Origin of the sequence: Chitinophaga vietnamensis (assembly GCF_902167635.1) — a bacterium.
Classification (GTDB): domain Bacteria; phylum Bacteroidota; class Bacteroidia; order Chitinophagales; family Chitinophagaceae; genus Chitinophaga; species Chitinophaga vietnamensis.
Genome location: NZ_CABHMS010000001.1, coordinates 576,715 through 634,385 on the forward strand (window position 1 = coordinate 576,715; position 57,671 = coordinate 634,385).

Annotated in this window: 48 protein-coding genes (2 of these 48 only partly in view); 25 read left to right on the forward strand and 23 right to left on the reverse strand. The window is 50.4% G+C overall.

Annotated features, from left to right (window positions below):
• Positions 1-1,692, forward strand: the 3' portion of a protein-coding gene (locus FPG75_RS02465) for a TonB-dependent receptor (protein WP_236652705.1). It extends 555 nt beyond the left edge of the window; 1,692 of the gene's 2,247 nt are visible here — the last part of the coding sequence; the start codon falls outside the window, past its left edge; the stop codon is at positions 1,690-1,692.
• A 3-nt stretch (positions 1,693-1,695) separates the two neighbouring features.
• Entirely contained in the window at positions 1,696-2,892 is a 1,197-nt protein-coding gene (locus FPG75_RS02470) for a sialidase family protein (RefSeq protein ID WP_143304973.1), read from the forward strand.
• Positions 2,893-2,991: 99 nt separating this feature from the next.
• Here the strand turns inward: FPG75_RS02470 and FPG75_RS25925 are convergent, their stop codons facing one another.
• From FPG75_RS25925 to dprA, 8 genes are all read right to left on the reverse strand, one after another.
• Entirely contained in the window at positions 2,992-3,153 is a 162-nt protein-coding gene (locus FPG75_RS25925) for a hypothetical protein (RefSeq protein ID WP_161596636.1), read from the reverse strand.
• A gap of 136 nt (positions 3,154-3,289) precedes the next feature.
• On the reverse strand, positions 3,290-4,045 hold the full coding sequence (locus tag FPG75_RS02475; RefSeq protein ID WP_143304974.1) for an SDR family NAD(P)-dependent oxidoreductase: 756 nt from the start codon (positions 4,043-4,045) through the stop codon (positions 3,290-3,292).
• 33 nt (positions 4,046-4,078) lie between these two features.
• Complete coding sequence (locus FPG75_RS02480; protein ID WP_143304975.1) at positions 4,079-6,004, reverse strand: PKD domain-containing protein; 1,926 nt, start codon at positions 6,002-6,004, stop codon at positions 4,079-4,081.
• Positions 6,005-6,068: 64 nt separating this feature from the next.
• Entirely contained in the window at positions 6,069-8,693 is a 2,625-nt protein-coding gene (locus tag FPG75_RS02485; RefSeq protein WP_143304976.1) for a PKD domain-containing protein, read from the reverse strand.
• 21 nt (positions 8,694-8,714) lie between these two features.
• A complete protein-coding gene (locus FPG75_RS02490; protein ID WP_143304977.1) occupies positions 8,715-9,506 on the reverse strand; it encodes an alpha/beta fold hydrolase in 792 nt (263 codons plus the stop codon).
• Positions 9,487-11,097, reverse strand: a complete 1,611-nt coding sequence (lnt, locus tag FPG75_RS02495) for an apolipoprotein N-acyltransferase (protein ID WP_143304978.1) — start codon at positions 11,095-11,097, stop codon at positions 9,487-9,489. The genes FPG75_RS02490 and lnt overlap by 20 nt, the downstream gene beginning before the upstream one ends.
• A gap of 108 nt (positions 11,098-11,205) precedes the next feature.
• Positions 11,206-12,648, reverse strand: a complete 1,443-nt coding sequence (guaB, locus tag FPG75_RS02500; RefSeq protein WP_449384942.1) for an IMP dehydrogenase — start codon at positions 12,646-12,648, stop codon at positions 11,206-11,208.
• Positions 12,649-12,771: 123 nt separating this feature from the next.
• Positions 12,772-13,878, reverse strand: coding sequence for a DNA-processing protein DprA (gene dprA, locus FPG75_RS02505; RefSeq protein ID WP_143304980.1), 1,107 nt, complete (start codon positions 13,876-13,878; stop codon positions 12,772-12,774).
• A gap of 92 nt (positions 13,879-13,970) precedes the next feature.
• Here dprA and FPG75_RS02510 point away from each other — a divergent pair, with 92 nt between their 5' ends.
• A complete protein-coding gene (locus tag FPG75_RS02510) occupies positions 13,971-14,774 on the forward strand; it encodes a 5'-nucleotidase, lipoprotein e(P4) family (protein WP_143304981.1) in 804 nt (267 codons plus the stop codon).
• Between the two features lie 89 nt (positions 14,775-14,863).
• Here the strand turns inward: FPG75_RS02510 and FPG75_RS02515 are convergent, their stop codons facing one another.
• From FPG75_RS02515 to pckA, 4 genes are all read right to left on the reverse strand, one after another.
• Entirely contained in the window at positions 14,864-16,753 is a 1,890-nt protein-coding gene (locus FPG75_RS02515) for an OmpA family protein (protein ID WP_143304982.1), read from the reverse strand.
• Positions 16,754-16,956: 203 nt separating this feature from the next.
• On the reverse strand, positions 16,957-17,583 hold the full coding sequence (locus FPG75_RS02520) for a 7-carboxy-7-deazaguanine synthase QueE (protein ID WP_236652706.1): 627 nt from the start codon (positions 17,581-17,583) through the stop codon (positions 16,957-16,959).
• A 39-nt stretch (positions 17,584-17,622) separates the two neighbouring features.
• The gene (folD, locus tag FPG75_RS02525) at positions 17,623-18,510 is read right to left on the reverse strand and encodes a bifunctional methylenetetrahydrofolate dehydrogenase/methenyltetrahydrofolate cyclohydrolase FolD (protein WP_143304983.1); all 888 of its coding nucleotides are present in this window, start codon (positions 18,508-18,510) and stop codon (positions 17,623-17,625) included.
• A 251-nt stretch (positions 18,511-18,761) separates the two neighbouring features.
• Positions 18,762-20,363, reverse strand: coding sequence for a phosphoenolpyruvate carboxykinase (ATP) (gene pckA, locus FPG75_RS02530; protein ID WP_143304984.1), 1,602 nt, complete (start codon positions 20,361-20,363; stop codon positions 18,762-18,764).
• 328 nt (positions 20,364-20,691) lie between these two features.
• Here pckA and FPG75_RS02535 point away from each other — a divergent pair, with 328 nt between their 5' ends.
• The 6 genes from FPG75_RS02535 (at position 20,692) to FPG75_RS02560 (ending at position 26,991) form a co-directional block, all read left to right on the forward strand.
• A complete protein-coding gene (locus tag FPG75_RS02535) occupies positions 20,692-21,981 on the forward strand; it encodes an aminopeptidase P N-terminal domain-containing protein (protein WP_143304985.1) in 1,290 nt (429 codons plus the stop codon).
• A gap of 123 nt (positions 21,982-22,104) precedes the next feature.
• Positions 22,105-22,875 (forward strand): CDP-alcohol phosphatidyltransferase family protein, encoded by a 771-nt coding sequence (locus tag FPG75_RS02540; RefSeq protein ID WP_143304986.1) that lies wholly within the window; start codon positions 22,105-22,107, stop codon positions 22,873-22,875.
• Between the two features lie 57 nt (positions 22,876-22,932).
• Positions 22,933-23,178 (forward strand): phosphoribosylformylglycinamidine synthase subunit PurS, encoded by a 246-nt coding sequence (gene purS, locus FPG75_RS02545; RefSeq protein ID WP_143304987.1) that lies wholly within the window; start codon positions 22,933-22,935, stop codon positions 23,176-23,178.
• Between the two features lie 54 nt (positions 23,179-23,232).
• Positions 23,233-23,901, forward strand: a complete 669-nt coding sequence (gene rsmI / locus FPG75_RS02550) for a 16S rRNA (cytidine(1402)-2'-O)-methyltransferase (RefSeq protein WP_143304988.1) — start codon at positions 23,233-23,235, stop codon at positions 23,899-23,901.
• Between the two features lie 80 nt (positions 23,902-23,981).
• Entirely contained in the window at positions 23,982-25,043 is a 1,062-nt protein-coding gene (locus FPG75_RS02555; RefSeq protein ID WP_143304989.1) for a winged helix DNA-binding domain-containing protein, read from the forward strand.
• A 58-nt stretch (positions 25,044-25,101) separates the two neighbouring features.
• Complete coding sequence (locus FPG75_RS02560; protein ID WP_143304990.1) at positions 25,102-26,991, forward strand: M1 family metallopeptidase; 1,890 nt, start codon at positions 25,102-25,104, stop codon at positions 26,989-26,991.
• Positions 26,992-27,125: 134 nt separating this feature from the next.
• Here the strand turns inward: FPG75_RS02560 and FPG75_RS02565 are convergent, their stop codons facing one another.
• The 4 genes from FPG75_RS02565 to FPG75_RS02580 all read right to left on the reverse strand — a co-directional run bounded on the left by FPG75_RS02565 (position 27,126) and on the right by FPG75_RS02580 (position 29,025).
• The gene (locus tag FPG75_RS02565; RefSeq protein WP_143304991.1) at positions 27,126-27,692 is read right to left on the reverse strand and encodes a DinB family protein; all 567 of its coding nucleotides are present in this window, start codon (positions 27,690-27,692) and stop codon (positions 27,126-27,128) included.
• A gap of 78 nt (positions 27,693-27,770) precedes the next feature.
• Entirely contained in the window at positions 27,771-27,980 is a 210-nt protein-coding gene (locus FPG75_RS02570; protein WP_143304992.1) for a hypothetical protein, read from the reverse strand.
• Between the two features lie 11 nt (positions 27,981-27,991).
• Positions 27,992-28,420 carry a hypothetical protein gene (locus FPG75_RS02575; RefSeq protein ID WP_201747871.1) on the reverse strand — a complete coding sequence of 143 codons (429 nt, stop codon included), beginning with the start codon at positions 28,418-28,420 and terminating at the stop codon, positions 27,992-27,994.
• A gap of 5 nt (positions 28,421-28,425) precedes the next feature.
• Positions 28,426-29,025 (reverse strand): RNA polymerase sigma factor, encoded by a 600-nt coding sequence (locus FPG75_RS02580; protein ID WP_236652707.1) that lies wholly within the window; start codon positions 29,023-29,025, stop codon positions 28,426-28,428.
• A 90-nt stretch (positions 29,026-29,115) separates the two neighbouring features.
• On the opposite strand from FPG75_RS02580, the gene FPG75_RS02585 reads away from it, so the two are divergent.
• Complete coding sequence (locus tag FPG75_RS02585; RefSeq protein ID WP_143304993.1) at positions 29,116-29,994, forward strand: cation diffusion facilitator family transporter; 879 nt, start codon at positions 29,116-29,118, stop codon at positions 29,992-29,994.
• Here the strand turns inward: FPG75_RS02585 and rsmG are convergent.
• Together rsmG and FPG75_RS02595 are read right to left on the reverse strand one after the other, a co-directional pair.
• The gene (rsmG, locus tag FPG75_RS02590; protein ID WP_143304994.1) at positions 29,991-30,620 is read right to left on the reverse strand and encodes a 16S rRNA (guanine(527)-N(7))-methyltransferase RsmG; all 630 of its coding nucleotides are present in this window, start codon (positions 30,618-30,620) and stop codon (positions 29,991-29,993) included. The genes FPG75_RS02585 and rsmG overlap by 4 nt on opposite strands.
• A gap of 33 nt (positions 30,621-30,653) precedes the next feature.
• The gene (locus tag FPG75_RS02595; RefSeq protein ID WP_143304995.1) at positions 30,654-31,790 is read right to left on the reverse strand and encodes a glycosyltransferase; all 1,137 of its coding nucleotides are present in this window, start codon (positions 31,788-31,790) and stop codon (positions 30,654-30,656) included.
• 165 nt (positions 31,791-31,955) lie between these two features.
• On the opposite strand from FPG75_RS02595, the gene tgt reads away from it, so the two are divergent.
• Together tgt and FPG75_RS02605 are read left to right on the forward strand one after the other, a co-directional pair.
• Positions 31,956-33,086: a tRNA guanosine(34) transglycosylase Tgt gene (gene tgt / locus FPG75_RS02600; RefSeq protein ID WP_143304996.1), complete on the forward strand. Its 1,131-nt coding sequence runs from the start codon at positions 31,956-31,958 to the stop codon at positions 33,084-33,086.
• Positions 33,087-33,125: 39 nt separating this feature from the next.
• On the forward strand, positions 33,126-34,205 hold the full coding sequence (locus FPG75_RS02605; protein ID WP_143304997.1) for an LptF/LptG family permease: 1,080 nt from the start codon (positions 33,126-33,128) through the stop codon (positions 34,203-34,205).
• A gap of 128 nt (positions 34,206-34,333) precedes the next feature.
• Here the strand turns inward: FPG75_RS02605 and FPG75_RS02610 are convergent, their stop codons facing one another.
• Both FPG75_RS02610 and FPG75_RS02615 read right to left on the reverse strand, forming a co-directional pair.
• Positions 34,334-35,698, reverse strand: coding sequence for a Gfo/Idh/MocA family protein (locus FPG75_RS02610; protein ID WP_143304998.1), 1,365 nt, complete (start codon positions 35,696-35,698; stop codon positions 34,334-34,336).
• Between the two features lie 30 nt (positions 35,699-35,728).
• Positions 35,729-36,589, reverse strand: a complete 861-nt coding sequence (locus FPG75_RS02615; protein WP_143304999.1) for a sugar phosphate isomerase/epimerase family protein — start codon at positions 36,587-36,589, stop codon at positions 35,729-35,731.
• A gap of 358 nt (positions 36,590-36,947) precedes the next feature.
• Between FPG75_RS02615 and FPG75_RS02620 the strand changes: the two genes are divergently transcribed.
• From FPG75_RS02620 to FPG75_RS02680, 13 genes are all read left to right on the forward strand, one after another.
• Positions 36,948-38,273 carry a citrate (Si)-synthase, eukaryotic gene (locus FPG75_RS02620; protein ID WP_143305000.1) on the forward strand — a complete coding sequence of 442 codons (1,326 nt, stop codon included), beginning with the start codon at positions 36,948-36,950 and terminating at the stop codon, positions 38,271-38,273.
• A gap of 92 nt (positions 38,274-38,365) precedes the next feature.
• Positions 38,366-40,477 carry an ATP-dependent DNA helicase RecG gene (gene recG, locus FPG75_RS02625; protein ID WP_143305001.1) on the forward strand — a complete coding sequence of 704 codons (2,112 nt, stop codon included), beginning with the start codon at positions 38,366-38,368 and terminating at the stop codon, positions 40,475-40,477.
• A 142-nt stretch (positions 40,478-40,619) separates the two neighbouring features.
• Positions 40,620-44,288 (forward strand): DUF7948 domain-containing protein, encoded by a 3,669-nt coding sequence (locus FPG75_RS02630; protein WP_143305002.1) that lies wholly within the window; start codon positions 40,620-40,622, stop codon positions 44,286-44,288.
• 6 nt (positions 44,289-44,294) lie between these two features.
• Positions 44,295-45,317, forward strand: coding sequence for a PorP/SprF family type IX secretion system membrane protein (locus tag FPG75_RS02635; protein WP_143305003.1), 1,023 nt, complete (start codon positions 44,295-44,297; stop codon positions 45,315-45,317).
• A gap of 49 nt (positions 45,318-45,366) precedes the next feature.
• Positions 45,367-46,776 carry an FAD-binding oxidoreductase gene (locus FPG75_RS02640; RefSeq protein WP_143305004.1) on the forward strand — a complete coding sequence of 470 codons (1,410 nt, stop codon included), beginning with the start codon at positions 45,367-45,369 and terminating at the stop codon, positions 46,774-46,776.
• Between the two features lie 13 nt (positions 46,777-46,789).
• Complete coding sequence (locus tag FPG75_RS02645; protein WP_143305005.1) at positions 46,790-47,368, forward strand: hypothetical protein; 579 nt, start codon at positions 46,790-46,792, stop codon at positions 47,366-47,368.
• 176 nt (positions 47,369-47,544) lie between these two features.
• Complete coding sequence (locus FPG75_RS02650; RefSeq protein ID WP_143305006.1) at positions 47,545-48,222, forward strand: phosphonatase-like hydrolase; 678 nt, start codon at positions 47,545-47,547, stop codon at positions 48,220-48,222.
• A gap of 20 nt (positions 48,223-48,242) precedes the next feature.
• Entirely contained in the window at positions 48,243-49,373 is a 1,131-nt protein-coding gene (locus FPG75_RS02655) for a TIGR03364 family FAD-dependent oxidoreductase (protein ID WP_143305007.1), read from the forward strand.
• Positions 49,374-49,776: 403 nt separating this feature from the next.
• Positions 49,777-50,475, forward strand: coding sequence for an LOG family protein (locus FPG75_RS02660; protein WP_143305008.1), 699 nt, complete (start codon positions 49,777-49,779; stop codon positions 50,473-50,475).
• A 99-nt stretch (positions 50,476-50,574) separates the two neighbouring features.
• Complete coding sequence (locus tag FPG75_RS02665; RefSeq protein WP_143305009.1) at positions 50,575-51,216, forward strand: O-methyltransferase; 642 nt, start codon at positions 50,575-50,577, stop codon at positions 51,214-51,216.
• Between the two features lie 38 nt (positions 51,217-51,254).
• Positions 51,255-52,691, forward strand: a complete 1,437-nt coding sequence (locus FPG75_RS02670) for a glucosaminidase domain-containing protein (RefSeq protein WP_143305010.1) — start codon at positions 51,255-51,257, stop codon at positions 52,689-52,691.
• Positions 52,692-52,747: 56 nt separating this feature from the next.
• On the forward strand, positions 52,748-53,284 hold the full coding sequence (hpt, locus tag FPG75_RS02675) for a hypoxanthine phosphoribosyltransferase (RefSeq protein WP_143305011.1): 537 nt from the start codon (positions 52,748-52,750) through the stop codon (positions 53,282-53,284).
• A gap of 88 nt (positions 53,285-53,372) precedes the next feature.
• Complete coding sequence (locus FPG75_RS02680) at positions 53,373-55,118, forward strand: vWA domain-containing protein (RefSeq protein ID WP_143305012.1); 1,746 nt, start codon at positions 53,373-53,375, stop codon at positions 55,116-55,118.
• Position 55,119: 1 nt separating this feature from the next.
• Here the strand turns inward: FPG75_RS02680 and FPG75_RS02685 are convergent, their stop codons facing one another.
• The 3 genes from FPG75_RS02685 to FPG75_RS02695 all read right to left on the reverse strand — a co-directional run.
• Entirely contained in the window at positions 55,120-56,061 is a 942-nt protein-coding gene (locus FPG75_RS02685) for a class I SAM-dependent methyltransferase (RefSeq protein WP_236652708.1), read from the reverse strand.
• 129 nt (positions 56,062-56,190) lie between these two features.
• Positions 56,191-57,354 carry a molecular chaperone DnaJ gene (dnaJ, locus tag FPG75_RS02690; RefSeq protein ID WP_143305013.1) on the reverse strand — a complete coding sequence of 388 codons (1,164 nt, stop codon included), beginning with the start codon at positions 57,352-57,354 and terminating at the stop codon, positions 56,191-56,193.
• A gap of 112 nt (positions 57,355-57,466) precedes the next feature.
• On the reverse strand, positions 57,467-57,671 hold the final stretch of the coding sequence (locus FPG75_RS02695; RefSeq protein ID WP_236652709.1) for a nucleotide exchange factor GrpE. Its footprint extends 383 nt past the window's final position; 205 of the gene's 588 nt are visible here — the last part of the coding sequence; the start codon falls outside the window, past its right edge; the stop codon is at positions 57,467-57,469.

The window sequence follows — 57,671 nt, forward strand, 5'->3', positions numbered from 1 at the left end:
CTGAAGAATATTGAAGTGATACGCGGGCCGGCTTCTTCGCTGTATGGCAGCGAGGCCGTAGGCGGTGCTATCAATTTCATCACGGCATCGCCCACCCTGGTGCCTACTGCCAAAGTACAGGTAGAAGCCAGCAACTGGGGCTACAAACGTACCGACTTCAGCGCTGCCGGTACCAAAGGTAAAGTGGGCTTCGCTTTTGGCGGCTACTATGCCGATCAGTCCAACGGCTATATGGATCATAGCGATTTTCACAAACTGGCGCTCTCCCTTAAAATGGAATACCAGGTAAATGAGAAGAACAAATGGACCAATGCCGCTACCCTGGTGAACTATAAAACAGACCAGACCGGCGGCCTGGACAGCGCCCATTTCTTTGCGAAAGATTACCGCAGTTTTCAAACCTTCACCTATCGCGAAGTGAAGGCGCTGCGCATCCGCAGCACTTTTGAACACGAGTGGAATACCAATAGCCATACGAATTTCACGGCTTTCTTCCGCAACAGTACCATCGGGCAAAATCCTTTCTATGCGATCAAATCCACTGCCGATCCATTAAAGGCAAATGGACAGATCAACAGCGATGCATTCAATAGTTATGGTATGATCGTGCAACATAAACAGCAATTCCGTTGGTGGCAGGCCGCTCTCATCACCGGTGTGAGCGTGGATTACAGCCCGGCTACCTACGTTGCCAATTATATCACCATTGATAAAAATACCGCTGGATATTATACCGGCTATCAACACACCGATTCCTTGCTCACAGATTATAAAGTAGGCTTGCTTAACACGGCCGCCTATACGCAGCTGGAACTGTCGCCATTGCCGCAAATGAAAGTGGTGGCGGCTTTGCGCTACGACCGTATGGATTATGATTTCGTGAATCATCTTACGCCATCTGCTTACACTGGCGCGCCCAGTGAGCGGAATAACTTCAATGCGCTTACGCCCAAACTTGGCCTCACTTATAACCTGGCCAACAACCGTGGGCTGTATGCCAATTACAGCATGGGTTTTGCGCCGCCTAACATCTCTGACCTGTATCAGGGCGTGAAGGTGCCGGTATTGCGCTCGGCTACCTATCATAACTATGAGATCGGCGGCTGGTTTGAGTTTGCGAAAGGAAAAGGATATGCAGATGTGAGCATCTACGAAATGAAAGGCAGCAACGAAATACTGAGCGTGCAAGTAGCTGATGGCTCCTACGAGAACCGCAATGCTGGCGCCACTACGCACAGAGGCATTGAATGGAATGTGAAGTATACGCCACTGAAAAGCATTTTTATACGCACCAGCGGTACGTATGCCGCTCATCACTTCGACGCCTATACGGAGAAAGGAAAAGTGTACAACAACAATGAAATGAACGGTGCGCCACGCTGGATCACTAACAGCGAGATCACCTGGAAACCTGCATTGCTGCATGGTTTCAGGATAGGCGCTGAATGGCAGCACATCGGGAGTTATTATATGGATGCTGCCAATACTGCGCAATACGGCGGTTATGATCTCTTCAATGCCCGTGTAGGCTATGCTTTTCACGGCTTCGATTGTTGGGTGAACTGCATGAACCTGGGCGATAAACTTTATGCCACCTTAGCGGAGAAATCTGCCTATGGTAAAACATACCGCGTAGGCCCGCGGCAGACCTTCAACTTCGGTGTGGCTTACACATTCACAGGTAAAAGATAATTTATGAAGAAGATCATGACAGGAGTGATGGCCGTGATGTTGGTAGCCTGCGGAAAACGGCCATCAGAGAAGGTTTTATCACATACGGGCAAGGAGGCTTCCTGCCCGTATGTGACCCATGATATCAGAGGCAATACCGTGGTGAGCTGGGTGGAGCAGGATAGCGGCAGCGCCGGTATGATGTATTACGCAGTTACTAACGATAACGGATATACGTTTTCTTATCCGCAAAGCATTCCTGCTACTGCGGGCGTATTTCCGCATGCGGAAAACCTGCCCAAGTTATTGTTCAAACCCGATGGTAGTATAATTGCTTTGTTTGGCGTGGAGCAGCATGATCCGCGTAACAAATATGCCGGCAAGGTGATGTACGCGCAATCGTTCGACAATGGTAAAACCTGGCAGGATGCCGTACCATTGGTAACAGATACTTCCGGCTATGATCAGCGTTATTTTGACATAGCCCTGCTGCCTAATGGCGAAGCGGCGGCCATCTGGCTGGATAACCGCAAGCATACTAAGGCCGAAGGCTCTACGTTGTTCTTTGCCACCACCAAAGGCCGGCAAGGTTTCCGGGAAGCGAAGCCGGTGGCAGAAACGGTTTGCCAGTGTTGCCGTACCAAACTGTACGTGGCGCCGGATGGCGCTATCCATGTGGCTTACCGGGATATCATCAACGACTCTATCCGTGATATGGTGCACCAGGTATCGGTTGATAATGGCGCTACGTTTTCCGCTCCCGTGCGCATCAGTGCCGATAACTGGGTGGTCAATGGTTGCCCGCATACCGGTCCTACATTGGCTGCCAGCGGCAAAGGGCTGCACTTTGCCTGGTTCACCATGGGCGGCGGACAAGGCGTTTTCTACTGCCGCTCCGAAGATAACGGTAATACCTATACGCAGAAAGAATCACTGAGCAAAATACCGATGGCCAAGCATCCGCAGCTAACGCCCTGTCACGACAGCGATATCCTCATCGCCTGGGATGAGCCGGTAAAGTATCACAACGATTTTAAAAGCAGGATCAGCTATGTGTGCAAATCAGCAAATGGTGAAACATTGAAGAGTGGTCAGCTTACGGAAGACAGTACCTACGCGGTTTTCCCGGTAGTGGGAATGTTAAGGAATCAGGCGGCGATCATAGTATATAAGAGAGAGAGAAAGGGGAGAGGTGAAGTAGCCTACCAGCTTTTACCCTGATACCTGAATTTCTGATTTTTGAATTTTCGTATTTGAACATCATCTTTACAAACCAGCCAAATACGAAAATTCAAAAATCAAGAAATTCACAAATTCTTCTCAGCTGTAACCGAAAGCATAGCCTTTCTGGCCTGCCCAGTCGGTCCGAGATACCCAGCGACCGTAATTGCCTCTGCGCGAGCTGCCAAAATAAAGGCGCCACTGTTCCTTCCACCTGGGATAGTACAGGCGCAGCAAATACATTGTTAGTAATGTAAGCATAGGGATATGGTTTTTCATGTTAAGGATAGTCGTGCATTGGCATGTATCATATCTTTCAAGGCATAGGGACCCACAAAAAATATAATATATCTCAAATATATATTTTTACACTAAATCGTTATATCACATCAACGTGTTAATTTTTATCAATATAGTAGGCATTGGCTTGCTGTAGGGGCGTAAGCACGAGATCATTGATGCATACATGCGCGGGGAGGGTGGTTACATAATACACCACATCTGCCACATCCTGGGCGCTCAAAGGAATGAAACCTTTATACACATCTTTCGCCTTCTGTTCATCTCCCTTAAATCTTACCAGCGAAAATTCTGTTTCCGCAGCGCCGGGATGTATGGCCGTTACCTTGATGCGGTAAGGCAACAGGTCGATGCGCATCCCCTGGGAAATGGCGTCTACAGCGGCTTTGCTGGCGCAGTACACCGCACCTTTTGCATATACATGTTTGGCAGCGGTAGAACCGATGTTGATAATATGGCCGGTGGTACGGGCGCGCATCCAGGGTATCACGATACGGGACACATAAAGGAGGCCTTTCACATTGGTATCGATCATCGCATTCCAGTCGTCCAGGCTGCCTTCATCAATAGTGCTGAGACCCGCCGCCAGTCCGGCATTGTTCACCAGCACATCTATCTGCCGCCATTCTGCGGGGATATTGCCCAACGCAGTTGCTACAGCCTGCTCGTCTCTTACATCAAAATCCAGTGCCAGCACATTGGTGCCATATTCCTGTGTGAGCTGTGTTTGTAATGCTTCCAGTCTTTCCTTGCGGCGGCCGGTAATGATCACATCATAACCTTTTGCGGCAAATGTAGTGGCGCAGGCCTGGCCAAACCCGGCTGTAGCGCCAGTGATAAGAACGATTCCCATGAGCGGTAAAATTTCCTGCAATTTACTAAACGATCAGCGGATCAAGGTAACGGTGCCTTTTTTCATGATCTCCCTGCCATTGAAATCCGTGCCCTGCAATATCCAGATATAAGTATCCGCCGGAGCAGGCACTCCTTTGTAAGTGCCGTCCCATCCGGTTTTGAAGTCGACCGAAGAAAACATCTCCTGTCCCCATCGGTTGAATACCCGGAAAAATTTATACTGCTTGATACCCACGGGAATAAAACGGAAACGATCGTTGAGGCCGTCGCCATTAGGACTAAAAGCATTGGGCACATAGATATCAGGGCCAGTGTAATACTTGATCTTCACCGTGGCATAACCGAAACAGCCTTCTGCATTGGACACACGCAGCGTGTATTCCCTGTCCTGGCTGGATTCCAGCACGGGTTGCGCAATGCTCGCATCGCTGAGCCCATAGGCGGGCGACCAGGAGTAATAATCGCCGCCGCTGCCCTGCATGGTGAAAGGCTCGCCCCGCGTAAGGATCGTGTCGTTGCCTGCAAAGGGCTTTACCTCATATACCTTGAGGTTTTGCGTCACTGTTTGCTGGCATTGTTTATCTGTATAAACTGTCAATGAAATCGTATAGGCGTCACCTTTAGGATAGGTGTAGTCAAACTGCCGGCTTGCCGGCGCTGTAACGCTGCTATCAAGGCCCAGGTCCCAGCGCCGGCCGGTGATATGTCCGTACTGGTAGGAAGAGGTATCGCTGAAATGGATAGGCGTATTCTTGCAAAAGCCCGAAGTAGTAAAGCCCACTTTCAACCCGGGGTAGTTGGAAACCAGGCCTGTAGCGCTATCGCGGCAGGCCAGTGTAGGATTGATCACCAGCTTCACCCGGTAAACGCCGGTATCAGGATATTGATGGAAGATGACCGCCTGGTTGGTAGTAACGGTATCGGTGCCATCGCCGAAAGACCAGTGGTAGGTAGAAGTATAGCCTGCCACGCTGAAATTGGGGATCGCTACGCTCAGCTCCGGCGATGCTGTACAATTGTTGAGCACAGACGGAAATTTCGCAGTGATCGCGGTGGAACAATTAAATACGGTGAGCAATATATCCTTGCTATGCACGCCCAGCAAGGTTCCTGTGGTGCGGTCGTATTCATTCACGCATACGGTGACCACATATTTGCCGGGCCTGTCGGGCGTACAGGTGATCATGCCCTTGTTGGAGATCGTGATGCGCGGTTGCCCGCCCATCGGGTTGCTGCCGGAATAAGGCGATACATAATTCACGGTGGAAGTATAAGGCGGCGGCGTATTGGAATTGCCTTCGCTGGATACGGTGCCGTCGGTGAGGGCATTGCAGAGATGATAAGTGAGGCTGTCGCCATCCTGGTCATAAGCGGCATAGTCTATCTGGAAAGGCAGCTGGTTGCAGATCACAATCGCGGTGTCTTTGTTGAAATATGCGCTGTTATTGCCAGGCCGGGATTCCGTGCCGGGAATAGTTGTATAGTAAGTAGAGCCTTCGTGTTCTGAATTATAAATGTTGGTAAGTTTTTCGCCGCGGCAGCAACGTTGGGAAGCCACATAATAGCCGCCACTGATGGGAGGCAGTTCTATCGTGGCCTGGTAGAACGCTACTTCGAGATGTTGCGCTTGCGGCGCCAGACAAGGGTTTCGCAGGGTATCGATCAGTGGTTTTACTTTTTTGATGTAGAGATAAACGGAGGAGAGTACGCGCCTGCCGTTCGACGTATATACGTTAGCGGTAGAAGGGTTTTCGAAATGGTCGATACAGCCCTGACGGTCGCCGCAGGTGAAATCTGCGTCGCGGTATAGTTTGAGGGTGATGAGATAGCGGTAGCGTTGATTATCTGCACTCATGCCTATCGTTGTGTAGTAGATTTCACCTCCAATAATATGATACCCGGCTGCGTGGAGATAACAACAACAGTAGCTGATCACCAGTAAAAAGACTCTCTTCATGGGGGACTGCTCTGCTATCTGAATTTAACAAAAAAAGAGCAGTTCCGGTTCACGGATTTGTCACTTATCTCACCAATGTAACAGTACCTTTTCGTTGCACGGTGTTGTTGTTGATATCTTTTCCCTGCACTACCCACACGTAGGTGCCGATATTTGCCGGCTGGCCATTTACGGTGCCATCCCAGCCTTTGAGGTATTCGGTAGAAGAGTACATGAGTTTTCCCCATCGGTCGTATACCCGGAAGAAATCCATGTGTACAATGCCCACGGGCAGCGGGCGGAAGATATCATTTTTACCATCGCCATTGGGAGAGAATGCATTAGGTATGTAAATGTCCGGGCCGATGATAAACCGGACGAAGATGCTGGCGGTACCGGAGCATCCTTCCTGCGTATAGGCGGTAACGGTATAGGTGAAATCGCGGTTGATGGTGGTAACAGGATTGAATATATCAGGGTTATTCAATCCGTCAACGGGCGTCCAGGCGTAGCGTACGCCCCCGGTGGCATTGAGCTGGAAGGGCTTGTTGAGCATCACGATGGTATCGTTGCCGGCGAAGGCGCGTACTGGCGGCACTACATCCACTTTGGCGGCAGCGCTTACCGCTTTCGGGCATCCAAGTGTATCCGTTACCGTTACCGTAAAGGTGGTGGTATCTTTGGGGTGCGCCCAACTTACCGCCTGGGTAGGGTTATCCACATAATAGGCGGGCGTCCAGCTGTAGAAGGCGCCGCCCTGGGCCCGCAGCAACACTTTGGAGCCGGAGCAGATGGTGGTATCCGGCAGGGCAGCCGCTTTGGGCGGGTCTACCACTTTGAGGCGCACGGTATCATCGGTGAAGCATTTACCCAGCGATACAGTGATCGAATAGTTTTGCCGCGGCGCTGCCGGCGTAACGGTGGTAACGGGATCATTGCTGATGATAGTATTGGTATTCAGGTCTTTCCAACGGAAACTGTATTGCCCGTCGGCCACTTCCCATAGTTTCACCGGATCGCCGGTGCACACGATGCTGTCGGGCATGGTGGTCATCAGCAAAGTATCTTTCACATCTACAAAAACAGTCTTGCTGTTAGTACATTGGTCACGATCGGTGAACGTAACGGTGTACGTAGTATCTTTCCTTGGAAAGGCAATAGGGTTGGGGGTATTGGGGTTGATGATATTATAGTTGCCGGGCGTCCAGGCATAGTTGCCGGGCAGGTCGCTGGTGGCCCAGAGGTGCAATGAATCCTTGGCGCATAGCAAAGTGTCTGCAGTGGCGGTGAAGGGTGGTTTATCGTAGATCGTTAAGGTGGCGGTATCAAAACGCTCGCAGCCCTGGTTGGAGCGGGCATACAGCACTACGCTGTAGGTGCCCGGACCGGGGTACTGGAAATCAGGATTGCGGAGATTGGAGGTGTCGCCGGCGTTGCCGGTGCCGAAGTTCCATTTGTAGTATTCGATCTGGCCTACATCCACGCGGGAGCGGTCTGTAAAATGAGTTACTTTTTGCGAGCAGAGGCCTACTTCGGAGAAGTCGGGCAGGAAGCGGGGATACACATAAACTGTGGCGGTGGCGCTGTCGCCGCAGTTACTGTCTTTGTCCACATACAGTTTCACGGTGTATTTGCCATTGCGTGCATAGGTATGCGGCAGCGTAGCGGGATCAGTGGTGGAGAAGGTGGTGCCATCGCCAAAGTCCCAGAAATAGGGCTTCCCGCGGGTACTGTTATTCACGAAGTTGATCGTATAGCCGTCGCAATCCGCGTACTTCTCGGGCATGGAGGCTGTCACCTGTTTCACGCAGGTGGTCACGTTCACATGGAAATCTTTTCGCAGGGTGCCGATCTGTTTGCCGTTCCTGAATTCGTGTACACATACCGTTACCACATACTTTCCGGCGCCGGGAGCAATACCGGATATGATCCCTGTTTTCGGATCGATGGTAACGGTGCTGCCCAGCGGCTGCTGACCTGAAAAGGGGCTGATATAGCTCACGAAATCATATGGCGGACTAACAGCGGGCAGTGGAATGCCGCTCTGGTCCGTAGTGGAGCCGCCTTTGTAGGCATCGCAAAATTCATAGCTGAGTGAATCCGAATCGGGATCGGTAGCAGAAAAATCGTAGGTGAATTTTTTATCAGCGCAAACGAGGGTGGCTTCTTCTTTATTGAATATCGGGCTGGAATTGCCCAATATGCCGTTTGACCTGCCGGGCAATTCGGTGAAATAAGTGGCGCCGGTACCGAGGTTATTGGGCTGGCCGGGAATGGGTTCCGCTACAATGTTGCTCATGCTGTTATCACGGCAGCAGCTCTGGAAAGCTACGATGTAGCCGGCGTCGTTGATAGGTACGGTGATATTGGTTTCAAACAATCCTACCTGGAAACACACTTTCGGCGGGTTTACGATACAGGGATCGAATTGTGTGAGGTTTTTGATTTGAAAGTCGGAGCGGGTTACGGTGAAGCTGCCCACGGACTGGTTATTGGATTTGTCGAATGCCACCAACACCACGGTGGAGGGCATTTCCGCGATCTGTGGTCCGGATTCGCAGATGCGGTACAGCTTCATGGACACTTTGTACGTATAGCTGTTACCGTTATTAGAAACAAATTTGTAGTATACCTGTCCGCCTATAATGTGTTTGGCCTGCACCACGGCAGTGCACATCATACATATGAGGATGAACAGGAGTTTTTTCACAACTGGTATTTATTGATCTGATTAAAGTTGACAGAACCTGATAAATTGGTCCAGGATGACATTGCTTTCTTCAAATACTTCCCACATCCCCATATGCCCTACTTCGTCGAAGATATGGATGCTGCTGGAACGTGGCAGTGTTACCTGCGGCAGGATATTATCCAGCGGCACAGCGTTATCATCTTTTCCAATAACAAACAGCACGGGTACCGGTAAATTCTTTAACAGCGCGGTGCGGTCGGGTCTTTGCATCATGGCTTCATAATAAGCGATGAGCGTGTCCTGCGGTGTGGAAAAACTTTGTTGTACATAAGCATCCACGCGGTCCGGCTGACGCGTTTTAAATGCAGGGCTGAACATATTGGGCAGGGTTTGCCGCAGGAATGTTTCGCCACCGTATTGCTGCATCATTCTGATGGATTTGAGCCGGGCTTCTTTTTTCTCTTCACTGTCCGCTTTGGCGGTGGAATGGAAGAGGCCCAGTCCTTTCACAACAGCCGGGTATTTTTCCAACAAGGCCAATGCTACATATCCACCCATGGAGTGGCCGATGATCACAGCTTCTTTTATCTCTTCGGCTAACAGTATCGAATATACGAAATCTGCCATACTTTCCACCGTCAGGGGGTGAGAGAGCGGTGTTTTTCCTGCGCCGGGAAGATCAGGGATGATCAGGCGCCAGGCCGCTTTCAGGTACGCCTGTTGTATCTCCCACACATGGCTGTTTTCGCCGAAACCGTGCAAGAGCACGGCTACAGGGCCATTGCCTTCATCCAGGTAAGCGGTGTTTCCGTTATTGATAGTTTTCCACATGTTTTAACCCGGGTATAAATCGTGATAAAATAGCATGTACTAACAACAAGATACAAAATATTACAGCTCCTTTGGAGAGAAGGTCCCCATATTTTACATAGAACGTAAGATCATACCGTGGTGTTACATTTGCTTTGATAACAGCTTCCTGCCAATAAGGTTGCGGTTGCGAAATATTGCCGGCAGGATCGATCACCGCAGAGATGCCGGTATTGGCGCTGCGGGCCACCCAGCGCCGCGTTTCGATGGCGCGCAAACGTGCATATACAAGATGTTGCCGATGCCCTTCCGTATTTCCCCACCAGCCATCGTTGGTAATGATTACCAGGAAGTTGGCGCCAAGGTTTACATGCGCTGCTACATAATTGCTGAATACAGACTCATAGCAGATTGTAGGAAACACATTCACCGTATCCCGCGGATTGCTAAGCAGGTCTGCCTCTGGCATGCGGCCATAGCTGCCCGTGATGCCGCCAAAGTCCAGCGCGAGGTTTTGCAGAAAAGAAAAATAACGCACATAAGGCACCAGCTCTGCACCAGGCACCAATTCATATTTATGATAGATCTGCACCCATGAAGAAGTATCGATCTGCACCGCCGCATTGAATGGCTCCCAGCGGGCGCCATCTTCCATACGGCGCGCCATGGCCGGCGCTTCATCATCGCGGTAGCGCTTGAGCGTTACTGCGCCGCTGATCAATTTTGCTTTCGGATATTTTTTCAGCAGCTGTCTGATGGCCAGCACCTCCGGCTGATAGTTCAGCTGCTGTTCCCATGCGCCGCTGGGGAACAAGGCTGTTTCCGGCCAGATGATGTAACGGGTATTGCTATCCGCCTGCTGTTCGGTGAGACGTATAAATTTTTCCAGCTGCTGCATCACATTGCCGCCTGCAAATTTCTCATCATAGGGATCGATATTGGGTTGTACGATCACCACTTCCCTTTTCTTTGCCGGATCATCTGGCGAAGGATGGATGATCTGAGAGAAGATCAGCGGGAAGAGTATGACCACAGCGGGTTTCCAGGCTTCCTGCCGGATGAGTTGCGTGATGGAAAGATCGTATAGGCGTAACCGTTTCCATGCGATATATACGAAGATATTGGCCAGTAATACCCAGAGGGTACCGCCGCTGGTGCCGGTAAATTCATACCATTGTATCCATCCCGGTCGCATCGCGAAAGCGTTGCCCAGTATGAGCCAGGGCCAGCTCAGTTCCCAAGTCTGGTGAATAAATTCAAAGGTGAGCCAATAGGCGATGAGTGCAAAATAAGCGGCATTTTCCGTGAGCCGTTTGCGGCTGTTCTTGTACATCAGCCAGGGAATGCTCATCAGGAAAGCGTTGAAGCAATTGGCAAATACGCCGCTGGCAGGCAAGGTAGTATTGCCTACCCACCAGGTGGTGGCCACATTCCAGGTGAGGAAAGCCAGGTAGATACAAACGAAGAACTTTCCGCGGTGATGTACCTTCTCCGCGATATACAACAGCGGCGTAAGCGCGATGAATATCAGCGGCGTACAGGGAAGCGTGGGCCATGCCAGCCACAGCAGGCAGCCGCTCAGCAATGCAGCAATAATAAAGCGAAGCTTCATCAGGTAATGACAAATTTTACAATAGCAACGAAGATAAGCGGGGATAGCCGGAAAACAAAAACGCCCGGCTGCATAACCGGGCGTTCTGTGTTATCTGTGTGATAATTATTATCTGCTGTAGTTCGGCGCTTCCTTGGTGATCACCACATCATGCGGGTGGTTTTCTTTCACGGTGGCAGCGGTGATCTTCACGAACTGCGCGGCCTGCAAGGCTTTCATATCTTTCGCGCCTACGAGGCCCATACCGGCACGGAGGCCGCCAACGAACTGTTGTACGATCTCCGACAGCATGCCCTTGTAAGGTACGCGGCCTACGATACCTTCCGGTACCAGTTTCTTGATATCATCTTCATCCTGGAAGTAGCGGTCTTTACTACCTTCCTGCATCGCTTCGATGGAACCCATGCCACGATAGGATTTGAACTTGCGTCCTTCGTAGATGATGGTTTCGCCGGGGCTTTCTTCCACACCTGCAAAGATGGAACCTGCCATGATGGTAGAAGCGCCTGCTGCGAGGGCTTTCACCATATCGCCGGTGTAGCGGATACCGCCATCAGCGATCACCGGGATACCGGATTTTTTCAGTGCTTCAGCTGCATCCATTACGGCAGACAGCTGCGGGAAGCCTGCACCGGTTACGATACGGGTAGTACAGATAGAACCTGGGCCTACGCCTACTTTTACGGCATCGGCGCCAGCTTCGGCGAGTGCCAGCGCGCCATCGGCAGTGGCTACGTTACCTGCGATCACCTGCAGTTTCGGAAATGTTTTCTTTAATTTCTTCAGGTTGTTGAGCACTGCAATAGAGTGGCCATGGGAGCTGTCCAGACAAACTACATCCACCCCTACATTGATCAGCGCCTGTGCGCGGTCGAGCAGGTCGGGAGTGATACCCAGTGCTGCGCCTACGAGCAAACGACCAAATTCATCTTTCACTGCGTTAGGATAGCTGGTGAGCTGCAGGATGTCGCGGTAGGTGATGAGCCCTACCAGTTTACCCTGTTTATTAACAACCGGTAATTTTTCAATCTTGTATTGTTGGAGGATCTTTTCTGCCTTTTTCAGGTCAGTGCCTTCTGGAGCGGTGATCAGCTTGTCGCTGGTCATCACTTCGCTAACGAGGCGTTTTTTATTTTTCTCGAAGCGCAGGTCTCGGTTGGTGAGGATGCCCACCAGCTTGCTGGCTTCATCTACGATAGGAATACCGCCGATACCATTGTCCTTCATCAGCTTTAGCGCCTGGCCGATAGTAGCGTCTGCATGCAGGGTAACGGGATCCATGATCAGGCCACTCTCACTGCGTTTCACGCGGCGCACCATTTCCGCCTGACGCTCGATGCTCATGTTCTTGTGGAGAATACCTATACCACCCTCTCTCGCGAGTGCAATAGCCAGATTAGCTTCTGTAACAGTATCCATCGCAGCAGATACCATCGGTAAGTTGAGCCGTATGTTTTTAGTAAGTTGAGAAGAAATATTTACTTCTTTTGGCAGCACTTCAGAGTAAGCCGGAACCAGGAGCACATCGTCAAATGTAAGTCCGTCAGGCACAAATTTGGGTTTAGATTTTCCCGCAGGCATGATGCAACTATTTGTCAGTTAAAAAATAATTGCACGCAAATGTACACCTAATTCTGTAATAAATAAAATTTCAACATCGCGCATAACTTTTCATTAACGATCGGCCAGTACATACATGCCTCCGGGAAGGCTTTTGAGCAGGCTTTGCATTTCGAGGTTAAACACGGCTGTTGCAATCTGGCTGCCGGAAAGACGGCTCTGCACATACAGCTCTTCCAGATGCAGTCGGGGCTTTTGTTCGAATAGTGTCATAATTTGCCGCTCCTCTTCCGACAACTGTACAAACAGCTCTCTTTGAACGGTGGGCGCGGGTTTGGGCTTATCGGCCCAGCCCATGGCGCTTAGTATGTCCGCTGCATCCGTGACCAGCATGGCCTTATTGTTTTTTATGAGATGATGACAACCAGCTGCATGCCAGTCGTGCACGCGCCCGGGAAAGCAGAACACGTCACGGTGATAGCCATTGGCCAGATCGGCAGTGATGAGCGAGCCGCCGCGGATACCGCTTTCCACCACAATAGTGGCGTCACAAAGGCCCGCCACAATGCGGTTGCGCTTGGGGAAATTCTGCCGGTCGGGCGCCGTGTTGCTGGGGAAATCCGTCAGCAAGCCGCCATGTTCCAACATCTGTGTGGCCGTATGCCGGTGCGCATAAGGATATATCCGGTCCAGCCCATGCGCCAATACCCCGATGGTAGCGGCTTGCAAGGACACCGCCGTTCTATGCGCCACGATATCGATGCCGTAGGCCAGGCCACTGACCACCGTTACATCTGCCGCCACCAGCGCCGTCACCAGCTGCTCGCACAACATCCGCCCATAGGCCGATGGCTGCCGCGTGCCTACGATATTCACGATGCGCGGCACATTCAAAGACGCAAAGCCTTTGTAGTACAGCATCGGCGGACTGTCATAACATTGCCGCAAACGCGCCGGATAATCTTCATCGGTATAAAATAATGGCCTGATCTTGTATCTCTCTATAAAATCCATCTCTCTCTCCACTGAACCGAAATCACGGAAACGCTTGATAGCAGCGGCACGCACAGTACCTACTGTTTCTATTCTTTCTAATTCGCGCTGACTGGCATGGAATATCGCGGCGGCACTGTTGTAGTGTTCCAACAGTTTTTTAATGGTCACATCACCGATCTGGGGAATCAGGGTCAATGCCAGCTGGTACTTTAATTCCGGAGGCATAACAAACAATTTTAGTTCATCAAATTACAATTTATCTGCTTCAATTTTTTGTTGCGCGAGTGAATTATTTTTGCACTTTAAACGGACATATCATGATGAGAAAGATTTTAGCAGGAGCAATCGTGTTAGGCATGTTTGCCTGCAAATCCACACAGCCCGTAGCTTCCACCCCTGCGGCCACTACGCTGGCGCCGCAGGGCGCTGCCTGGGCCGCATTGTGGCAGCAACAGTCGGGCGAATACAAGGCATTGTGCCTGCAAGCCTATCAGCTGGCAGCATGGCGGCTGGATCAATACCTTACTCAGCATAGCGACAAGCCGCTGGCAGTAGTGACCGACATCGATGAAACAGTGCTGGATAATAGCCCCTATTCTGTGCATCAGGCGTTGAGCGGGAAAACCTACGACGATAAAAGCTGGATGGAATGGACCGCGAAAGCCGCGTGCGACACGGTTCCCGGCGCTCCTGCCTTTTTCAAATATGCGGCCTCTAAAGGCGTAAAAGTATTCTACATCACCAATAGGGCCGAAAGCGAGAGAGTCGTTACGCTGAAGAACCTGCAACAATACCACTTCCCCTATGCCGACGATCAACACCTCTTCCTGAAAACCACTACCTCCGGCAAGGAAGCTCGCCGGCAGCAGGTGGCCAAAGATTACGATATCATCCTGCTCTTCGGTGATAACCTCAGCGATTTCTCGGCGATATTCGACAAAAAACCTGTTGACGAACGCAATGCCAATGTCCTGAATACCGCATCCAGCTTCGGTAGCCGCTTTATCGTGCTGCCCAACCCCATGTATGGCGATTGGGAAGGCGCACTCTATAACTTTCAATATAAATTATCACCACAACAGAAAGATTCCATCATGAAAAGCCGGTTGAGGAATTTTTGAATTTCTTGATTTACGGATTTCTTGATTTGTGACGTACCTCCATTCCCCACAAATCCATAAATCCGTAAATCAACGAAATCCGTAAATCCCTAAAGGCTGAGTATTTTAAATACCGTTCTTCTGTTGATGGCCCTGCCTTCTTCTGTATTGTTAGGAGCAATAGGTTGCGACTCTCCAAAGCCTTTGCTGCTAAGGCGTGTGGGCGCAATGCCTTTATCGGTCAGGTACTTCACCACTGCCTTGGCGCGGTTATCAGAGAGGATGAGGTTATCTTTATCTGACCCCACATCATCTGTATGGCCATCTATCTCTATCCGGATGGTCGGATTATCTTCCAGTAATTTTACCAGCTTGTCCAGTTCTACTACCGACGCAGGTTTCAGGCTATATTGTTTGGTGTCGAAAAAGATATTATGCAGCACAATGCTGGCATTGGCCGCCAATGGTTGCAAGGGAATATTCTTTTCGAAAGGCACGCCCGGGTTATGATCTTTTAAAGAGAAATTATCGGAATAGAAGAGATATCCTTTCTTGTTGACATGGAATGCATAGTCTTTGCCTACGGGCAATGGCGCGAGGAAATCGCCGTTTTCATTGGTAGGCACTGTGGCGATGCGGTATCCGCCTTGCAGGTCAATCACCTCCACAGTAGCGGCGAGGCGGTTGTGGGTGGTGGTATCATACACAAAGCCTTTCACGTAAAGTGTTTGCAGTGGCCGCGCTTCGGGATACAGCTCAAAGCTGTAGATGTCGAGGCCGCCGCGGCTATCGGAGCGATCGGAAGCGAAGTAAGCGGTTTTGCCATCGGCTGCCACTACGAGTGATGCATCTTCATCGATCGTATTGATAGGATAACCGAGATTAACGGCAGGACCCCAGCTGCCATCAGGCTGGCGGCGAGAGTAATAGATATCCAGTCCGCCATAGCCGGGATGCCCGTTGGAAGCGAAATATAGCGTTTGTCCGTCAGGATGTATGAAGGGCGTGGTTTCTCTACCGGAGGTATTGATATTGGGGCCGAGCTTCTGCGGCGTGCCCCACTGGCCATTGGGCTGGCGCTGGCTCATAAATATATCGGCGCCAGCTTCGGGCGTTTCGCGTGCGAAGTACAGGGTTTGTTTATCGGCAGATAAAGAAGGTTGTGATTCCCAGTCGCGGGTGTTGATCGGTGCGCCGATATTTTTCGGTGTGCTCCAGCCATTGGCGGTTTTCAGCGAATAGTAGATATCGCAACTGCCTTTACCTTCAGGAAATTCACAACCGGTGTATACAAGCATGGTACCATCCTGGGAGATGTTCTGCGCGCCTTCATTAAAAGCGGTATTCACTGGCTCACCCATATCCATAGCGGGTTTCCAGCCGGTGCTATCACGTTGTGTGATATAAAAATCTTCATTGCGGCCATTTACGCGGCGTGTGAAAATGAGCGTTTTACCATCGATGGTGAGAGAAGGAAAATATTCGGGATCTTTTGTATTCACGTGATCACCGAGGTTTTCCGGATGAAAGGGCACCGACTTATTCGGATTGTTGACGGCAAACTCATAATTGGCTTTAAGCTTGCTGGCATTGGCGCTGGGCGTTTTGGCCGTTTGCAGATATTGATTGATTAACTGTAAAGCTCCTGTGAAATTCCCGCTGCCTGCCAATGCTTTGGAATAGGGCACCATCACGGGTCGCAGGCCGCTGCTATCCAGTTGTTTGAGCTTTTCAAATGCCTGCGTGGCTTCCGTATATTTTTTCAGTTCCACATAACAAAGTCCCATCTGGCCATAGGCATCTGAAAAGTTGGGCGCAATTTTTATTGCTTCCTTTAATCGTTCGATCGCCTGTGTGGTATTGTAATTGCGTACAGCCGTTACTGCTTCATCAAAAGCGGCTCTGGCCTTTTTAGGCGCCGTTTCATAGGTAACGCTCTGGGCCTGCATTTGCAGCCACAGGCACAAACAGCCTGATAACAGGAGAAGGGTTTTTTTCATAGTGTGTAAATTACGAAGATTGTCTTACTCAGGATTATGCTGATTGAAAGGATTACCAGGATTTTCTATTAAAGGATTAATAAAGATTAAAAAGGATTCGCGAAGATCAAATCGATATGATCTTCGCGAATCCTTTAAAAATCCTGAGAAAAAAATCCTGGTAATCCTTTCAATCAGTATAATCCTGAGTAAGACAACCTTCGCTATGGTACATGTATATACTTGTGTATCTGCAACGACAGTTCCCATTGGGGATTGTCTTTGATGTAGTCGATGATGAGCGGGGTCATTTCGGCGCTGCGTTCCCATTCGGGTTGGAGGTAGAGTTTGCAGTGCTTGCCGGCGAGGGCGGCGTATTTTTCGGCCCAGGCGAAATCGGATTTGTTGAAGATGACTACTTTGAGTTCATGTGCGGCCTTGCATATTTCGGGCAGGGGCGCTTTGAACTTTTTGGGAGAGAGCGTGATCCAGTCCCAGCTGCCGCTGAGCGGAGAGGAGCCGGATGTTTCCATATGGGTATGGAATCCTTGTTTGTGCAAGGCTTTGGTGAGGGCGTCGAGGTTGTGCAGCAGCGGTTCTCCGCCGGTGATCACCGCGATGCGGCCCGGGTGTTGTGCTGCCTCCTGCACGATATCATTGATGGGCAGCTGTGGGTGTTTGCTGGCATCCCAGCTATCTTTCACATCACACCAATGGCAGCCTACATCGCAACCGCCAAGACGGATGAAGTAAGCAGCCCTGCCCTGATGGTAGCCTTCTCCCTGTATGGTGTAGAATTGCTCCATCACCGGCAGGGTACCGATGTTGATATTTGTTGTAATTACAGACATGTTCTATTTCACAAAGGTCCGGTTTTTCCCGGACTTACATTAGTTCATACTACCTTTCTGACCGATAGCGGCGTGGTAGGTGTTCTTCAGCAAAGCCGCGATGGTCATAGGTCCTACGCCACCAGGTACCGGGGAGATGAAGCTGCATTTCGGTGCTACTTCATCGAACTTCACGTCGCCAACGAGTCTGAAGCCGCTCTTTTTGGAGGCATCTTCAATACGGTTCACGCCTACATCCACGATTACGGCGCCTTCTTTCACCATGTCCGCTGTCACGAAATTCGGTTTGCCGATGGCGGCAATGATGATATCGGCCTGACGGCAGATCTCCGCGAGGTTGGCGGTGCGGGAGTGAGTGAGGGTAACGGTGCAGTTGCCAGGGTAGGTGTTGCGGCTCAGCAGGATGCTCACCGGTGTGCCTACGATATGGCTGCGACCTATTACCACGGCGTGTTTGCCCTGGGTAGGGATGTTATAATGTTCCAGCATCAGCATGATACCGTATGGCGTGGCAGGGATGAAGGCGGGCAGGCCGCTTACCATCTTACCTACGTTCATCGGGTGGAAACCATCTACGTCTTTACTTGGATCGATGGTGTTGATCACCAGTTCCTCGTTGATATGTTTGGGTAAAGGCAGTTGCACCAGGATGCCGTCGATATCCGCATTTTCATTGAGCAGTGTGATCTGATCAAGAAGATGTTTTTCGGAGATCTGTGCGTCGAAACGGAGGAGGGTAGAGTTATACCCGCATTCGGCGCAGGTTTTAACTTTGGAAGCCACGTAGGTTTCGCTGGCAGGATCATTACCAACCAGGATTGCTGCCAGGTGAGGTACTTTTTTACCGGCGGCCTTTAATTCAGCCACCTGCGTGGCTAATTGGGCTCTGATAGCCCCAGAAACTAGTTTACCGTCTAAAATTTGCATGTGCAAAGGTAAGCAAAATAGCTTTGCGCATCCAAAGATTTCAGGGCGGGTATTTTGAGACGGGAGGGAAGAAGGAGCGGGAACCTTGTCTGGTTCTGCAAAACAGGCTCCCCGGAAGGGAACCTGTGTTGCGTGGCACGAAGCCAATATCGAACCGTAAATGTGTGGAAATTACAAGGCAAACAAAGACCAGTGGGTGAAGGTGCGCGCGGCGACTTCTCAATTGCTGGTGATCACTTTTACAAGATATACTAAATTTTCGGAGCAGCCGCCAAAATTTCTGCGTCGGCAGCTGATACATATTTCTCGAAGTTTTTGATGAACTGTGCCGCAAGGTCCCTGGCTTTCGCATCGTATGCGGCTTTGTCGGCCCAGGTGTTGCGTGGGTCAAGGATTTCCGCAGGAACGCCCGGGCAGCTTTCCGGTACGGTGAAACCGAACACCGGCGCAATGCGGTAGGGCACATGATCCAGCTGGCCATGCAGCGCGGCGGCGATCATGGCGCGGGTATAGGATAACTTGATACGGTTACCCACACCATAGGCGCCACCAGTCCAGCCGGTGTTGATCAGCCAAACGTTCACGCGGTGCGCGCGCATCTTTTCACCTAGCATCTGTGCATATTTTGCAGGATGCAGCGGCAGGAAAGGTGCGCCGAAACATGCGCTGAAGGTGGATTTCGGCTCGGTAACACCTGCTTCGGTGCCCGCTACTTTAGCGGTATACCCCGAAATAAACTGGTACATGGCCTGTCCGGGAGAGAGCCTGGAAACAGGCGGCAGTACGCCGTAAGCATCGCAGGTGAGGAAGAAGATATTCTTCGGAATGGCGCCTACAGAAGGTTCCAGCGCATTGTCGATGTACGTAAGCGGATAAGAGACGCGGGTATTTTCCGTGATGCTCTTGTCAGCATAGTTGACAGTATTGGTGCCGGGGAAGAAGGTGATGTTTTCCAGCAGTGCGCCTTCGCGTACTGCGCGGAATATCTGTGGTTCTTTTTCTTCGCTGAGGTCGATACATTTTGCATAGCAGCCGCCTTCGAAGTTGAAGACGCCGGTGGAGGTCCAGCCGTGTTCATCGTCGCCGATGAGCTTGCGTGCAGGATCTGCGCTCAGCGTGGTTTTGCCGGTGCCGCTCAGGCCAAAGAACACCGCGGTATCGCCGTCGTCGCCCTGGTTGGCGGAGCAGTGCATGCTCAATACATGTTTATTATGAGGGAGAACAAAGTTCAGGATGGTGAAGATGCCTTTCTTGATTTCGCCGGTGTAGGCGGTACCGCCGATGATGATGATCTTTTTGGAGAAGTTCACTACGGCGAAGTTATGCTGGCGGGTGCCGTCTACCGCAGGATCGGCAAGGAAGCCGGGCGCCTGTATCACGGTCCAGTCTGTATGCATGTATTCCAGTTCATCCTCGCTAGGGCGGAGGAACATGTTATAAGCAAACAGGTTTGACCAGGGCAGTTCGGTGATCACTTTGATGCCTATACGAAAATCGGTATCGGCGCAGGCGAAGCAATCGCGCACCCACACGTCTTTCCCGGTAAAGTAAGCAGTGATCTTTTTGTATAAGCGGTCAAAGTTTTCTGAAGAGAAGGGAATGTTGAAATCATTCCAGTTGACGGTGTCGGCAGTGATCGCGTCTTTAACGATAAATTTGTCTTTGGGAGAACGGCCGGTGAATTCGCCTGTGTTTACCGCCAGTGCGCCGGTGTCTGACAATACGCCCTGGTTTCTTTCTACAGTTTGTTGAACCAGTCTTTCCGGTGAAAGCTGATAGTAAACATTTGACGCGTTCTCTATGCCTAATTCCCGTAAGTCAGCAACAGGATTCCTTACGCTACTCATTTGCATAAAAAGCAAGATTGTTTTGGTGTAAAAGCAAAACTAGGGATTTTTTGATATCGTCTAATTTTATCGGTGTTACACCGCCAAAATTTAGACAATATCTGTTTGTTGTGCAGCAATTATTGCGATATCTTCAATGACTATCGATTTCCTTATACGATTTTCAAACACAAAATGTGTGAATATAACATTAAGTAATGGGAAGTGAATATTAGTACGATTTTGCAGCACAACCCCGCAGATATTAACCAATTTGCCATTCCGGAGGGGTAGCAGCCCTGTGGTATTAAAATTTTCCATAGGTTTGAACCCTCATTTGAAATTTAGAAGAGATATGAAGAATCTGCCTCTGGACCCGCAGCTGTTCATCAAGAACCGCGAGCGTTTTGTGGCCAAAATGCAGCCGCAGTCAATAGCCATTATCAATTCAAACGATGAACTGCCCACCAATGGCGACGCATTGTACAAGTTCAAACAGAACTCGGACCTGTACTGGCTTACAGGCATCGACCAGGAAGATACCATGGTGATCCTGTATCCGGACAATCCCGATCCAAAATACCGGGAAGTACTGGTACTGGTACGTCCTAACGAACTGAAAGAAAAATGGGATGGCCACCGCCTCCGCAAAGATGAAGCCTATGCCGTTTCCGGTATGGCTACCGTTGTATGGCTCGATGCCCTCGATGCGCTGCTCCAGCAATGGATCAACGAAGCCACCAACATCTATCTCAACAGTAACGAGAACAACCGCAAAGCCAACCTGGTACCGGTACGCGACTACCGTTATGCACAGGAGCTGAAGCTGCGTTACCCGCTGCACAACTACCTCCGCGCCGCCACCATCTTCAAAGAACTGCGCGCCGTGAAAACACCGGAGGAAATAAAAGTAATGCAGACGGCGATGGACATTACTGAAAAAGCTTTCCGCCGCCTGCTCAAATTCATCAAACCAGGCGTCTGGGAACATGAAATACACGCAGAGATTTTGCACGAGTTCCTGCGCAACCGCTCTGGCGGCGAGGCTTATGGCTCTATCATCGCTTCCGGCGACCGCGCGCGTACGCTGCACTACGTATCCAATAACCAGGAATGTAAAGATGGAGAACTGATATTGATGGACTTCGGCGCGGAATACGGCGGCTACAATGCTGACCTTACCCGTACCGTACCTGTTAACGGCAAGTTCAGCGCCCGCCAGCGCCAGGTATATGATGCCTGCCTGCACCTGCATAACTATGCCAAATCCATCCTGCGCCCGGGTATCAACATCGCCAAATATCACGATATGGTGGGCGATGAAGCCAGCAAGGAATTTGTGAAGCTCGGCCTCATCACCGAAGCGGACATCAAAAATGAAGATCCGGAAAACCGCGCCTACCGCAAATACCTGTATCATGGCATCTCCCACCATCTTGGTGTGGATGTACATGATCTCGGTCCTTCTTTCCACCGCCCCATCCCTGAAGGCGCTGTAATGACCATCGAACCGGGCATCTACATTGAAGAAGAACACTTGGGTGTGCGTATCGAAAACAACATCTGGCTCACTGCCGCCGGCAATGTAGACCTGATGAAGAACATCCCTGTCACCGCGGATGAGATAGAAGCGCTCATGAAATAATTACGAATTACGAATTAAGAATTACGGCCCGCGTAGCAGATCTGCTACGCGGGCCGTAATTCTTAATTCGTAATTCGTAATTATTTTCAACTATTTTGCGTTCTTAGATCACAAATAAAACGGATGCGACAAATTCCCAACATTCTTACCCTATGTAATCTCTTTTGCGGCGCGCTGGCGATTATCTGTGTGCTGCATGCACCTGAATACCGCGCTGACTTTAACGGTACCGATTATACGATCATCAGCCCGGAGCCGGTATATTGGGCCTCTGCGCTGGTAGTGCTGGCAGCCATTTTTGATTTCTTCGATGGCCTGGCAGCGCGCCTGCTTCGCGTGCAATCGCCTATGGGCAAGGAACTCGACTCGCTTGCCGATGTAGTCACCTTCGGCGTAGTACCCGGCATGATCCTCTACCGCCTGCTGCGCAGCGCTTATTTCCAGCAGCCCGATGTGTTTGACGTATCTGTAGTGAACCTCGCGCCGGCCTTGCTGGTGCCCTGTTTCGCCGCTTACCGCCTCGCCAAGTTCAATATCGATGCCCGGCAATCGGAAAATTTCATCGGGGTGCCCACACCGGCCGTAGGCTTGCTGGTAGCTTCTTTCCCGCTGATCATGCTCTACAATCCCTACCACCTGGCTAAATATTTACAGAATATCTGGGTGCTCTATGGCATCATCGCCGCGCTCTGTTACCTGATGGTGGCTGAAATACCGATGCTCAGCCTGAAAGTGAAGGAAAAATCGCTCAAGGCCAACTGGACAAGACTATTGCTGGTAGTGCTTACGCTGGCAGCGATCCCGTTCCTGAACTACGCCACCGTGCCTTTTATCTTCCTCTGTTATGTGTTGTTGTCTTTGTTCTTCCCGCCAAAAATCACGGTAAATGTGTAAGTCATCCTTCGTAATTCGTAATTTTTAATGTAGGTTTGCGGCAAAATTTTTAGCACAATGACTTTTACTGCACATATCAATGTGATGCCACTGAAGGAATTACTGGACCCGCAAGGCAAGGCGGTGATGAGTGGTCTCAAGAACCTTGGCATGGGCCAGGTACATGATGTACGCATCGGCAAACACATTACCCTCCAGATCGAAGCGGCCAGCAAGGAAGAAGCGCAGCAGATCGCTGAAAATGCCTGCCAGAAGCTGTTAGCTAACCAGGTAATGGAATTTTTTGAAGTACACATACAATAATACAGCTAAAAGTACAGGAGCATGCCCAGGCAAGCTCCTGTAATTTTTCTCTGAATGAAATTATACATTGTTCCATCTCCGATCGGCAACCTCGCCGATATCACCTACAGGGCTGTGAAAGTACTGGAGGACGCGGAACTGATACTGGCGGAAGATACCCGTACTTCCAGCGTGCTGCTGAAGCACTACCAGATCAACAAACCCATTACGCCCTATCATCAGCATAATGAACATAAGGTAGTGCAGCACCTGCTGCAACAATTACAAGGCGGCAAGGTAATGGCCCTGCTCACCGATGCCGGCACGCCCGGTGTTTCTGATCCCGGCTTCCTGCTTGTTCGCGAATGCATCCGTGCCGGCGTACCGGTAGAATGCCTGCCCGGCGCCACCGCCTTTGTTCCGGCGCTGGTCAATAGCGGCATCCCTATGAACAGGTTCGTATTTGAAGGGTTCCTGCCCCTCAAAAAAGGCCGCCATACCCTGTTTACACAACTGGCCACCGAAGAACGCGCCATCGTTTTCTATGAATCCCCGATGCGCCTCGTGAAAACATTAGAAGATCTCATCCAGTATTTCGGCCCCGACCGCCCCTGCTGCGTTAGCCGCGAACTCACCAAAATGTTTGAAGAAAATAAACGTGGTACCTTACAGGAGGTGCACGACTACTTCAAAGAAAAGGGCGTGAAAGGCGAAATAGTAGTGGTAGTACAGGGCGCCGCCTGATCACAAAAAAATTTTCTTTCCTCCTGACATAGGGTTGTCAACCCGGGGTTGTTGTTTTGTATCATCAATCATTGCTTACTATGGACATCGGACAATTACGGCTACACGCGCAAGGGCTCATTCATCCAGCTTTCAAACGTCCGCAGGACGTGGTTACTTACATGGGCGCCCTGCAGGCGCAGGACTTCTACGGCAGTAAACATGCCGTGGGCATACGTGTGCCCGGCCTTACCGAACAGGCAGTAGATGAAGCCGTGAATAAGGGAGAGATCATCCGCACCTGGGCTTTCCGCGGTACCCTGCACCTGGTAACGCCAATGGATATACGCTGGCTTGTGGACCTGCTCAAAACCCGTAGCGCACAGCTTTTCAAGGGTTTGGCCAGAACGTATGATATTGATGAAAGTCTGCATAAAAAATGCCTGAAGATTATCACCAAAGCCATGCAGGGTAATCAGCACCTCACACGCAAGGAGATCACCGAACTGCTGGATCAGAAAGGTATACACCTCAGCGAACACCGCGTACAATACACTTTATTACGCGCTTCCCTGGAAGGCGAGATATGCCACGGCCCTATGTGTGGTAAACAGTTCTCCTATGCTCTGCTGGACGAATGGTGTGCCGCAGCGCCGGTATTACACCGTGAGGAGGCGTTAGCGCAACTGGCACTCCGGTATTTTACCAGCCGCGGGCCTGCTACGGTGGCCGATTTCAGCGGGTGGAGCGGCCTCACCCTCACCGAAGCCCGGAAAGCAGTGGAAGCAGTGAAACATCAGCTGGTAGCCTTTCAGGATTATTGGATGTCGCCCGAAACAGCTGCACAGCAAGGCAGCTCGCATACCCTGTTGCTGCCGCCATTTGATGAATTTATCCTCGGTTATAAAGACCGCAGCGCCGTACTGGAACCCGCCCGCAACCGCGATGTATTTACCGTCAACGGCATCTTCAAAGCAGTGATGGTGCAGCAAGGGAAAGTGCTCGGCACCTGGAAGCGGACACTCGGCAAAAACAATGTATCCATAGCGCTCAGCCCTTTCAAAGCCTTGAAGAAAAGCCAGCATAGCGCCTTTGAAGCCGCCGCTCAGGCATATGCCGCCTACCTGCAAACCGCTCTCAAAAGCATCACCGTAGAACAATAAGCTGCTGCATACTCCGCTGTAATTATTATTTTAGCTGTCTGAATCAAATTTTTACGGAATGAAGCAACCGGTATTAGGAAGTTGCCTGGCCTTGACGATGCTGGCCGGCAGCTGGTTACAACTACATGCACAATCAGACCGCTGGCAGCAGCGCGTAAAGTATTCGATGGACGTGAAGGTGGACGCACCTGCCAATAAATTCACTGGTACCCAACACCTCGAATATTACAATAACTCACCGGACACACTCAAAAAAGTATTCTATCATCTCTACTGGAACGCGTTTCAGCCGAACAGCATGATGGACGTACGCAGCCGCGAACTCGGGAAAGTGGTACTGAGCAAAGATGCAAAAGGGAATCCGCGGGTAGACTGGGACAACCGCGTGCGCGACCGCATCTCCAAACTGAAGCCTGATGAAATAGGCTACCAGAAAATACTTTCGCTGAAACGTGATGGCAAACCGCAATCATTCAACGTAATCGAAACCATCCTGGAAGTGCCGCTGGACAAGCCCATCCTGCCGCATGCCAAAACTGTATTCGACCTGGAATTTGAAGCGCAGGTACCAGTACAGATACGCCGTAGCGGCCGCCACAATGCAGAAGGAGTGGACTTCTCCATGGCGCAGTGGTATCCAAAGATGTGCGAATATGATTACGAAGGCTGGCATGCTACGCCTTATATCGCACGTGAATTTTATGGCGTATGGGGAGATTATGATGTGAAGATCACCATGGATAAAAAATATACGATCGCTGCCAGCGGCTATTTGCAGAACCCTGATCAGATCGGCCATGGTTATGAAAAGCCCGGTACCAAAGTACCTGTGCCCAGTGGCGATAACCTTACCTGGCATTTTATTGCACCCAATGTGCACGATTTCGTGTGGGCCGCTGATCCTGAATACAAACACATCACACAACAAGTGGATGGCTTCACTGCGCATTTCTTCTACATCGAAAATGATCTCACCCGCGTAAGCTGGCCAATGCTCGCCAAGCGCATACCTACCGCCTACGCCTATATCAAAAAACATTACGGCGCCTATCCTTACAAACAATATTCTTTCATTCAAGGTGGCGATGGCGGCATGGAATACCCGATGGCCACACTCATCCTCGGCAATGGAAAACCTGATGGCCTCTATGGCGTAGCCATGCATGAATGGATGCACAGCTGGTACCAGGGCATGCTCGGCACCAATGAAAGCCTGTATCCCTGGATGGACGAAGGTTTCACCACCTTCGCGGAAGACAATGTACTCGCCAACACCCTCGATTCTCTGAAAGGCGGCTTCGCGCATGAAGGTACCTATGGCGGATATTTTGCTCTGGCCAGAAGCCCTTTTGAAGAACCGGCCACTACGCACGCCGATCACTACAATACCAACTATGGTTATAGCAACAATGCCTATCGCAAAGGCGCTGTATTCCTGGAGCAGATGGGTTACGTCATTGGTGCTGAAAACCGCGACAGCGGCCTGTTACGCTACTATCGCGAATGGCGCTTCAAACATCCTAACGCCAATGATTTTGTGCGCGTGATGGAAAAAGAAAGCAATATCGAACTGGATTGGTATAAAGAATATTTCATCAGCACCACCAAGCATATCGATTACGGCATCGACAGCGTGTACGACAAAGGCAATAAAACCATTGTACGCCTGCGCCGCATCGGCCAGATGCCCATGCCTATTGATTTTGTTGTAACAGACAAAAACGGCCAGCAAACGATGTATTACATCCCGCTATCGATCATGTATGGTCAGAAACCGAATGAATACCCTGCCATGAAGCGTGTTGTATTGCCTTACTGGTACTGGACGCATCCTACTTACGAAGTGGAAGTGAACACACCTTTATCAGATATCAAAGTGCTGGAAATTGATCCCAGTCAGCGTTTGGCGGATATAGACCGCAGCAATAACAAAGCGGTTTCACAATAAAAAGACGAATTACGAACCTTATTGTTGTATAAATCTTTCGCCCCTACGGGGCGGTATATTGGTAGCAGGCATTGCATCTACCAACATATCGCCCCGTAGGGGCGAAAGATTTATATAACACCGCTAGTGTGAAATTAAAAAATCAGCTGTTGCAGCTGGTTTTCCCAGGTATGTGCATGCAATTCCTGATCACGTAATTTTTCGAGGTGATGCTGATTGTGATAGGCGGTGAAGTACAGCATTTCACGGACGGTAAGCTTGCCCATCAATGGATGCGGCAGGCGATAGCGGTCCAGGTCTTTCTCAGACCAGTGGCGTACTTTGGCGGCGAGCTTCACTTTTTGCGCCAGGAAACTTTGTACCAATGCAGGCCGCTGCGCGCCGTACACAACGCCCGGCAGGTAAGCCTTGGTAGACTTGGCGCCCCGCGCAAGAATAGTTTCATACTGCGCTACCAATGTGTCATACGTGCGGGAGGCGCCGTTATGCCATCCGAAATAACGCAACATTATTTTTGGAAAGCCGAGCGCGCTGCTCACCGGCCTCACTGATTTGGTGAGGTGATCCAATTGCTGGCCTGCCGACCATTTGCCATAAGGTGAAGCAGTGAAGCGATGATCAGGTAAGGTATTTACAAACCCGATGTAGTCGTCGAATGTTTTATTGAGTAGAGATATGATCTCATGCTTGTGCAGGTACATAGGAATATGATTTAGCGGTTTCCGTAAAAAGATACTCCCTCAAGTTACGCCAGTTTGCTGAACCGGCCAAGGGGAGGCTTATTCCAATACTTCGCAGTAAAATCCCCGGGTCTTTACAAAGTCAATGATAGTTTCTTCTGCTACTTCCAGGTCGGCGATGCGGAGTACTTTGTCGCAGTCGTCGAGATCAACATGGCAGGGACCAACAGGAAAGTGAGATGCGATCTCACGGATAACATGTTCCCTTTCCTGCTGGCTGCCGATATTGGTTTTGAAAATACCTATCATAAATCGCGGTTTTATTTTTCTGAAGGCCCGGCTTCCTTTTCGCCCGGGCGGTCGTCTTCCTCGTTAAAGAAATCATAGCGCCGGCGGCGGTCGTAACGCGAGCCCCAGCATTCGCGGAGGCGTTCTTTGATCTGTTCGCGTTGTTCCGGCGTCATATCGGCCATGCGTTCGCGCAGCCTTTCTTTCCATTCACGACGCCGGCGCCATCCGCCCCATCCGCCATGGTGGCCATGCCAGCCAAAGAGCAGTTTACCTAATATCAGCAGGCCGAGGGCTTGCCAGTAGGTGATCACCGGGCCGTGAAAAAGTTCCGGTATCAGCCAGTTCCAGAGCGACATGGTCACAAAGATCACAGCTGCAAAGAACAGCAGCCCCATGATGACCAGTCCGATTTTTTTTGCGGGGTTCATGCCGCCTCCCCTCCTGAATTCTCTTCTCATATTGTTTAATGATTTGATCCGTTATCTAAAAATTCCTCGTACAGATCTGCCAGTCTTTCCCGCAGATATAACACAGCATAGCGTTTCCGCGATAGCAGCGTATTTACGCTGACGCCTGTTTCTTCACTCATCTGTTTAAATGATTTTCCTTCCAGTTCATGCTGTAAGAAAACCTGTTTTTGTTCTTGCGGCAGTTCGTCGATCGCCTCCATAATGGCGTCTGATGCGAATTTGCGCATCATGGGCGTATCGGCTTCCATGGTAGTATCTGCCAGCAGTTCGGGCAGGAACAGTACTTCTTCTCCCTCCACTTCCCGTACAAATTCTGTAAAAGGTGTCTCTTTCTTTTTGCGGAACCAGTCGGTGATCCTGTTACGGGTAACGGCGAAAAGCCAGCCTGTAATGGAATCTATCTGGGTGCCCAGCCGCAGGTATTCTGTAAACTGGTACAGTACATCCTGCAGGATATCCTCCGCGTCCGATGAATTGCTCACGCGTTGCCGGATAAAGTGGAGCAAGCGTTTGCGCTCCTGCTTTACCGTAGCCTGTATCCGCTCGTTTTGCTCCTGGGCCATCAGTGTATTTGTAAGGACCAACTGTTTCATCGTAATAAGGATGACGAAGCAGGAGGATGGATATTTTAATTATGCAGAAAAAAAATTCGTCGTTAAATTAGGAAGATAGAAAACATACTCATGCACGATCATGCGCACAGCCATACGCCTGCATTACAGGGAGATACCGTGAACCGGGCCTTTATCTGGGGGATTGCCCTGAACCTTGCTTTTGTGGCCGCCGAATTTGTGGCGGGTTTCATGACCCATTCACTGGCCCTGTTATCGGATGCCGGCCACAATCTCAGTGATGTGGCCAGTCTGGCGCTGTCGTTGCTGGCCTTCCGGCTGGCCCGTGTGAAACCTGGCCCACGTTATACCTATGGCTACCGCAAAAGTACCATTCTTATTTCCCTTCTCAATGCCATGCTGCTGATGATCGTGGTGGGCGGCATCGGCTACGAGGCTGTGCGCCGCTTTACAGCGCCGCATCCTGTGCAGGGAGGCATCATCGCGCTGGTAGCCGGCGTCGGTATTTTGATAAACGGTATTTCGGCCTGGTTGTTCTTCAAAGACAAAGAAAAAGACCTCAATGTGAAAGGCGCCTACCTGCACCTGCTCGCAGATGCCCTGGTATCGCTGGGTACCGTAGTGGCGGGTATCGTGATCGTATATACGAAATGGTACTGGGTAGATCCGCTGATCAGCCTCGGGGTAATGGTGATCATCGTATATGGCACCTGGGACCTGCTGCGCGACAGCCTCCGGCTATCGTTGGATGGCGTGCCGCCGGGCATCAGCGTAGATGCCGTGAAAGCGGCCGCTATGGCCATTCCTGGCGTAAAAGATATCTATCATATCCACATCTGGGCCATGAGCACCACTGAAAATGCGCTCACCGCGCAGGTTATAGTAGATGCAGCACTCGATGCACCCGCTGTGGACGAGCTCAAGCACGAACTGCGTCATGAGCTGGAACACCTGGGCATCCGGCATGTAACACTGGAAACCAGCTGTTAGCTTTTGGCCATCACAATAAATTTCTCTTTGAAACTTTCTTCGGGGAAGATGTCGTAAATGTCGATCAGACGGGGCTTTACGCCGCTCTCGGATATTTCCTGCGCCAGGTCGCCGCCTTTTAAACAGATCAATCCTTTTTCAAATTGTTTGCCCGGCGTCTGTGATTTTTTCAGTACCGGTTTGCTCCAGCGCCAGAGATCTTTCAGGGGCGCTACCGCGCGTGATACCACGATATCGAACTTGCGGTTCTTGATATCTTCCACGCGGCTATGGGCCGTGGTCACGTTTTTCAGGCCGAGGGCTTCGGCTACGCCTTCCACTACTTTTATCTTTTTACCGATAGAATCTACCAGGTGAAACTTTACTTCAGGGAAAAAAATGGCCAGCGGAACACCGGGAAACCCGCCGCCAGTGCCCAGGTCGAGTATCTGGGTGCCTGGCGCGAAATCCGCTATGGCAGCGATGCTCAGCGAATGCAGCACATGTTTTTCGTACAGCGCGTCAATATCCTTGCGGGAAATAACGTTGATCTTTTCATTCCACTCTGTGTACAAGCCTTTCAGGGCTTCGAAATGCGACAGCTGCTCCGGTGTGAAATCGCTGAAATATTTTAAAATGATCTCCATGCGGCAAAAATAGTGAATAGTCGATAAAAGCGGCTACCACCGGTTTTTGGAGCGGAAGAATAATGCCGGCGCCAGCGTGAGATAATACAGGAACATGAGGATATCCATCAGCCAGCTGAACTTGAACAGGTCGCTCTCATCGAGCTTGCGCATGGCGGCATAGGTGATCACAGACTGTATCAGCACTTTAGCGCCGAAGATGCCCAGCACATACCAGAGGATAGGAGGGGGGAAGAATAAAGCGAAGATGAATGCAGGGTAGAAAAGAAAATGCGTTAAGGAGAACAGCCCCAGCACAAATTTGTGGCCGAAGCGGTAATGCTTGCCGGTAGACATGTGGCGCGTTTTCTGGCGGAACCAGCTGCTCCAGCTGCCTTTGGGCTCGGAGTAGGTGAATGCATTTTTGTTGATCACCACGCCTACATTTTTTCGTGTAGCCGCTGTGTTTACGAACAGGTCATCATCGCCGCTGGCAATATGCTGATGGCTCGTGAAGCCTTTATGACGGAAGAACAATTCCTTTTTATACGCCAGGTTGCGGCCCACGCCCATGTAAGGCATGCCGCTCATGGCAAAGCTCAGGTGTTGGAGGGCGCTGAAAAAGGTTTCGTAGCGGATCACTTTATTGAGGAAGCCCGGCTTCTTGAAATAAGCGCCGTAGCCCAGTACGATCTCTTTATTTTCGGTGAAGCCCTGGCTCATGAGGGAGAGCCAGTAGGTGCTGCCAGGCTTGCAATCGGCATCGGTGAGCAATACATAATCATATTGTGCGCCCTTCAGGCCGATAGACAAAGGATATTTTTTCCCGGGAATGAACTTGGCTGGCTGCTTGATTTCGATGTGACGATAATGCGGATAACCCGGCTCGATGGAACGCAGGTAATACCGCGTATCATCTTCCGAATTATCATTTACAACTATCACTTCGTATTCCGGTGTAAGATGATTATGATACCGTTGCTGCAACACGCCGGGAAGGTTGCGTTGCAGATTCAGTTCCTCGTCCTTGGCACAGATGATCACTGAAAAAAGCCCTTGCGGCGCATGATCCAGGTCGAACTTACGACGATAGAAAGCTACCCGGGAAAAGATAAACAGGAAATATATGATCTGAATCCCCGCTACGGCAGCAAAAAAGTATAAGGCAATTTCACCCAGGTGGTCAAGCATAATGCCAGCAAAAATATAATATTTTTGTTATCTATAAAAAATTTAAGCATTTATGAATTTGTAAATTCTAAATGCTCAAACAACAAAACATCTATACAATCCCAAAATCCGTAAATCCCTAAATTCATAAATACCCGGTATCTTTGCGGGCTGAAATGAACGCTTGTGAATTTTGAACTGATAACTACAGATAACGGCAGCAATGCCAGGGCAGGCAAGATCAGCACTGCTCACGGAGATATTGAAACCCCGATCTTTATGCCGGTGGGCACAGTAGGCAGCGTGAAAGCCGTTACACAGGAGCAGCTGCGCGAAGCCGTGCAGGCGCAGATCATCCTGGGCAATACCTATCACCTGTACCTGCGGCCCGGACTGGAAGTATTGTCCAAAGCCGGCGGGCTGCATCAGTTCAATGGCTGGGACAGGCCCATTCTTACCGACAGTGGCGGCTACCAGGTGTTTTCACTGGCGGCCAACCGCAAGATCAAGGAAGAAGGTGTAGTATTCCAGTCGCACATCGATGGCTCCCGCCATCTCTTCACTCCTGAAAATGTGATGGATATTCAACGCACCATCGGCGCCGACATCATTATGGCTTTCGATGAATGCCCGCCCTATCCTTCTGAATACCGCTATGCCCGCAAGTCGATGGACCTGACGCACCGCTGGCTCGATCGCTGCATCCAGCGCCTGAAAGATACCCAACCGGCCTACGGTCACGAACAAACGCTGTTTCCCATCGTACAAGGCAGTACCTACAAAGACCTGCGGGCAGCCTCTGCGGAATTTATTGCATCGCGCAACTGCGCCGGCAACGCCATCGGCGGATTGAGCGTAGGAGAACCCGAACCCGATATGTATGAAATGTGCGGACTCGTATGCGATATCCTTCCGAAAGATAAGCCCCGCTACCTCATGGGCGTAGGCACTCCCTGGAACATCATCGAAAACATCGCCCTCGGCGTGGATATGTTCGATTGTGTAATGCCCACCCGCAATGGCCGCAACGGCATGCTCTTCACCTGGAACGGCGTGATCAACATCCGCAATAAAAAATGGGCGACCGATTTCACTCCCATTGATGAACGCAGCGAATGCTTTGCCACCAGGGATTACACCAAAGCCTACCTGCGCCACCTTTTTGTGGCCGGTGAAATATTGGGCATGACATTAGCCAGTATCCACAACCTGGCCTTCTACCTGGAACTGGTGAAGGAAGCGCGCAAACAAATACTGGCAGGTACCTTTGCAAGCTGGAAGCCCGGTATCATACAACAATTGAAAACACGCCTGTAGTCAGCACAAATAAACCAATAAACTAATATCTTTGGGTTCATGACTAAAATAGACTGGTATATTTTACGCAAGCTGATAGGCACTTTCATCTACTCGTTGATGATCTTCCTGCTCATCTCTGTGGTGATTGATATCACGGAGAAGGTGGACGATTTCATGAAGAATCACTTGTCGCTGCGTGAGATCGTAGTAGATTACTACTTCGGCTTTATCCCGCATATCCTGGCTTTACTCTTCCCGCTGTTCATATTTCTTTCTGTTATATTTTTTACGTCCAAGATGGCGTACCGTTCGGAGATCATCGCCATCCTCGCTGCCGGCGTGAGTTTCCGCCGTTTCCTGCGTCCGTACTGGTATGGCGCGCTGCTCTTCGGCGCGGTGCTGTGGCTGGCCAACTATTGGGTGGTGCCTAATGCGAACCGTATCCGCACTTCATTTGAAAACAAATACCTGCACAGCCATGATGCGCAAACATCGCAGTTCGACCGTACCACGCGCATCGACAGTTTCACGTATGTGACCTTTGGCACTTACGATCCGAATTATATGAGCGGCAGCGGCTTTGTGCTGGAACGTGTGCAGGGCCAGCAACTGAAGATGAAGCTGAAGGCCGATCGTGTAACCTGGGATTCTGTGGCGAAGGTATGGCGGCTGGATTATGTGTCTGTCCGCCGCATGGATAGTTTGAAAGAATCCTGGAGCAGCCGTCAGGACTCGATGTTGAAGATACCGTTGGTTCCCAAAGACCTAGTAGAAGAAAAGAACCTGCAGGAGGCAATGACCACGCCGGATTTGCGCCGCTATATCAAGCGCGAAGCTATCCGCGGGGCCGAAGGCCTTAATACCTATTGGGTGGAATATTATCGCCGTACCGCTGCTGCTGCGGCAGTAGTGGTGCTAACGCTGATTGGCGGCATCATTGCGGCCAAGAAGGTGAGAGGCGGCAGTGGCTTGCACCTGGCTCTGGGCATTGTGATCAGCGCGAGCTATATCATTGCGCTGCAATTTGCTACCGTATTTTCTGTAAAGGCCGACCTGAATCCCTTGCTGGCCGTGTGGATACCGAACTTTATTTTTGGCGGACTGGCATTTTGGTTATACCGGCGTGCGCCGAAATGATTTGATAAAAATATCGATAATTACGAATTGCGAATTAAGAATTACGGCTTTATGGGGAGATTATGTGATCTCCCCATAAAGCCGTAATTCTTAATTCGCAATTCGTAATTATCGATATTTTTATCAAATCACAACGTAAATACTTTCCCTCCAACCATCACTTCCTGCGTTTGCTCATCAAACGTGGCTTTCATGCCGGTGCGGTAGGCCGCATTTCCCATGATCAATGCGATAGAATGCGAATAGGCTGCTTCAATGGGTGCGTTGGGCTGCTTACGGTCACGCACACACGACATCCAGTTGCGAACGTGTGCGTTCGTCAGCGCATCACCGCCGGTATTGGCGCTGGTGTTGGCTGCGGCGGCGTTGCTGAGCGTGATGCTCGGCAGCAGGTTGGCGTGCATGCCCATTTCTTTGGCTTCTCCTTCTGTAAGGCCGCCAGTGGGGCTGATCGTGTTGGTAGACATATCGATCGTACCGCCATTAGAGTAATATACTTCTTTGGTGCCGCCGGCCGAGTTATGAAAACGGCTGCTGTACATCACCTGGAAACCGCTGCTGGGGTCATTTTCCGGGCCATAGTCGAAAACGGCGGTGAGGGTATCGGCGTTTTTGCGACCATCTTTCCACATATAGATGCCACCGTTGGCTACCGCGCTGCGCGGGTGTTTCAGGCCGCTGAACCAGTGTACGGTATCGATCTGGTGCGTCATCCACTGACCAAAAATGCCGGAGGAGTAAGGCCAGAAAAGACGGAACTCCAGGTATTTACGTGGATCCCAGGTATCCTGCGGACGCCCTGCCAGAAAGCGTTTCCAGTCGGTGTCAGATTCGCGGATGCTCTTTACAAGGTCCGGTCGGCGCCAGCGTCCCGGCTGGTTTACGTTCCAGGTCATTTCCACCATGGTGATAGGGCCGAACTTGCCCTGCTGGATAAAATCGGCGGCGGCATGATAGCTCGGGCCGCTGCGGCGCTGCGTACCTACCTGCATGATGCGGCCGGATTGCTTCACTGCTTTGAGCGCATTCCTGGCTTCTTCCATTGTTTCTGCGAAAGGCTTTTCGCTGTATACATCGCAATTGTGTTTCACTGCCTCGATGGTATGGTAGGCATGCTGAAAATCGGCCGAGGCAATGAATACGGCATCGAGATGTTTGATCTTGTATAACTCATCGTTATTCACGCAGGCCTGTACATCGTGTCCTGTCTTCTGTTGCAGGAATGCTTTTCCTTCTTCTCTTCTGCGGTTCCAGATATCGGATACCGCTATCAGGTCGAAATTGAGTTCCTTGTTATTGTTGAAAAAAGCCGGCATCAGCGCCTGGCGGGCGCGGTCGGAGAAGCCCACGAGGCCTACGTTTACGCGGTCGTTAGCGCCCATGATGCGTGCATAGCTGCTGGCCGGCATGCCCATCGCGCTCAGGGTGATGCCTGCTCCTGCCAGCAGAGATTGTTGCAGGAATTCCCGCCTTGTTTTTTTTGATTCAGACATATGGTAAGGAGTTTTGCTGTTTTAAACAGATTAGTTTTTCCATGCTTCTTTTAGCTGGCCTTGCAGGTAGTCGAGCGCTGGCCGGTAATCGCTGGCCGGGTTATCCCAACGGCATTCCATCATGATGTGGCCGGTAAAACCGATACGATGCAGGGCTGCAAAATAGGGCCTGAAATCATCGCCTGCTGTGCCGGGTGCGGTGCGTTTATCTCTTTCTGCAATGTGGCAATGCACGAGGATACCTTTTGCTTTCTCAATGCTGGCGGGCGATTCGCGCTCTTTCAGCATATGGTAGATATCAGCTGTTAATTTGAAATTAGGATGATCAATAGCCTGCACGATGTTAATGGCTTCGTCGAGCGTGTTGATAAAATTCGTTTCTGTGCTGTTCAGGTTTTCCATGGCGATGACGATGTTATACCTGGCGGCAATTTGGGCCATCTTGCGGCATAGCGTGATGAACTGGAGGGTGGCTTGTTTTTTATCGGCGCCTTCCGGCAGGCGGCGGGCGTCGCCGCTGCCGAGCACGATCAGTTGTATACCGGCGGCTTTGGCCTTTTGCATTACGGAGTCTACATATCCCAGTACGGTGGTTTCGTTTACGCCGGCGCCGGCAATTTTGATATGCCCGGGGATGAAGCCATTGCAGCTAACTACTTTACACTTTGCCAGGCGCAATGCTTTTACTTCTTCGGCAAAATCGTTTTCGTTCATGGAGGGCGCCAATATTTTCCTGGCCGATTCTTCGAGGAAGGCAAATCCTTTGGCCGCGGCGAGACTGTCGTTCGAAAATGAGGTGCAGATGCCGATAGCGGGCAATGGTGTTTGTGCTTTCGATTGCAAAAGCGGGTGAAAAAGGCATGTAATTAATAATAACAACCTGATTTTCATAACATTGGAATTGTTTATAGCAACGCGGAACTGTTTTAAGATAGTACCTCGTTTCAGAAAAACAAAATTTCAGGGAAGAATGGTACTATTGCGCTTCTCTTCTTTCAATATTTTCAATCCATTCTGAAAAATTTTTCAATTCTTTAACATTAGATATAGTGATGTTATTTGTTATTTTTATCTGTATGATTTTTATCTATTTATATAGATTTTTTGCAGATAAAAAAACATCCCGGAAGGTCTTCTTTCCGCTGTTAATTTGCCATTAAATAACACGAAATGGTGGTAACTTCGTTAACAAATCATTACTTTTGACAATTGACGATTTTGTTATCATTATATAAACACTAGCAGTAAAATGGGGTACATAAAAGAAAAATTCAAGGTTAAGGCGGATGAATTAAACGCTGAAGTGAAAGACCTGTTGAAGAATCACGGCAACACGAAAATTGACGATGTGACGATTGCCCAGGTGTACCAGGGCATGCGCGGTATTACAGGGCTGGTTACTGAAACTTCCCTGCTGGATGCCAATGAGGGTATCCGTTTCCGCGGTTATTCCATTCCGGAGCTGAGAGAGGCATTACCCAAAGCGCCAGGTGGTGCAGAACCGCTGCCAGAAGGGCTTTTCTACCTGATGCTGATTGGCGAGCTGCCCACTGAAGCAGATGTACAATATCTTTCCAGCATGTGGGGCCGCCGTTCACATGTACCCAACCACGTGTTCGACGCCATCGAAGCGTTGCCGATCAATACCCACCCCATGACCATGTTTACCGTAGGTATCATGGCACTGCAAACTGAATCTTCCTTTGCCAAAGCATATGCTGATGGCATGAATAAAAAAGATTACTGGAGCAATACCTATGAGGATACCATGAACCTCATTGCACGCCTGCCCCGTATCGCTGCATACATCTATCGCCGCAAATACAAGGGTGGCGATCATATCCAGCCCAACGGCATGCTCGATTGGGCCGGTAACTTCGCACATATGCTCGGCTATTCCGATGAAGGTTTCAAAGAGCTGATGCGACTCTACATGGTGATCCACGCCGACCACGAAGGTGGTAACGTGAGCGCACACACGACACACCTGGTAGGTTCTGCCCTCAGCGATGCCTATCTGTCTTTCGCCGCTGGTATGAACGGTCTCGCAGGCCCGCTGCACGGCCTCGCCAACCAGGAAGTGATCAAATGGATACTCAACATGCGTGAAGAACTGGGTGGTGGCATGCCTACCAAAGACCAGATCGCTGCATATGTACGCAAAACATTGGCAGATGGCAAAGTAGTACCAGGCTACGGCCACGCCGTACTGCGTAAAACAGATCCCCGCTTCTCCGCACAAATGGAATTTGCGAAGAAACACCTGCCCAATGATGAACTGGTCAGGATCGTATGGATGGTGTATGATACCGTTCCACCCATCTTACAGGAACTCGGTAAAGTGAAAAACCCATGGCCTAACGTTGACGCACATTCCGGCGCTTTGTTAGTACACTACGGCCTCGTGGAATATGAATTCTACACCGTGCTGTTTGGTGTATCCCGCGCATTGGGCGTACTCGCTTCCCTCTGCTGGGACAGAGCGCTCGGCCTTTCCCTGGAAAGACCTAAATCCGTGACCACTGAATGGATGAAGATGTTCGTGGAAGGTAAAGTGGAAGTGTCCGCTGAATAGTAGTGTTATAATTGTTTTTTATATTAAAAGGCAGATGGTGAATTTTTACCATTTGCCTTTTTTATTTTTGTGATTCGAAAAAAAATAAGGCTATCTCCACTTTCACTGCCATATTATCCAATCCGATAGAATACCTGAAGGGCGTAGGTCCGCAGCGGGGAGAACTCCTGCGCAAAGAGATCGGTGTACACACCTTCGGCGATCTGCTGCAATATTTTCCTTTCCGTTATGTAGACAGATCACGGATCGACAAGATATCTTCCTTAAGCGGATATGAAGATTTTGTACAGATACGCGGGAAGATCATCCGCATGGAAGTAGTGGGAGAGAACCGCGGCAAGCGCCTGGTAGCCACTTTCAAAGATGAAAGCGGCGTGATCGATCTCGTATGGTTCCAGGGATGGCAGTGGATGCAGAAATCCTTACGCGAAAATGTGGCCTACCTCGTATTTGGCCGCATATCCGTATTCAACGGTATCGCGCAGCTGGCGCACCCGGAGATGGACCTCCTCACAGAAGATATTGCCACAGGCAAGCCATTCCTCGAACCGGTATATTATACTACCGAAAAACTGAAAGCGCGCGGACTAACGGCAAAGGCTATAGGAAAACTGACCAAGAACCTGCTGGAACAGCTGTCGCCCGCAGAGATACGCGAAAATATCCCGCTGGATGTTTTGCAGCAATACCGCCTCATGCCGCGCTCGCTCGCCTTTTTCAAGATACATTTGCCCGGCAACGAAGAGGAGGCCAGGCTGGCGCAGCGCCGCCTCAAATTTGAAGAACTGTTCATTGCACAGATCCGGATATGCCGCCTGAAAATCAGGCGCCACAAGCTTTCCCACGGATATGTATTTGGCGCGGTGGGCGAACATTTCAATAATTTTTACAATCATCATCTGCCCTTTTCTCTTACCGGCGCGCAAAAGCGCGTGCTGAAAGAAATCCGCCAGGACACGATGAACGGCAAGCAGATGAACCGCCTCCTGCAAGGAGACGTAGGCAGCGGCAAAACCATGGTAGCCTTGCTTTCCGCACTGCTGGCCATCGACAACGGTTTCCAGGCGGTATTGATGGCGCCCACGGAAATATTATCACAACAACATTTCAAAGGCATCTCCGAATTGCTGTCCGATATGGACGTGCAGGTGGCATTGCTCACCGGCAGCGTAAAAGGCAAGGCGCGCAAACAGATCCTCGCCGGCGCAGCCGACGGCAGCATTCACCTGCTCGTAGGCACCCACGCCTTACTCGAAAAAGAAGTGACCTTTAAAAACCTGGGCCTCGCCATCGTGGATGAGCAGCACCGCTTCGGGGTAGCACAACGGGCACGCCTATGGGAAAAAAATGATATCCCGCCCCATATCCTCGTGATGACGGCCACCCCGATCCCGCGTACGCTGGCCATGACTATCTATGGCGACCTCGACGTATCCGTGATCGATGAAATGCCGCCGGGCCGCAAACCCATTACCACCGTGCATCGCACGGAGTTTCAGCGCCCGCAGGTGATGGACTTTATCAAAGAAGAGATCAAAAAAGGCCGGCAGGCCTATATCGTATACCCGCTTATCGAAGACTCGGAAAAGCTCGACTATGAAAACCTGATGAAAGGATATGAAGAAGTGAAAGCCTTTTTCCCCGAGCCGCAATATTACATCAGCATGGTGCACGGCCGCCAGCCTGCAGAGCAGCGCGAAACCAACATGCAACGCTTTGTGAGCGGCGATACCAATATCATGGTGGCCACCACCGTGATTGAAGTAGGCGTGAACGTACCCAATGCTTCCGTGATGGTGATAGAAAGCACCGAACGTTTCGGGCTGTCGCAGCTGCATCAGCTCCGGGGCCGTGTAGGCCGCGGCGCAGAGCAATCATTCTGCATCCTCATGACCGGCAATAAACTGAGCCAGGATTCCAAAGAACGCATCAACGTAATGGTACAAACCAACAACGGTTTTATCATCTCTGAAAAAGATATGGAACTCCGTGGCCCGGGAGATATTGAAGGCACCCGTCAAAGCGGGGTGCTCGACTTCAAACTGGCGGATATCCTCCAGGACAAACCCATCCTGGATGCGGCCCGTAACAGCGCTGAAAAGATATTGCAGGAAGATACAGACCTCCTCCTTCCCCAGCATCAGGGCCTGAAAGATTTTCTGGCTTCCCAGCGAAGTAAATCTGTATGGAGCAAAATTTCCTGACCGCTTTTAACGTTTATTAATTGTTCAGGTCAAAGATTTAGTATAAACGCTTGCCAGTCTTCAACAACCGTAACAATTTAACTGGCTTCTACGTTTAATTAAATAGTATATTAGTTTTTTCAGAAAAATAAATTTTATCCCGTTGAAATTTACCCTCCCGATCGGCTTTATTGGTATCATGATCCTCACCTTGTTTTCAGGACAGTATGCCCGTGCACAAAAGGCGACGGCCAATTATACCCCGCTCACATTCAGTGAGAATAAAGGACAGTGGCACCAGGACGTGTTGTTCAAAACAGAACTGGATAATGCCACCGTTTTTCTGAAGAAAACAGGATTTACATTTTATCTTTTCAGCCCGGAAGACAGATTCCGGCTCGATGAATATATACACGGCCACTCTCACCGCGCCAACGACAGCTTGTATATCAACAACAAAAAATATATTCCGAAGGAAGATGATACCGATCCATACCAGCCGCCAGTGCGGCCTCCCAAGCCTCCGGATGTGCGCGGCCATGCCTATAACGTCAACTTCCTGAACACCAGCCCTGATGTGGAAGTGGCGCCAGAAAAGCAGCAGGGAGCTTACTATAACTACCTGATCGGCAATGATAAAAGCAAGTGGGCATCCGGCGTCAGGAACTTCCAGGGCATTAACTACAAATCACTCTATCCCGGTATCGATGCACACATCTACTCCGAAGCGTCTCAATTGAAATATGATCTCATCGTACATCCCGGCGCAGATCCCGACAAGATACAGATGGAGTATGAAGGCGTTACAGGACTGGAACTGAAGAAAGGACAACTCTATATTCATACGTCGGTGGGAGATGTAGTGGAACAGTTACCTACTGCTTATCAATACATTAATGATCAGCGTATACCCGTTAAGGTTAGTTTCAGGCTGAATGGCATGAAACTGAGTTTCAAGGTATCGGGCGACTACAATCCGAACTATCCGCTGGTGATCGATCCGGTGTATGTATTTTCTACCGTATCCGGCTCCCGGTCTGATAACTGGGGCTTTACCGCCACTTATGATGCCGATGGTTATTTCTATGGCGGCGGTATTGTTTTTGGCAATGATTATCCCGTTACGCCGGGCGCCAAACAAACTTCTTTCGGCGGCGGTACTTTTGATATCGGTATTCAGAAATTTTCTCCCGACGGTACTACGCTCGTTTACTGCACCTTCATTGGAGGCAGCGGGCTGGAGCAGCCGCACAGTCTCTTTGTAGATCCGCAGGGTGAGCTGGTGATATCCGGCAGAACTACTTCTGCCAACTACCCGGCCGATAAAGTGATCGGTACCAAACGTGGCGGATGGGATATTGTAGTCACCAAGCTGAATGCCAACGGTACCGGCTTGATCGGCTCACTCATCGTCGCAGGTTCCAGCGACGATGGGGTGAACATCCGCGATAACCGCGAAGCCGGCGCCTCCGTGCTGCTCCGTAACTATGGCGATGATGCCCGCAGCGAAGTGGTGATCGATAACGCCGGCTATATCTATGTGGCCAGCTGTACCCGCTCCAGCGACTTCCCCACCATCGGCAACGTGTTCCAGCCTACCTTTGGCGGCGTACAGGATGGCGTGGTGCTGAAGATCAACCCCATGTGTAAAGATGTGGTATGGTCCAGCTTTATCGGCGGCTCCGCAGAAGATGCGGCCTATGTGATCGCACTGAATGGGCTTAATACTTTGTATGTTGCCGGCGGCACCGCCAGCTCCAATTTCCCCATGAAAGGCAACCCGGTGTATGGTACCTATCGCGGTGGCTCCTGCGATGGCTTCATTGCACACATCGCTAACGACGGCTCCCAGATATTGCAAAGCACTTTCCTCGGCTCCGACGATGGCGCCGCAGACCAGATATACGGCATACAGCTCGACTCAAAAGGATTCGTGTATGTGATGGGCACCACCGAAGGTACATGGCCCGTCAAACAAGCGCCCAATACCACCACCTTCTTTAATCAGAATTCACAACAGTTCATCACTAAACTACAACCTGATCTCTCCGCACTCGTATATTCTACTACATTCGGTAAATCCCGTTCTTTGTCAACACTGCCGGCCATTTCACCTGTGGCCTTCCTGGTAGACCGTTGTGAGAACGTGTATGTATCCGGCTGGGGCGGCGGTATCAACTCTGCCTTGCATTATCCCAACTCGGGAACAGGCGGGCTTACCACCACGCCTGATGCCTTGCAGGCTACTACCGACGCGATGGACTTTTATTTTTTTGTGTTGAAGAGAGATGCTACCAATATCTTGTTCGGCAGCTTCTTTGGCGGCGCTGGTTTGTACGAACATGTGGATGGCGGCACCAGCCGCTTCGATCGCAATGGTATCATCTACCAGGGCATCTGTGCCTGGTGTAATGTAAACCCCAACGGCTTTAAGCCGCGTTATCCTACTACGCCCGGCGCCTATTCCAGCACGCCGCCACCCGGTTGTAACTTCGGCGCGCTCAAGATCGCCTTCAATCTCGATGGCGTAAAAGCTGGCGTAAAAACGCTGGACCGCAAAAAGAATTATTGCGTACCTGAAACGATCACTTTTGTTGATACCACCCAAACCAATGGCACCAATTTCAAATGGGATTTCGGTGATGGCTCGCCAACAGTAGAAGGCCCCAAGCTCGATACCGTGTCGCACCAATATACCCAGGTAGGTACTTACAAAGTGATGCTGGTGAAATTTGATGCCAACAGCTGCAATGGCTCCGATACCGCTTATGCATTTGTGAAACTTGGCACCAACAAAGCCACGCTTGATTTCTCCGGTCAGCGCCAGCCGCCTTGCGAAGCACTGGCGTATAAGTTCTTCAACAATTCGCAACCTGTTGCACAATTCGGTGACAGCTCCTTCGTGTTTGACCTCGGCGATGGTACGCCGCCCGCATACGTAGGCCCCTCGAAGTTCCCCTATGCGCATGCTTATGGCGCGCCAGGCATCTATAATGTGAAGCTCACCCTTGTAGATACTAATTTCTGTAATGCACCGCAAACAGAAACGATCCCGCTGCGTGTAGCCAAAGACGTGAAAGCACAGTTTGTGATGCCCGATACCGTTTGCGTGGGCACGCAGGTGAAGATCAATAACACCACCCTTGGCGGTGAGAGCTTCACCTGGACTTTCGGCGATGATCATTCCACCTCTACCGATCCTTATCCTGTGCATACTTTCAATACGCCCGGATTGTATGACATTACACTGGAAGTGGTAGATAACAATACTTGTAATAAAACGGACAAGCTGACCAAACAGGTGCTGGTGGCGCCTATGCCGGCGCCAGACTTCAGTTTCGTGCCTACCAAACCGGTGGAAAATACGCCGGTTACCTTCACCAACCTGTCGGTATCAGCTACCAGCTATCTCTGGAACTTCGGCGATGGGGATACCTCTTCGAAGGTGAACCCGGTGCACCAGTATAATAAAACCGGTACCTATACCGTGTGTCTCAGCGCTACTAACCCTGAAGGCTGTACGAAACCGATCTGTAAGGATGTGAGTGCGATCGTGGTGCCGCTGTATGATGTGCCGAGTGCATTTTCTCCGAACAACGATGGTATGAATGATGTTTTCTACGTGAAGGCATTCGGTGTAACCAAATTCAACCTGAAGATATTCAACCGCTGGGGGCAGCTGATATTTGAAAGCTCTGACCCGCGGATAGGCTGGGATGGCCGCTATAAAGGTGTAGTGCAGCCGATGGATGCTTACGCATACGTGGTGAATATAGAATTTACAGATGGAACGAAAGCCAACAGATCAGGAAGTGTAACCTTGTTAAGATGATGAGCCATGAAGCAGATAGTTAAACTAACGGCCGGATTGATAGTATTGTTAACCGCTGCCATGAACGGCGCAGCGCAGGACCTGCATTTTTCGCAGTTCTTTAATTCGCCGTTGACCACCAACCCCGCTAATACCGGTTTTATTCCCGATGGCAATTACAGGCTGGGCATCAATTTCCGCGATCAGTGGGCTTCTGTGCCGGTGCCTTACCGCACCATGTCGGCCTTCGGGGATGCACAGCTGTTCCGCGATAAGCTCACCTATGGCTGGGTAGGTATCGGCGCCGTGGTGCTGCGCGATGTGGCCGGCAGCGGCAACCTCAGCTCCACCAAAGGATACGCTTCCATCGCTTACCATCAACTGCTGGGGCAGAGCAGTTTGTTGTCGCTGGGCTTCAACGCCGGTTCTGCCAACAAACGGGTAGATATCACCAAGCTCACTTTCGGGGATCAGTGGAATGGAAAATTCTTTGATGCTGCCGTGCCCACTGCCGAACCTTTTGCACAAACCAGTATCAACTATTTCGATCTGCAGGTAGGGATGAACTATGCTTACTTTCCTACAGACAATATCTATATCAATGCCGGTGCATCCGTGCAGCACGTGAACACGCCCCGCGAAACATTCTATGCAGGCGATAACAAGGTGCCGAGGCGTTTTATCGGCTTCCTGAATGCCAGTCTGAAGATGAGCGATAAGGTGATCATTAACCCGGCCGCCTATTATACCAAGCAAGCCAATACCAGTGAGTTCATGGTGGGCCTGAACGCTGCCTACAATCTCTCCGGCGATGGCCAGAAGCAAGGATTTGGCGGTATTTACTATCGCGGCGCCGATGCCGCTGTTTTCCTCGTAGGTTACCAGATCAGCAATGTGAAGATGATGTTCAGTTACGATGTCACCACCTCTTCCCTGGCATCGGCCAACAGCCGCCGTGGCGCTTATGAAATAGGCATTATTTACACTGGCCTGTATCGCAACCGCGCCTTCGGCAGCGCGATCAGGTCTACCATCTGCCCTTCTTTTTAAATTGATCACCGGGTTATTACCTACGCCGGCTTTTGATTACTTTTGTTATATGACCACATTCAATAAAGTAACGGCTGCCCATGTGGCGGCCTTACGCGAGATAACAGGCGCATCATACGTATTAGCGGATGAGGAAAGCCTGAACCGTTATGCACAGGATGAGACTGAAGACCTTCACTACCTGCCGGAAGTAGTGGTGAAGCCGGATACTACTGAACAGGTAAGTAAAATTATGCAGCTTTGTAACCGCGAGCTGCTGCCTGTAACGCCCCGTGGCGGCGGCACCGGCCTGAGTGGTGGCGCGCTGGCGCAATATGGCGGCGTGTTGATCTCTATGGAACGTTTTAACCGCATCACACAGATCGATGAACGTAATCTGCAAGTGATTACCGAGCCTGGCGTGATCACAGAAGAATTACAAAATGCGGTAAAAGAGAAAGGATTATTTTATCCCCCGGACCCGAGCAGCCGCGGCACCTGCTTCATTGGAGGTAACATCGCTGAAAACTCCGGTGGCCCCAAGGCCGTGAAATACGGTGTGGTAAAGGATTACGTGCTGAACCTCGAACTGGTGCTGCCCAATGGCGAGGTGATCTGGACGGGCGCCAACGTGCTTAAAAATGCTACGGGCTACAATCTCACACAGCTGGTAGTGGGCAGCGAAGGCACACTGGGCATCGTTACGAAGATCGTGCTACGCCTGATACCCTTGCCTAAACACGACCTGCTGATGCTGGTGCCTTTCCGCAGCGCGGAAAACGCCTGTGCCGCCGTGAGCGCCATTTTCAGGGCAGGGTACACGCCCTCGGCAATGGAATTCATGGAACGTGATGCACTCGACTGGGTCACAAAATATGTACAGGGAAGTACGGTGAAGATAGAAGATGATATACAGGCGCATTTGCTCATAGAAGTAGATGGTAATTACCCCGAAGTATTGATGCAGGAGATGGAAGGCATCGCCGGCATTGTAGAAGGATTTGATATCGGGGAGATATTATTTGCGGAAGATCATCAGCAGAAAGAAGAGCTGTGGAAACTGCGCCGGCGTGTAGCCGAAGCCGTTAAGGCCAATTCGGTGTACAAGGAAGAAGATACCGTGGTGCCCCGCGCTGAATTACCGGCGCTGCTAAAAGGCGTGAAGGAAATAGGCCAGCAGTATGGCTTCCATTCTGTTTGCTATGGCCATGCCGGCGATGGCAACCTGCATGTAAACATCATCCGTGGCGACCTGCCGGAAGAAAAATGGAACGGCACCCTGAAAGACGGTATCCGCGAGATATTCAAACTGGTGAAAAAACTCAATGGTACGATCTCCGGTGAGCACGGCATTGGCCTGGTGCAGAAGAACTACATGGATATCATCTTCGATGCTACTTCCATGTCGCTCATGAAACAGATCAAGCAAATATTTGATCCCAATAATATCCTGAACAGAGGTAAAATCTTTGACTGCTAAACATCACCAACACATGAAACGTCTGATCATTGTTCTTCTTTTCCTGGCAGGCGCGCAGCTGGCGCATGCACAGTATTATAAAACGGATACTGCCCGCAGGGGATTCGATCGTTCCCGGCTGATCCTGGGAGGCTCGCTGGGCCTGGTTTTCGGCGATATCACCAATGTGGATGTCTCTCCGCTGGTAGGTTACCGCTTCAATGATTATATCGCGGCAGGTGTGAACGTTAATGCCCAGTATGGCAGCTATCGCGTTAGGGATGGCTATGGCAATACCTACTCCAAAGATCAGTACACGATCTTCGGCGGCGGTATCTGGGGCCGTGTATATCCCATCCAGCAACTGTTTGTGCACATCCAGCCCGAATATAATTTCGTGAACCAGAAAACAACCTTCTATCAGGCTTCCCCTAAATATTCGGTGAACAGCAACTACGGCGTGCCGAGCCTCCTCGTGGGCGCCGGCTATACGCAAGGCATCGGTGGCCGTGTAGGTATCAGCTTCTCTATCTTGTACGACGTGATACAGGATGGCCGTTCGCCTTATCGCAACAGCCTGATCTATCGCGCCGGCGCAGGTTTCGGATTCTAGTCACGCAAAGCAGCATAAGCAGCAAAGCAGCAAAGAATGAGGTATCCTCTTTATTCTTTGCTGCTTTGCTGCTTATGCTGCTTTGCGTGAATATTATCCTCGTGTTAAATGTTTATAAATGCTAAACTTTATTTTACCAACGTATTATCTTTGCCCTGCAAAATAATTTAACTCAGATGGGAATACAGTTAGCCGTTTTTGATATTGCAGGTACCACCCTGCACGATGAATCCAATGTAGCATTGGTATTGCAGCAAGCGATTGCCACTGCCGGCGTGCAGGTGACCTTGGAAGAAGTGAATGAAGTGATGGGATACGCCAAACCTTACGCGATCCGTTACCTGTTGCAGCAAAAGAACGATGCACGTTACAGCGATGATACCTTTATCTCTCAATTGCACAGCCGCTTCGTAGCGGATATGAAAGCGCATTATGCCAACAGCCCGATCGTAAGGGAAAAAGAAGGCGTATCTGAAGTATTTGCCGCGCTCCGCGCAAAAGGCATCAAAGTGGCGCTGGACACAGGTTTCGACCGCGATATCACCAACGTGATCCTGGAAAGGACCGGCTGGCAGCAGCAAGGCCTGATCGATGCCGTAGCTACCAGCGATGAAGTGCCCTATGGCCGTCCTTATCCGTATATGATCTATCGTATCATGGAGGAGCTGGAAATACGCAGCATTGCGCAGGTAGCCAAGATCGGCGATACCATCTCCGACCTGGAAGAAGGCACCAACGCGGGTTGCAGCCTGGTAGCAGGAGTTACCACCGGCGCCTACTCCCGCGAAGAACTGGAGAAAGGCCCGCACACCCACCTGGTGGCTAATCTCAGCGAATTACTCTCTATTATCTGATCGTTCCGTAATCATAGCATATGCAACAACAACAGGCAGATGTAGCCGTCATCGGCGCAGGCATCGTAGGATTGGCCACCGCTTACAAGCTGGCAAAAAAAGGAAGGAAAGTAGTATTGTTTGAACGCAACAGCCGCGCCATCAGCGCATCTATCCGCAACTTCGGACTGGTATGGCCGATCGGGCAAACCGCCGGCAAGATGTACGACCGCGCCATGCGCAGCCGCGCCACCTGGAAAGAGCTGGCAGCAGCCACCGGCCTGCAATGCAACGAAACAGGATCCCTGCACCTCGTATACGAAAAAGATGAACTGGCCGTACTGGAAGAATTTGTAGCCGCCGCTCCCGGCAATGGTTATCTCTGCGAACTCATCACATCCTCCAATATCGACAAGTATACAAAGGCAGTGAAAAAAGATGGCCTGCTCGGCGCTATGTGGAGCCCTACCGAAATGACGGTAAACCCGCGCCAGGCAAGCGCTGCGATCGCCGCCTATCTCGAAGATAAAATGAATGTGACCACTCGTTTCAACACCGCAGTAAATGGTATCAGCATGCCTTTTATCGAAACGAAAGATGAAAAGTGGAAAGTGGACGAAGTATATGTTTGTAGTGGGGCCGACTTTGAAACACTGTACCCTGCCGTGTTTGCAGCCGCGCCACTCACCAAATGCAAATTGCAGATGATGCGCACCATCCCGCAGCCAGGCAACTGGCAGCTGGGACCCGCACTCTGCGCCGGTCTTACCCTGCTGCACTACGCCGCCTTCAATTCCTGCCAAACGCTCGATGCCGTGAAACAACGTGTGGAAAAGGAAATGCCGGAATATATGCAATGGGGCATCCACCTGTTGATATCACAGAATGGCGCAGGAGAGCTGACCATCGGTGATTCGCATGAATATGGTCCGGACTTCGAACCATTCGACAAAGCCTTTATCAACGATCTTATCCTCAAATACATGCACACTTTCCTGCAAGCGCCTACATACACGATCCAGGAACAATGGCATGGCATCTATCCCAAACTGAAGAACGGACAAACAGATCTCGTACTCTCGCCAGAAAAAAATGTGACCATCGTGAATGGCCTTGGTGGCGCGGGTATGACCTTGTCTTTCGGTCTGGCAGATGAAGTAGCAGGGATGTAAATTTTTAATGATTGCTGTTTTTTACAGGGATGCCGGCATTTACCGGCGTCCCTTTTTATTGCATGGGTACTTAGTGTACGCATGATAAATTTAAATTAGGTAATTGCGCAAATAAGTGATAAATTAAATTCAGATTAAAAACGTTATGAAAACATTCGTCGGTTAACGCGATAGTAACCCTCATGTTTCAGCAATAAATCATTCGAATCAGCCAGCTTTAGCAACGTTTCTGCAGCAATGTTTATAACAGTGCTGCACGTTCATAACGTGTTAAATGTAAAGCAGGTTTCTTTCAAGTTACCTGCTTTTTTGGCTTTATGCGCCTGTAATCCAATAATTGCATAATTTACAGCATCATCAATTATGGATGAGGACATTAACCGCATAAAAAATTTAGCATCGCATGAATGATACATTAAAGAACCTCAAAGAAAGAGACTGGACGGAAACGAGGGCGCATTCAAGCTGGCAGATCTTCAAGATCATGGCAGAATTTGTTGATGGCTTTGAATCATTGGCCAAGATCGGCCCCTGCATTTCAATATTTGGTTCTGCACGTACTAAACCCGGCAACCGTTATTATGACCTGGCAGAAGAAATTGCGTCACGACTGGCAGAAGAAGGCTTCGGTATCATCACTGGTGGCGGCCCCGGCGTAATGGAAGCGGCCAACAAAGGCGCGCAGGCAGCCAAAGGCAAATCGGTAGGCGCTAATATCACCTTGCCGCATGAACAATATCCTAACCCTTACATCGATAACGACAAACGACTCAACTTCGATTATTTCTTCGTTCGCAAAGTAATGTTCACCAAATACTCTCAAGGTTTCATCATGATGCCCGGCGGCTTTGGTACCATGGACGAATTTTTTGAAGTGGCCACCCTCATCCAGACTAAAAAAATGGAAGAAACACCGATGGTGCTCGTAGGCCGCGAGTATTGGAGTGGCCTGCTGGAATGGATGCGCACGGTGATGGAAGAGAAAGAACATAACATCGGGCCCGATGATCTCGGCCTCCTCAAATTGTTCGATACCGCCGATGAAGTAGTGGAATACTTCCGCGTTTTCTACACGACCAACAAACTCAGACCTAACTTCTAAAGCATACACGGAATTAAACGTTGCTGCGCCGCATAAATCCGGAGCGGCAACGTTTAATTATTTATACGCTTTTTCTTTAGCTTTGCAGAAATTTTATATATGGAGCTGATACCCGTGGCGGTGGAAGAATTTTCAGAGAAATATACCACCCCGGAAAGTGAGGTGCTGTACAAATTACACCGGGAAACTTATCTGAAAGTGGAGCTGCCACACATGCTGAGCGGGCATGTACAGGGTCAGTTACTGAGCATGGTGAGCCATATGATACGCCCGCAACGTATCCTTGAACTGGGCACCTACACCGGGTATTCGGCCATCTGCCTGGCCGCCGGACTACAGCCAGGCGGCATTTTGCACACGATAGATATCAATGAAGAGCTGGAAACCATGTGCAAAAAATATTGGGACGCTACCGGCAACACCACAAAAATTAAAATGCATATCGGCAAAGCCGCTGACATCATACCCACGCTGAGCGAGACTTTCGACCTGGTATTCATCGATGCGGACAAAGCAGGATATGTGCACTATTATGATCTGATCTGGGAGAATTTACGCCCCGGCGGATTTATACTCGCGGATAATGTATTGTACCACGGTCAGGTGCTGCTCCCTGAAAACGAGCAGGGAAGCCAGGCCCGCGCGATGATTGCATTTTGTGAGAAGGTATTGGCAGATGACCGCGCAGAACAGGTATTACTCACTATCCGTGATGGTGTGCTGTTGATCAGGAAGAAATAGTCGCAGCACTTTACAAAGCCCATTAAATTCAACGATACATGCAAGTAAGAAAATTATTTCTGGTGGTCAGTTTTCTTATTGGCTGCGCACCTGCGCTCCTGGCGCAGAAAATGACGACCCAGCAATACATTGCTACCTATAAGCAGCTGGCCATGGATGAAATGCGCCGCTCCGGCGTGCCCGCCGCCATCACACTGGCACAGGGCGTGATCGAATCACAGTCAGGCAACGGCACCCTTTGCCTGCAATCCAACAACCACTTCGGCATCAAATGCAAAAACACCTGGACCGGCAAAACCATCAAATACGATGACGATGCCGCACAGGAATGTTTTCGTGTATACGAAACCGCTGCCGAATCCTATCGCGATCACTCCGACTTCCTGCGCAACAATCCGCGTTACGCCTTCCTCTTCCAGTTCGACGGGCAGGATTACAAGTCCTGGGCCTATGGCCTCAAACAAGCCGGATATGCTACCAATAAAACCTATCCGCAGCAACTCATCAAAGTGATCGAGGACTATAACCTGCAGGTATATACGGAGGTAGCCATGGGCAAAATAACGCCGGAGGCAGCCGAAAAGCTGGAAGACCTGCAACCGCCCGCATATGCAGGCAATAATCGCAAACCGGAAAGCCGGCCCGCTCATAATGGCAATCGCGGCAAAATGGCGGCTGGCAACTATCCCAAAGGAGTGTTCGAGATCAACGGCCGCAAAGTGATCTACGCCCGCGCCGGTACTGCCCTGATACAGATCGCCGATCAACGCGATATCCGTCTCAGCAAACTGGTACGCTTCAATGATCTCCCCGATGACCGTCCCCTGCCAAGGGATATGTTCATCTTCCTCCAGAAGAAAAGTAAAAGAGGTAATACCGATTATCATACGGTAGCCCGCGGCGAGAGCATGGCTGACATCGCGCAGGCAGAAGGCATCCAGCTGAAGTGGCTGCGCCGCCGCAATAAAATGCATGAGGGCGAAGAGCCCGCCGCCGGCCAGCGCCTCGCACTCGATGGCTACGCCTCCAACCCGCCCGCCCTGGCTAAAAATACCCGCATCCTGAAAGAAGAAGACCAGGAGCCGGAAGATTTTTCGCCCAGGAAAGTGGTGGAAAATGTGAAAGAAGAGATTGCAAAAGCCCAGAATAATGCACCAGCGCCCGAAAGCAAGCCGCAACAGCAAAGTGGCCTGCCCGCCGGCATGGCAGAAGACCTGAAAAAATTAGGTGAAACGGCCGCTAACAATAGCAGCGCTAAAGCAGTAACGCCGAAACCGGCCACCACAGCGCCTCCTGTGCCAGCCACCCCCGCGCCTGTACAGAAAAACAACACCCAGTACCACGAAGTGCAATCCAAGGAAACACTGTACGGTATCGCAAAAATGTATAACAAAACCGTGGAACAATTACAGGAATGGAATAACTTGCAGGGCTATGATATCAAAATAGGCCAGCGCCTCTTGGTGAGTAAATAAGGCAAGCATGATCCTTTTATGCTTGTAATTGTTAAATAAGGAAATGTAGAAGTATTATGTCGGTAATCCAGGTGCATGATAAAAAGTTTCAGCCCTATATCAGTGCAACAGAATTGCAGCTGCGCATTCAGGAGATGGCAGCACAGATCAATAATGACCTGAAAGGCGAAAGGCCGCTTTTCATCGCCATCCTCAACGGCTCATTCATGTTTGCCGCAGATATGTTCAAGTATATCAACATCGATGCGGAAATATCTTTTATCAAACTGGCTTCTTATAAAGGCACCAAATCTACCGGTAATGTAGTGCAGGCCATCGGCCTGGATGAAGACCTCTTCAACCGTACCGTTGTAATACTGGAAGATATCGTGGATACCGGCAAAACCCTCAGCCAGTTCCTGCCGCAACTGGAACACCAGCAACCTAAAAAACTGCTCGTGGCCTCCCTGCTCACCAAGCCCGAAGCCATGGTGCATCCCATCAAGATCGATTATCTCGGTTTCTCCGTGCCCAATAAATTCCTCCTCGGTTATGGCCTCGACTATGATGGCCTGGGCCGCAACCTGCCGGAAATATACCAGCTGGTAGAGTAGGAGCTGCAAACGCTACAAGATAAAGGCCTTCCCGCGCTGCAAGCGCAGGAAGGCCTTTATCTTTTGAAAATTTTTCTTAATTTGTTGTATGCGAAAGTTCTTGCTGCTCTTACTTTTATACGCTGGTGGAGCAAAAGCGCAAGCAGGCTGGGTATCAGGCGCTATCGAGGACAGTGTGGCACACCGCCCCCTATCCGGTGTATGCGTAAACGTTATGAACGATACAACCAAGGTATTCACCAATGCTTTCGGCCTTTTCAAAATTGCACTGCCCGGCCCTGTAGCACAGTTACATCTACAGAAGGAAGGCTATGCGGCTAAAATCGTCTCCGTAAAACAATCCGACCGCCTGCTGCTAACGCTTTCGCCTATACGTAAAAGCCTCGATGCCATCGACCTCGCCAAGGCCCGCGCCCGGCTGTCGCAGAACAGCAATCCCAACTACGGCAATATGAACATGGGCATCCGTACTTTCTACAACGAAACCTACGGCGCCCTCTATGAAAACAAATTCCAGCGGGCGGCTGCGCATCCTCTGTCTACCTTCGCCGTGGATGTAGACCGTGCCGCCTATAGTAATATCCGCCGATTCCTGCGCCTGAAAGAGCCCGTGCCCTCCGATGCCGTGCGCATTGAAGAGATGGTGAACTATTTTCATTACGACTATCCCGTTCCTCCGAAAGATAATATCATGGCGCTTTACAGCCATTATACCACCTGCCCCTGGGAACCCCTGCACCACCTCCTGGAGATCGTGCTCAAAGCACAATCTATTGATGTAGACAGTCTGCCCGCAAGCAACCTCGTTTTCCTGATCGATGTATCCGGCTCTATGGGCACTTCCAATAAGCTGCCACTACTGCAAGCGGCGTTCCGCGTGCTGGTGGCCAATTTGCGGCCGCACGACAAAGTAGCCATCGTTACTTATGCCGGCACGCCCAACCTGGTACTGCCTTCTACGCCCGGCGACCAGAAAGAGAAGATCCTCAATGCGATCGATAACCTCAACGCCGGCGGCGCCACAGCGGGCGAAGCAGCCATCAAGATGGCTTACCAGATCGCCGTGCAGAGCTTCATCCCCGGCGGCAATAACCGTGTGATACTGGCCACCGACGGGGATTTCAACGTAGGGCTCACCAGCGACTACGAAATGCAGGAGCTGATCATGGAAAAGAAAGAAAGCGGCGTATTGCTGACCTGTCTTGGCTTTGGGATGAAGAATTATAAAGATTCCAAATTGCAGGCATTATCTGGTATGGGCAATGGCAATTTTGCGTATATAGATGACCTGGAAGAAGCCAACAAGATCTTCGCGCGGGAATTTGGCAGCACCTTGTTCACCATTGCCAGAGACGTGCAGGCACAGGTGCGCTTCAATCCCGCACTGGTGAAATCGTATAGGCTTATTGGTTATGAAAACAAGGTACTGGACCCGGATACCACATCGGCTGGCAAGCTGAGTGGCGGCATTATTGGCAGCGGACATTGTGCGGTGGCGCTTTATGAGATACTGCCCCAGGAAAATGTGAATGGTAAAGATACTTTATTGGCCCATGTGCGGATCGCTTACCGTCTTCCGCAGGATACGACTGTTTTATACCTGCAGGATGATATTGCCTCTGCCTGGGAGCCTTTTGAAAAAGCGCCGGACGATTACCGCTTTGCGGCATCGGTGGCATTACTGGGCATGATACTGCGGCAATCGGCTTACCGCGGCTGCGGTGATACCGATATGGTGATGCAGATCGCCAGAAAGGCCCTGGGAGCCGATAAAGGCGGCTACCGGCAAGAGTTTCTGAAGATGGTGAAGATGGTCAAAAAAGCGAAATTATAAACTACTTGATCAGGCGGTAACACTTGCGGATCATCTTCTGCTGAAAATCGAAAGGCAAGGTTTGATTAGTGATATCCTTGATGGAGGACGCATTGATCTTTTCTGTTTCCAGCGCAAAACGGCGGTAGTTATTACTGAAATACACTACGCCATCTTTTTTGGTAGCCAGTAAAATTTTGTTGAGCATCTCTGCGTGATCGCGCTGTATATCCAGGAAATCCTTCATGCGCTTGCTATTGCTGAAGGTGGGCGGATCTACGATCACAAGATCGTAGGTATTAAGTTTAAGGGTATCGAGATATTGTAATACGTCTGCATGCACAAATTCGTGCTTACGCATATCCTGGTTGTTGAGTCGTGCATTTTCTTCTGCCCAGGCCAGGTATGTTTTAGAAAGATCAACAGAGGTGACATGTGAAGCGCCGCCTGCGGCTGCATACACGGAAAAGGAGCCGGTATAGCAGAAGAGGTTCAGCACTTTTTTATCTTTCGCTTCTTCCCTTACCATGCTGCGTGTAACGCGGTGGTCGAGGAAAAGGCCGGTATCGAGATAGTCGGAGAGATTGATTTTGAATTGCAGGCCGGCTTCGTGTACAGTCATGGCGCGGCTTTCGGCGCTGAGTTTTTCGTACTGGCTTTGCCTGTTCTCTTTGCGCTGGCGTTGTTTCACCCAGATATTTCCCGGCGGGATGTTCAGCACTTTGCTGATGGTTTCCAGGCAGGTATCCAGCCATGCTTCATGGGCTTCTTCTTCCATGCCGTGTTTACGGTGATATTCGGCCACGTAGGCATGGTCTTCATAAATTTCTATACTGAAAGGAAACTCGGGGATATCATCATCATACACCCGGTAACAGGTGATGTGTTGCCGTTTGGCGATCTTGGAAATGTGCCGGAATACTTTGGTGAGCCGGTTCTCGAACATCTGCAGTTTGCCGTCCATGGAGGATTTATGAATGTGAGAATGGGAGCATGTGAGAATTTGTGGTGAGACTTGGTATCCCTATAAATTCTCACATTCTCCCATTCATAAATTCTCCCATCAAAATGATCAAATAAACAAATAACCCAATCAACTAAATATGTCTCTGACTTTTTCGAAGAATCCTTTTTCGGATTTTTCGGGATTTGGTTTGAAGTTTTCAGACGCCTGTAATTTGTCGAGCATGTCTTTCTCTTCGGCAGAGATATGCTGAGGAGTCCATACGTTAACGTGGATCAGCTGATCCCCTTTTTCGTAGGAGTTGACAGACGGGAAGCCTTTGCCTTTGAGGCGGAATATCTTGCCGCTTTGTGTGCCTGCGGGTATTTTGATCTTTGCTTTACCATCGATGGTGGGTACTTCTACCTGTGTGCCGTAAACGGCGTCGGGAAAGGAGATGTAGAGATCGTACGCCACATTGAGGCCATCGCGTTGCAGTTCCGGGTGTGGTTCCTCTTCAATGAGGATGAGGAGGTCGCCGGGTGCGCCGCCTCTTTCGCCGGCGTTGCCTTTGCCGCTCATGCTGAGCTGCATGCCTTCCTGTACGCCTGCCGGGATGTCGATGCTCACGGTTTCTTCGCCATACATGCGGCCTTCTCCTTTACAGTGGCCACATTTGCTGGTGATGGTTTGTCCTTCGCCATGGCAGGTGGGGCAGGTGGTAACGGTCTGCATTTGTCCGAGGAAGGTTTGTGTTACTTTCCTTACCTGTCCGGATCCGCCGCAGGTGCCGCAGGTCTGGAATGCATTTTTATCTTTTGCGCCGAGGCCGCCGCAGTGCTGGCAGGGCACATATTTTTTTACTTTGATCTTTTTGTTGGCGCCTTTGGCGATTTCTTCGTAGGTAAGGCGGATCTTCACACGCAGGTTAGAGCCGCGGGTGCCGCGTCCACGGCGGTTTCCGCCGCCGCCTCTGCCACCGCCGCCGAAGAAGCTGCCGAAAAGGTCGTCACCGAAAATGTCACCGAAATTGGAGAAAATATCGTCCATATTCATGCCGCCGCCTCCAAATCCGCCACCACGGCCATTTACGCCGGCATGGCCGAAACGGTCGTACTGGGCCCGCTTATCGGGGTCGCTCAATACCTCATAGGCTTCGGCGGCTTCCTTGAATTTCTCTTCCGCCTCTTTGTTATTGGGATTACGGTCAGGATGGTACTGCATGGCCACTTTGCGGTAAGCCTTCTTGATCTCATCCTGTGAAGCCGTTTTAGCAACAACCAGTATTTCGTAATAATCTCTCTTGGTAGACATTATAAAAAAACTTATTGCCCCGCATGCGGGGCTTTAATTCGGTAAAAAATATTGTTTTTCCGTCTTTGTCAGCATAGGCGAATGTTGCAAAGTATGCCACATCGTCATTTTTTTATTTGCCTACTACCACCTTGGCATGACGGATCAATTTGTCATTGAGGTAGTAGCCTTTTTGCAATACGTCCAGCACTTTACCTTCCAGATCCGGGGTAGGTGCAGGGATTTCAGTAATAGCATCGTGCAGATCGGGGTTGAAATCCGTATGGAGGCTCTCCATCTCTTTCAGCCCTTTGGCTGTCAGGGCGTTTTTCAGTTTG

What these genes read in the sequence shown, in the direction of transcription:
- FPG75_RS02565 (WP_143304991.1), bottom strand. Translation starts at nt 27,692, where the DNA reads ATGTACCTGCACAAGCATGAGATCATATCTCTACTCAATAAAACATTC.
- dnaJ (WP_143305013.1), bottom strand. Translation starts at nt 57,354, where the DNA reads ATGTCTACCAAGAGAGATTATTACGAAATACTGGTTGTTGCTAAAACG.
- FPG75_RS02475 (WP_143304974.1), bottom strand. Translation starts at nt 4,045, where the DNA reads ATGGGAATCGTTCTTATCACTGGCGCTACAGCCGGGTTTGGCCAGGCC.
- FPG75_RS02540 (WP_143304986.1), top strand. Translation starts at nt 22,105, where the DNA reads ATGCGACAAATTCCCAACATTCTTACCCTATGTAATCTCTTTTGCGGC.
- FPG75_RS02520 (WP_236652706.1), bottom strand. Translation starts at nt 17,583, where the DNA reads ATGTCTGTAATTACAACAAATATCAACATCGGTACCCTGCCGGTGATG.
- rsmI (WP_143304988.1), top strand. Translation starts at nt 23,233, where the DNA reads ATGAAATTATACATTGTTCCATCTCCGATCGGCAACCTCGCCGATATC.
- FPG75_RS02470 (WP_143304973.1), top strand. Translation starts at nt 1,696, where the DNA reads ATGAAGAAGATCATGACAGGAGTGATGGCCGTGATGTTGGTAGCCTGC.
- FPG75_RS02680 (WP_143305012.1), top strand. Translation starts at nt 53,373, where the DNA reads ATGCGAAAGTTCTTGCTGCTCTTACTTTTATACGCTGGTGGAGCAAAA.
- FPG75_RS02595 (WP_143304995.1), bottom strand. Translation starts at nt 31,790, where the DNA reads ATGCTTGACCACCTGGGTGAAATTGCCTTATACTTTTTTGCTGCCGTA.
- FPG75_RS02570 (WP_143304992.1), bottom strand. Translation starts at nt 27,980, where the DNA reads ATGATAGGTATTTTCAAAACCAATATCGGCAGCCAGCAGGAAAGGGAA.
- FPG75_RS02555 (WP_143304989.1), top strand. Translation starts at nt 23,982, where the DNA reads ATGGACATCGGACAATTACGGCTACACGCGCAAGGGCTCATTCATCCA.
- hpt (WP_143305011.1), top strand. Translation starts at nt 52,748, where the DNA reads ATGTCGGTAATCCAGGTGCATGATAAAAAGTTTCAGCCCTATATCAGT.
- dprA (WP_143304980.1), bottom strand. Translation starts at nt 13,878, where the DNA reads ATGCCTCCGGAATTAAAGTACCAGCTGGCATTGACCCTGATTCCCCAG.
- pckA (WP_143304984.1), bottom strand. Translation starts at nt 20,363, where the DNA reads ATGCAAATGAGTAGCGTAAGGAATCCTGTTGCTGACTTACGGGAATTA.
- FPG75_RS02535 (WP_143304985.1), top strand. Translation starts at nt 20,692, where the DNA reads ATGAAGAATCTGCCTCTGGACCCGCAGCTGTTCATCAAGAACCGCGAG.
- FPG75_RS02645 (WP_143305005.1), top strand. Translation starts at nt 46,790, where the DNA reads ATGAAACGTCTGATCATTGTTCTTCTTTTCCTGGCAGGCGCGCAGCTG.
- FPG75_RS25925 (WP_161596636.1), bottom strand. Translation starts at nt 3,153, where the DNA reads ATGCTTACATTACTAACAATGTATTTGCTGCGCCTGTACTATCCCAGG.
- FPG75_RS02615 (WP_143304999.1), bottom strand. Translation starts at nt 36,589, where the DNA reads ATGAAAATCAGGTTGTTATTATTAATTACATGCCTTTTTCACCCGCTT.
- FPG75_RS02635 (WP_143305003.1), top strand. Translation starts at nt 44,295, where the DNA reads ATGAAGCAGATAGTTAAACTAACGGCCGGATTGATAGTATTGTTAACC.
- lnt (WP_143304978.1), bottom strand. Translation starts at nt 11,097, where the DNA reads ATGAAGCTTCGCTTTATTATTGCTGCATTGCTGAGCGGCTGCCTGCTG.
- folD (WP_143304983.1), bottom strand. Translation starts at nt 18,510, where the DNA reads ATGCAAATTTTAGACGGTAAACTAGTTTCTGGGGCTATCAGAGCCCAA.
- FPG75_RS02585 (WP_143304993.1), top strand. Translation starts at nt 29,116, where the DNA reads ATGCACGATCATGCGCACAGCCATACGCCTGCATTACAGGGAGATACC.
- FPG75_RS02670 (WP_143305010.1), top strand. Translation starts at nt 51,255, where the DNA reads ATGCAAGTAAGAAAATTATTTCTGGTGGTCAGTTTTCTTATTGGCTGC.
- FPG75_RS02560 (WP_143304990.1), top strand. Translation starts at nt 25,102, where the DNA reads ATGAAGCAACCGGTATTAGGAAGTTGCCTGGCCTTGACGATGCTGGCC.
- FPG75_RS02575 (WP_201747871.1), bottom strand. Translation starts at nt 28,420, where the DNA reads ATGAGAAGAGAATTCAGGAGGGGAGGCGGCATGAACCCCGCAAAAAAA.
- FPG75_RS02620 (WP_143305000.1), top strand. Translation starts at nt 36,948, where the DNA reads ATGGGGTACATAAAAGAAAAATTCAAGGTTAAGGCGGATGAATTAAAC.
- FPG75_RS02640 (WP_143305004.1), top strand. Translation starts at nt 45,367, where the DNA reads ATGACCACATTCAATAAAGTAACGGCTGCCCATGTGGCGGCCTTACGC.
- purS (WP_143304987.1), top strand. Translation starts at nt 22,933, where the DNA reads ATGACTTTTACTGCACATATCAATGTGATGCCACTGAAGGAATTACTG.
- FPG75_RS02510 (WP_143304981.1), top strand. Translation starts at nt 13,971, where the DNA reads ATGATGAGAAAGATTTTAGCAGGAGCAATCGTGTTAGGCATGTTTGCC.
- FPG75_RS02515 (WP_143304982.1), bottom strand. Translation starts at nt 16,753, where the DNA reads ATGAAAAAAACCCTTCTCCTGTTATCAGGCTGTTTGTGCCTGTGGCTG.
- FPG75_RS02665 (WP_143305009.1), top strand. Translation starts at nt 50,575, where the DNA reads ATGGAGCTGATACCCGTGGCGGTGGAAGAATTTTCAGAGAAATATACC.
- FPG75_RS02610 (WP_143304998.1), bottom strand. Translation starts at nt 35,698, where the DNA reads ATGTCTGAATCAAAAAAAACAAGGCGGGAATTCCTGCAACAATCTCTG.
- FPG75_RS02580 (WP_236652707.1), bottom strand. Translation starts at nt 29,025, where the DNA reads ATGAAACAGTTGGTCCTTACAAATACACTGATGGCCCAGGAGCAAAAC.
- FPG75_RS02605 (WP_143304997.1), top strand. Translation starts at nt 33,126, where the DNA reads ATGACTAAAATAGACTGGTATATTTTACGCAAGCTGATAGGCACTTTC.
- FPG75_RS02655 (WP_143305007.1), top strand. Translation starts at nt 48,243, where the DNA reads ATGCAACAACAACAGGCAGATGTAGCCGTCATCGGCGCAGGCATCGTA.
- FPG75_RS02490 (WP_143304977.1), bottom strand. Translation starts at nt 9,506, where the DNA reads ATGTGGAAAACTATCAATAACGGAAACACCGCTTACCTGGATGAAGGC.
- FPG75_RS02480 (WP_143304975.1), bottom strand. Translation starts at nt 6,004, where the DNA reads ATGAAGAGAGTCTTTTTACTGGTGATCAGCTACTGTTGTTGTTATCTC.
- FPG75_RS02685 (WP_236652708.1), bottom strand. Translation starts at nt 56,061, where the DNA reads ATGGACGGCAAACTGCAGATGTTCGAGAACCGGCTCACCAAAGTATTC.
- rsmG (WP_143304994.1), bottom strand. Translation starts at nt 30,620, where the DNA reads ATGGAGATCATTTTAAAATATTTCAGCGATTTCACACCGGAGCAGCTG.
- FPG75_RS02660 (WP_143305008.1), top strand. Translation starts at nt 49,777, where the DNA reads ATGAATGATACATTAAAGAACCTCAAAGAAAGAGACTGGACGGAAACG.
- FPG75_RS02650 (WP_143305006.1), top strand. Translation starts at nt 47,545, where the DNA reads ATGGGAATACAGTTAGCCGTTTTTGATATTGCAGGTACCACCCTGCAC.